This window comes from Thermomonas sp. (genome assembly GCF_023953935.1).
In the GTDB taxonomy this organism is placed as follows: Bacteria; Pseudomonadota; Gammaproteobacteria; order Xanthomonadales; family Xanthomonadaceae; genus Thermomonas.
In genome coordinates, this window is the sequence record NZ_JAMLIW010000005.1 from 1 (window position 1) to 55,236 (window position 55,236).

Consider the following 55,236-nt stretch of genomic DNA (forward strand, 5'->3'; position numbering starts at 1 on the left):
GCGAAGTAGCCGCGCAGGCGGTCGAGGATGAAGTCGTAGAGGTCAGTGGCCACGGTTTCCTCATCCGGCATCCACGTGCCTGCGCTCGCGGCTACCGCCTTGACGCCCTCGTTCTTTGCGGCAGCCAGCTTCGCATCCAGCGTGCGATGAATGACCGCTTGGATGGAACGGATGGCGCCCGCGGCAGATGTTGCCAGCAGCGCCTTCAAATCCAGTTCGAAACCGGATTCGATGATGGTTCGCGCCAAGCCCAACGCATTGCGCCGCAGCGCGAACGGATCCTTGTTGCCGGTGGGTTTGAGGCCGGCGGCAAACCCACCGGCGAGGGTGTCCAGACGCTCGGCAATCGCCAGTACCTTGCCCAGCTGTGATGCGGCGATGTCATCGGCGGCAAAGCGCGGGCGGTAGGCCTCGTCGATGGCCAGCGCCACATCGTCCGGCTCGCCGGCGCGCTGCGCGTAGTAGCGGCCGGCGATGCCCTGCAACTCGGGGAATTCGTTGACCATGCGTGATTGCAGGTCGTTCTTGGCCAGCATGGCCGCGCGTTTTGCCAGCGTCGGATCGGCGCCGACCTGCGCGGCGATGGTTTCCGCCAGCGCCGCCACCTGCGCCACCTTGTCGGCCACGTAGCCCAGCTTGGCCTGATAGGTGACACTCGCCAGCCCGGCACCCATCGCGTCGAGCCCTTGCTTCAAATCTTCATCGAAGAAGAATTTGGCATCGGCAAAGCGCGGACGGATCACGCGCTCGTAGCCTTTGCGGATTTCGTTCGGGTCTTTCGATTCGATATTGGCGATGCCGATGAAATGCTCGGTGAGCTTGCCGCCGGCATCCAGCACCGGGAAGAATTTCTGGTTGACCTCCATGGTTTCGACCAGCGCTTCCTGCGGCACGTTCAGGAAGGCGCGTTCGAACGCGCAGGCCACTGCCACCGGCCATTCGTTGAGGCAGTTGACCTGTTCCAGGTTGTCGTCGCTGATGCGGGCGCTGCCGCCTGCGGCTTGGGCGGCGGCTTCCACTTCGGCCACCACGCGGGCACGGCGCTCATCCGGGTCCACCAGCACATGCGCGGCGCGCAGTGCCTCGACGTATTCGTCCGGGCGCGCGATCCACACCGGGCCTTCGTGCATGAAGCGATGGCCGCGGCTCATGCGGGTGGCGCGAATGCCGAGTGCTTCGAGCTCCACGATGTCATCGCCCAGCAGCGCCACCAGCCAGTGCAGCGGGCGGGCGAAGCCGTAGGGATGGTTACCCCAGCGCATCGGTTTGGGGATCGGCATGCCGGCCAGCGCCTCGTCCAGCACGCCTTGCAGCAGGTCAGCGGTGCGCGCGCCCGGCGTCACCGCCCGATGCACGAAACGCTCGCCCTTGGCGTCGCTGGTTTTTTCAAGCGCCGTCCAGTCCACCCCGGCCTTGGCGGCAAAGCCTTGCAGCGCCTTGGTCGGCGCGCCGTTCTCGTCCAACGCGATGTTCAGGTACGGGCCCAGCACTTCGCTGCGCTGCTCGGGCTGCTCGCTGGCCACGCCCGGCAACAACATCGCGAGGCGACGCGGTGAATACAGCGGCTTGGCCGCATCGCGCTCGATCGCCACGCCGCGTTTGCCCAGCGCGGCGATCACACCATCGAAAAAGGCCTGCGCCAGACCGGGCAGGGCCTTGACCGGGAGTTCTTCGGTGCCCAGTTCGATCAGGAGGGGGAGCATGGGGGTCATGTCGTGGCTCGTTGGTTTTTTCCTTCTCCCTCCGGGAGAAGGTGCCCGAAGGGCGGATGAGGGTTGTCGGTGAGGTGGTCGATGAACCCTCACCCCAACCCCTCTCCCGCGGGCAGAGGGGCTTCAAGCAGCGTGTTTCTTCAGTCCTGGAAACCCCAGCTTCTCGCGCTGAGCGAAATAGCTTTCAGCCACCGCCTGCGCCAGTTTGCGCACGCGCAGGATGTAGCGCTGGCGTTCGGTGACGGAGATCGCACGGCGCGCATCCAGCAGGTTGAAGCTGTGGCTGGCCTTGGTGACCTGCTCATACGCGGGCAGCGGCAGGCCGGCCTCGACCAGCTTCATCGCCTCGGCTTCGCAGGCATCGAAGCGATGGAACATTTCTGCGACGTTGGCATGTTCGAAGTTGTAGGCGCTCTGCTCGACTTCGTTCTGGTGGTAGACATCGCCATAGCGCACCGGCAGCCCGTCCGGGCCATAGGTCCACACCAGGTCGTAGACGTTGTCGCAGCTTTGCAGGTACATGCACAGCCGCTCCAGTCCGTAGGTGATCTCGCCCAGCACCGGCCGGCATTCCAGCCCGCCGGCCTGCTGGAAATAGGTGAACTGGGTCACTTCCATGCCGTTCAGCCACACTTCCCAACCCAGGCCCCAGGCGCCCAGCGTCGGCGATTCCCAGTTGTCTTCGACCAGCCGCAGGTCGTGCACCAGCGGGTCGATGCCGAGTTCTTTCAGTGAATCGAAATACAGCGCGACGATATTGTCGGGCGAGGGCTTCATCACCACCTGGTACTGGTAGTAGCGCTGCAGGCGGTTGGGGTTGTCGCCGTAGCGGCCGTCGGTGGGGCGGCGGCTGGGCTGCACGTAGGCGGCATTCCACGACTCCGGGCCGATCGCGCGCAGGAAGGTGGCCGGGTGGAAGGTGCCGGCGCCGACTTCAAGATCGAGCGGCTGGATCAACACGCAGCCTTGCTTCGCCCAATAGGCGTTGAGGCGGGTGATGAGTTGCTGGAAGGTGATCGAAACGCGCTGGGCGGACATCGTTGCGGTAAACCGGAAGGTGACCCGTTAGTATAAGTGCGACGGCGGCGGCGCCGGTTCGCCACCTGCTCCGGGCCTCTGCCGCACGTCATGACCCATCGAGCCGACATGCCACCGTTCCTGATCCTGTCCACCGGTCACCCGACCGCCTCGATGCGCAGGCACGGCAGCTTTGCCCACTGGATCCGCGTGGCCGCCGGGCTGGACCGCGACGCCGCGGTCGTGATCGACGTCGAGCACGGCGAGCCCCTGCCCGAACGGGCGGGGTTTGCCGGCGCGCTGGTGACGGGTTCGGCGGCGATGGTGACCGAGCACCTGGATTGGAGCGAGCGCTGTGCCGCCTGGCTGCGCGAGGCGGGGCAAGCCGGCCTGCCGCTGCTGGGCATCTGCTATGGCCATCAATTGCTCGCTTACGCCTTTGCGGGCGAGGTCGGCTACAACCCGAATGGCCGCGAAATGGGCACGGTCGACATCGACCTGACCGCCGCCGCCGCGGCTGATCCGCTGTTTGCCGGCCTGCCGGTGCGGATGCCGGTGCAGTCCACCCACCTGCAAAGCGTGCTGCGACCGCCGCCCGACGCCGTGGTGCTGGCCGGCAACGCCCACGACGCCTGCCACGCCATGCGCTGGGGGCGTTCGGCCTGGGGCGTGCAGTTCCACCCCGAGTTCAGCACGGTGCACATGCGCGGCTACATCCGCGCCCGTGCCGAGGCGCTGGCGCAGGAAGGCCGCAGCGCATCGGCGCTGCTGGACGCGGTGACGGCCGCCCCCGCGGCGCGCCGGGTGCTGCGTCGATTCGTGCGCCACGCGCGGCGTTGACGCCGCTTCCGGTATCCTTGCACGGTCAGATCGGGGCGTTTCATGGACATTCGCAAGTTGCCGGTCCAGCAGGGGCTGGTGTGGTTCCGGCTGGCCATCGACCTGGGCTCGAAAAATCCGCGCGCCGTGTTCGGTGCCGCCCTGCTGCTGATCTCGACCCTCTATGCCGCGGTGCTGCTGATGGCGCTGGTGCTCTCCCTGCTGGTCGGCGGCGAGGCCCAGGAGGGCCAGCCCCCCGACATGAAGCTGGTGATGCTGGTCGCGCTGGCGCTGGCCATGCTGATCATTTTCCTGGTACCGATCCTGCTCGGCGGGCTGATGCACGTGATCCGCGAAGCCGAAGCCGGCAGGCCGGTGCGGGCCCGCGACATCTATGCGCCGCTGCGCAGCGAGCACGGCCAGAAACTGGCCTGGCTGGGGCTGGTGCAGGTGGCGCTGGCGATGCTCGGCGGCGTGCTGGCGATCGGGCTTGCCGGTGGCGATTATTGGCGCGATTACATGAAGGCGGCCGAAGTGCTGGCCCAGCACGGTACGCCGGTGCTGGGCGAGCCGCGCCATCCGGGCCTGCTGTTCGTCGTGCAGATGACGTTCAACTACTTCAGTTCCGCGCTGCTGCTGTATTCCATCCCGCTGATGCTGTTTTCCAATCGCGGCGTGGTGCCGGCGCTGGGCGCGGCCCTGCGCGCGGCCGTGCGCAATGCCAGCGCGAACCTGCTGGCCGCGGGCCTGTTCATCGGCGCGCTGCTGGTCGGAGCGCTGGTGGCCGGTCTGGTCGCCAGCCTGCTGGCCGTGCTGGGTGGCCTGATCCACCCTGCCGTGGGTGCCCTGCTGGCCACACTGGTAATGCTGGGCTTTGCCATCACCGCGCTGGTGCTGGTGACCGGGGCAGCCTACCTGGCCTGGCGCGACACCTTCGGCGATCCCGCGGCCCCGCCGCCGGTGCCGGTGCCGGTGCACCATCTCGAGGCCTGAGGGCTGCGCACGCCCTGATTCACCTAGCTGGATTCACTCCGCTGGATTGACTCAGCCGGACCCACCCACCAAGTCCATCCAGACGGATTCAGGCTGCGCCCAGCGCCTGCGCCAGCAGGGTTTGCGTCCAATCACGCAGCGCCAGGAACAGCCATGCGACGCTCAGCACACCGGCGATTGCCTGCAGCAGCAGCCAGCCCCGGCCCCAGGTCGGCAGAACACGTCGTGCCGAATCGGCCAGCACGCGGGTGCCACTGAGCCGATCGTGCAAGGCCAGATGCGGCGCCAGCAGGGCCATCGCGTGGCCCAGGTTGAGGGTGAGCCAGGACAGGCCGGCGGCGGCAAAACGCGTCAGCACCCGCGGCAGCGCCAGGCGATTGCCGTGTCCGTCGGCGACGATCAGCCCGAATGCCCGCTTGCCAGGCGTGGCCTGCCAGCGCGAGCTCTCGAAGGCCAATGACCACAGGCAGGCCAACAGCGCATACAGCAAGGGGGGCGCGAGCAGCAGCGTGGTCAGGGCCGAGGACAGCTGCCCCACCGCCGAAGTCATGCGCGGGTCGGAGAGCAGGGCCAGGGCCATCGCCAGCGGGGATTGCCCCGCGGCGACGAAGCTGTCGAGCTGCTGCGTCATGCCTGCAACCACCGCCCGCAGCGCAGCTTCGGCCTGCTCCGCCGCCGCGCCAAGGATGGGCCAACCCAGCAGCAGGACCAGCGGCAGCAGGCAGGCGGCGTCCAGCGACCAGGCCGCATAGCGCAGCCAGAACCCCGCCGGCGCGCGCTCAGGGGGCGGCACGGGCCGGCGACCTCGGGGCCACGAACTGCGCGGCGATGATGCCGGCCTCGTACAGCAGGCACATCGGGATCGCCAGCATCAGCTGGCTGACCACGTCCGGCGGGGTCAGCACGGCGGCAACGATGAAGATGCCGACGACGGCATAGCCGCGCCCCTCGCGCAGCTGCGCCGGCGTCACCCAGCCCAGCAGGGCCAGGATGACCAGCGCCACCGGCAGTTCGAACGCCAGCCCGAAGGCGAGGAACAGCACCAGCACGAAATCGAGATAGGCGCTGATGTCGGTCATCATCGCCACGCCCTCCGGCGTCACCCGGGTCAGGAAGCCGAACACCATCGGCAGCACCAGGAAATAGGCGAACGCGCAGCCGGTGTAGAACAGCAGCAGCGCCGAGGACAGCAACGGCAGCGCCAGCCGTTTCTCGCGCTTATACAGCCCCGGCGCCACGAAGGCCCAAGCCTGGTAGAGCAGCCACGGCATCGTCACCACCAGCGCAACGAAAAACGCCAGCTTCATCGGCGCGAAGAACGGGCTGGCGACCTGGGTGGCGATGATATGGCTGCCGGCCGGCAATTTGGCCAGCAGCGGCTTGGCCAGTTCAGCATAGAGCGCGTTGGCGAACGGCAGCAGGCAGACCAGCGCCAGCCCGAGCCCGGCGAACCCGCGCAGCAGGCGCACGCGCAGCTCCAGCAGGTGGGCGATCAGCGGACGTTCGGCGTCACCGGCAGCGTCAGTCATCGCGCTTCTCGCCCACCGCGGGCTCCGGCGACTCCGTCCGGGCAGCCGGCGCCTCGGGCTCGATCCGCAACGCGCCCTGGGCATCGCTGACCGCATCCAGCGCCTCGCCGCGCGACTGCTCCAGCGCCTTGCGGGTTTCATCAAGGCTGCGGCGCAGGTCCTCGTTCGCCAGCTCCTGCTCCAGCTCGTTCTTCACCGCGTGCCACTGAGCGCGCGCCTTGCGTACCCACAGGCCGGCAAAACGCGCCGCCCTGGGCAAGCGCTCCGGGCCCAGCACGACCAAGGCCACCAGCGCCACCACCAGCATTTCGCCGAAGGAAAAATCGAACATCGGCGAGACCTCCGCCTCGCGGCGTCAGTGCGCGCGGTCGTCGGGCCCGCGCGATTCCGGCGGCGGCGCGGCAGGCTGGCTCTCGACAGGCGCGGCCGGCTTGTTGTCCTCGTCGCCGTGCACGCCCTTCTTGAATTCATTGACCGCCTTGCCGAGGTCACGCGCGCCCGAAGTCAGGCGCTTGGTGCCGAACACCAGCAGGACGATGGCCAGCACGATCAACCAGTGCCAAATGCTGAAACTGCCCATGGCGGCATCCATCTATGCGACGTGCATGATTCTATCTGGCGATTCTAACCCAGTGGCAGGGCCGCGATACCGCATCGACGCGGCCGCGCGACAGGTGCACCCGTTGGGTTCAGCCAGCGTTGCCGATGCCCCGGCAACGCACCGGCCGGGCACGGCAGCGCCCGGCCGCGGAAATTCCCGCTGCTTACGGCTGCGTCAGCGGCGCGCTGGCGGCCGGTTCGGCCGATTCCAGCGGATGCGCCTGCGCGGCGCCCGGTTCGGCAGCCGGCGCCGGCGCGGTGTGGCGGGCCCGGCGGGCGGCGGTGGTCGCTTCCTCCAGCTCATTGCGAAACGCCACGATCGGCGCCGAGGCCGGGGTCGGCGTGCGCCCTTCGAACACCATGCGCGGGGTGATGCCGTAGCCATAGGCGCCGCGGTTGGCGCTGTGGTCGATTTGCAGGACCGCACCGTCCAGCGCCACCCCGGCGAACAGGCCGCGCGCGCGCGACCACGACCAGATCTCGGCCTTGAGCGCACCGTCGGTGGCCGCCGCCGCGTTGCGCCCAACCGGCCCGGCGGCGACCGACGCATCGGCGCCCAGCGTCACCTTGCCGTTGATGATGTTGTCGAGGCCGCGTTCGCTGCGGAACACCAGGATCACGTCGGAGGATTGCACGCCGGCCTGGAAGCCGACGCTGGCGCCGGTCAGGCGCACGAACACCGGGTTCGACCAGGTGCCGTCCGGGTTCTTGATCGACATCAGCCCATGGCCGCGACGGCCGCCGAGCACGAAGCCGGCCTTGATGGTGTCGGGAATCACGACAATCCCGCGCGCTTCGTCGAGCAGGCGATCCGGGATCGAGGAGTCGGGAACGGACTGGATTTCACGCATGACCCGCAGCGCGTTGTCGGCGCGGTTGTCCTCGTGTTCGCCGGCAATGGCGGCGGTGGCCAGCAGCAGCGCGGCCAGGGCAAGGGTCAAACGCAGAGGACGTGCGGTCATCGTGATTCTCCGTCGCGGGGTCGGGGGATGCGGGCATGGTGGCGCGCCGCCCATGAATCCAGCTTAAGGCAAAGCGGTTGCGGTGCAACACCGCAGCCCGGCGGAATCCGAGTGGAATGGGCTCAGCGGGTGGCCGCCACCTTGGTGTTCTCCACCCACGCGCGCACCTGCGACTCCAGCACCGGCAGCGGTACCGCGCCCTGGGCGAGGATCACGTCGTGGAAGGCGCGTTCGTCGAACTTGCTGCCCAGCTGTGCTTCCGCTTCGCTGCGCAGGCGGCGAATGGTCAGCTCGCCGAGTTTGTAGCTCAAGGCCTGGCCCGGCCACGAGATGTAGCGGTCGACCTCGGTGGTAATTTCATGTTCCGACAGCGCGGTGTTGTCGCGCAGGTAGGTCAGTGCCTGTTCGCGGGTCCAGCCCATGTGGTGGATGCCGGTGTCGATCACCAGCCGGCAGGCGCGCCACATCGCATAGGTCAGGCGGCCGAAGTCCTCGTAAGGCGTCTGGTAGATGCCCATTTCGACACCCAGCCATTCGCTGTACAGGCCCCAGCCCTCACCGTAGGCGCTGATGTAATTCCTGCGGAATCCGGGCAGGTCGCCCTGTTCGCGCACCAGCGACAGCTGCAGCGAATGGCCGGGCACCGATTCGTGCAGGGTCAGCGCCGGCAGGTTGTACAGCGGGCGGCTGGGCAGGTCGTAGGTGTTGACCCAGTAGGTGTCGGCGCCGCCGCGGCCGGCGGTCCAGTACGGTGCGATGGCGGGGGCGACCGGGACGATGGTGAAGCGGCCGCGCGGCAGCGTGCCGATGATCTTGCCGACCTGCCCGTCCACCCGCTTGCTGATCCAGGCGGCGCGGTCGAGCAGCTCCTGCGGGGTTGTGGCGTAGAACTGCGGATCGGTGCGCAGGAACTGCAGGAAATCGGCGAAGCGGGTTTGCGGCGAACGCCCGCTGAAGCCGACCTTGCCGATGATCGCGTCCATCTCGGCGCGGAGCGATGCCACCTCCGCAAGGCCGATGGCGTGGATTTCGTCGGGCGAAAGATCCAGCGTGGTGTAGGCGCGGATCTGTTCGCGATACCACGCCTTGCCATCGGGCATCGCTTCGGCAGCCAGCGTGGTGCGGGCGTGCGGGACGTAGTCGTTGCGGAAGAAGGCCAGCAGCTTGCCGAAGGCGGGAATCACCGCTTCGCGGATCGCCGCGCGGCCCTCGGCGCGCAATGCGTCCTGTTCGGCCGCCGGTATAGTTGCGGGCATCTGCTTGTACGGCGCCCACAGCGCGGACTGCTGCGGGTCTTTCAGGTCCGCCGTCATCGCGATCGACAGGTCGCGGCCGACCAGTACCACCTGCGGAACGGTGAAGCCACGGGCAAGCCCGGCGCGCATGTTGGCGATCTGCTGATCGAAATAGCGCGGCACGTCGCGCAGGCGGGAGGCATAGGCGCGGAAGTCGGCGCTGGTACGCAGCTTGCCGTCGGCCATGAAATCGAGATTCGACCAGAACGCCGTGTCGGAATTGAACGGCATCTCGTAGTCGCGAAAGCGCAGCGCGGCCGCCTTGTGCTCGATCTGCGGGCGGTAGACCGCGTAATTCACCCGTTCGGCTGGCGACAGCGCCGCCACGTCGATCCGGTCGAGCCGCTTGAGCACGTCGTCCAGATAGGCCAGCCGGCTCGCCTGCGCCGGCGGGCTGACGTCGGGCAGGTGCGGCGAACGCACGGTCTGGACATCGGCGCTGTCTTCGTCCCATTCCGAAGGCTGCGCCGTTCGCCACGCCCATTCGTTCTGATAGATGGCGCGGAAGTCGGCATCGGCAGTGCGTGCTGTCGGAGTTTGCGCCATCGCAAGCAGCGGGCACAGCAGGAGGACAAGCAGCGGTCGTTTCACGGGCAGTTCCGGGAAGGGCATCCCTGCATCGTAGCGGCTGGCGTCAATGCTCGGCGCGGTCGCGGTTCCAGCCGCGGTGGCGGATGTCCAGATACAGGCTGTAGGCGGCGGTGAACGCCGGGAACAGGTTCTGCAGGATGCCCACCGCATCGTTCTTGCCGAACACGAAGTACGCCAGCGTCATCAGGCTGCCGAGGATGCTCATGTACCAGAACAGGCGCGGAATCACCGGCTTGCGCGCGCGCTTGCTGGCGATGAACTGCACCACCCAGCGGCTGCCGAACATCAGCGCGCCGGTCAGGCCGATCAGCTTCCACGGGCTCATGTGGATGCCGGTCCAGGCCAACGCGGCAATCGGTGCATCCATGAAGCCGGCCGGCACCGGCATCACGGCCGCAGCTCCTCGATGCCGGTGCGGCGGCTGCGCGTGATCAACCAGCGCACGCCCATCAAGTCGCGGATGCCGACGATGGCGCGGCCGAGGTTGTTGTACTTCGACACGCCGGCGGTGCGCGGCCGGTGGTTCACCGGCACGCTCACGGTCTGCCAGCCGGCGCGCTGCATCAGCGCCGGCAGGTAGCGGTGCATGTGGTCGAAATACGGCAGGTCGAGGAAAGCGTCGCGTTCGAACAGCTTGATCCCGCAGCCGGTGTCGGGGGTGGCGTCGCGCAGTAGCCGCGAGCGCAGGGCGTTGGCGAATTTCGAGGCCCAGCGCTTGCTGCCGGAATCCTGGCGATTGACCCGCCAGCCGGCGAACAGCTTCACCTCGGCGGGCGCGCTGGCGCGGCGTTCCAGCAGCTTCGGAATGTCGGCCGGATCGTTCTGGCCGTCACCGTCGAGAGTGGCGATCCACGGCGCGCGCGCGGCCTTCACGCCGTTGCGCACGGCGGTGCTCTGCCCGGCATTTTGCAGATGGCGAAGGACGCGCAGCTCGGGCGTGGCAGCCTGCAGTTCTCGCAGGCGCTGCAATGTGGCATCACTCGAGGCGTCGTCGACATAGAGGATTTCGAACGCGAGGCGACCGCGCAGCGCGGCGAGGATCTCGCCCACCAGCGGCGCCACGTTGTCTTCTTCGTTGCACACCGGCACCACGACGGCGAGTTGCGGATCCGTGCTCACGGCGTGCGCTGGCTCACGGCTTGCGGCGCAGCCGCTCCAGCACGCCGTCGAGGGCGTCGAGACCGGCGTAGTGGATCACCAGCTTGCCCTTGTTGCCGCGGCCGTTCAGCACGTTGACCTTGCTGCCCAGCGTGTCGGAAAGCTCGCGTTCGAGTGCGGCGATGTCGGCCTGCGGGGTGCGGGATTTGGGCGCGGTCTTCTTCGGCGGCGTCGGCAATTTGCCGGCACTCAGTTCCTGCACGCGATACTCGACCTGGCGCACCGACCAGCCTTCGGCCGCCGCCTGTCTGGCCAGCGCCACCGCCATGGCCTCCGCCAGCGGCAGCAGGGCGCGGGCGTGGCCCATTTCAATCGCGCCTTCGCGCACCAGCGCGCGCACGGCTTCGGGCAGTTCCAGCAGGCGCAGCAGGTTGCTCACCGCCGCGCGCGAGCGGCCCACCGTCTCGGCGGCGGCGGCGTGGGTGAGGTCGAATTCATCGATCAGCCGTTGCAGTGCCTGCGCTTCTTCCAGCGGATTGAGGTCTTCGCGCTGGATGTTCTCGATCAGGGCGATGGCGACCACGGTGCGGTCGTCGACCTCGCGCACCACCGCCGGCACTTCGCGCAGACCGGCGCGCTGGCTGGCCCGCCAGCGGCGTTCGCCGGCAATGATTTCATACGTGCGCTTGCCCTTGCCGTCGGCGCCCACGCGTTCGCGCACCACGATCGGCTGGATCACGCCCTGGACCTTGATGGAGGCGGCCAGCTCCTCCAGCTTGGCGTCGTCCATCGTGCGCCGCGGCTGGTATTTGCCGGGCACCATCGCATCCACCGGCAGGATGCGCAGGGCATCCCCGGGCTGGGCTTCCAGCGCTGGCGCGGCGGTCTTGCCGCCCAGCAGTGCTTCCAGCCCACGCCCGAGGCCGCGCTTCCTGGTCGCGCCCTTCCCCGGCGCCGTCTCGGCCGTCATGCCGTTGTCTCCTTCACTGCCTGCGTGCGCTCGCGCTGGCGGCGCAGCACTTCCCCTGCCAGCCCAAGATACGCGATCCCGCCGCGGCTTGCCTTGTCGTAATTCACGATGCTGCGACCGTGGCTGGGCGCCTCGGCCAGGCGCACGTTGCGCGGGATGATGGTGCGGAACACCAGATCGCCGAAATGGTTGGTCAATTCCGTCGACACCGCGTTGGCGAGGTTGTTGCGCACGTCGAACATGGTGCGCAGCACGCCTTCGATTTCAAGTTCGGGATTGAGCCGGCCCTTGAGCGCGTCGATCGTCTGCAGCAGTGCGGTCAGGCCCTCCAGCGCGTAGTACTCGCACTGCATCGGCACCAGCACCGAATCGGCGGCGGTCAGCGCATTGAGGGTGAGCAGCGACAGCGCCGGCGGGCAGTCGATCAGGATGAAATCGTATTTGCCGCGCGAGATTTCCAGCGCATGCTTCAGACGCAGCTCGCGATGGTCCAGATCCATCAGCTGAATCTCGGCGGCAGTCAGATCGATGTTGCCGGGCAGCAGGTCAAACCCTTCCTCGGTGCGCACGATGGCCTTGGCAATCGCGGCTTCGCCCATCAGCACCTCGGTGATCGAGGCGCCCAGCTCGCGCTTGTCGATCCCGCTGCCCATCGTCGCGTTGCCCTGCGGGTCGAGATCGACCAGCAGCACGCGCTGCGGCGTGCGTGCCAACGCGGCGGCGAGGTTGACGGCGGTGGTGGTCTTGCCGACCCCGCCTTTCTGGTTGGCGATGGCGATGATGCGGGCCATGCGGCTGCGCTTCCTGGGGGATGGCCGCAGCCGGAACGGCGCGGGAACGGGTGATTATGCCGCAAGCCCGGCCCGGACGATTTCGATCAGGTGGCGCTGGCCGTCCAGCCCCGGCACCCGCAGCGGATGGATGGCGGCAACGCGCCAGGCTTGCGGCAGCGCTTCGATCTCGGCCTCGAAGTCGGCGCCCTTCATTGCCAGCAGACGGCCATGCGGGCCGAGCAGGTGGCCGCCAAGTTCCAGAATCAGCGGCAGGGTCGCCAATGCCCGCGCGGTGATCGCAGCGAATGTTGAAGCCGGCGCGAAGGCTTCGATCCGGCCCTCGAACACGGTCGCATTGCCCAGCGCGAGCCGCCGCACCGCCTCGCGCAGGAAGCGCGCCTTCTTGCCGTTGCTTTCGACCAGCGTCACCTGCAGCGTCGGCGTGACGATGGCCAGCGGGATGCCGGGCAACCCCGGCCCGCTGCCGAGGTCGGCCAGCGATTGGAGGTCGCGCACGAACGGCTGCAGGGCCAGCGAATCGAGCAGGTGCTTGACCAGCATTTCGCGCGGATCGCGAATCGCGGTCAGGTTGTAGGTGGTATTCCAGCGCACCAGCAGTGCAAGGTAATCCAGCAGCGGCCCGGCCAGATCGGGTTCCAGCCCGAGTGCGCGCAGACCCGGCTCCAGGCCGAGTCTCAGCTCAGGGCGCAGGGTGTGCGAGGGATCGGTCATGTGGGGAGTATGCGGGAGTGCGCCGGTCCCGCTCCAACCCGACCGCAGCGTCGCCTTGCCGCCGGCCAGCCCCGGAACGCCGCGCCCCCGGCCTACGCCGATCCCAGCGGTTTGACGAAGCGCACCGAGCTGTCGCGGTAGCCGCAGGCGCGGTAGAAGGCGTGGGCTTCGCTGCGCTGCACGCCCGAGGTCAGTTCGATTCGCGCGGCGCCGCCGGCGCGGGCGCGGCGCTCGGCATCCAGCAGCAGATGGCGGCCCACCCCGCTGCCGCGCGCATCCGGCAGCACCACCAGGGCGGTAATCCGGCAGGTCGTGGTGCCCAGCGGCAGGTAGTACATGAAATCCAGCGCCACCAAGCCGCAGACCACGCCGCCGCGGCGAGCCACCACCAGCGCCTGCCGGTCGTTGGCGAGGATCGAGGCGATCCGCTCGGCAGCATCGCGCAGGTCACAGGGATAGCCCAGCGCTTCCAGCAGACGCGCCACGTCGTCGGCATCGGCCATCACGGCGTTGCGCAGGTCGATGCCGGGACCGCGATCGGACAGCGTGAAAGCCTGGCTCATGCGGCCACCGATTCAGCGGGTTCCGTACACCACCACGGTCTTGCCGCGCGCGTGCAGCTTGCCGTCGGCCTGCAGCTTCTTGAGCACGCGCCCGGCCATTTCGCGCGAACAGCCGACCAGCCGCGCCAGTTCCTGCCGCGAGACCCGCAGCTGGGTGCCCATCGGATGGGTCATGGCTTCGGGCTCCTTGGCCAGGTCGAACAAGGTCCGGTAGATGCGGTCGCTGACGTCGAGGAAGGCCAGCCGCCCGGCCTTGCGGCTGGTATCCAGCAGGCGCTTGCTGATCTGCGCGCCGATCGAATACAGCAGGCGCGCGGCGTCGCCAGGCTGCGCCAGCAGGTGCGCCTGCAAGCGCTCGTAGCTGATTTCGGCCAGCTCGCAGGCAGTGCGGGTGCGCAGCGCCACGTCGCGATGGGGGCTGTCCACGAACAGGCCCATCTCGCCGACGAACTCGCCGACGCCGCCGTAGCCCAGCACCAGCTCGCGTTCGTTGTCCTCGATGGCGATGATGCTGACCGAGCCGGAAATGATGTAGTAAAGCGTGTCGGCCGGATCGCCGGGGTGGAACACGTCGGTCCGCGCCGGATAGCGACGGCGGTGGCAGTGCGCAATGAATCGCTCGATGGTCTGCGCGTCCGCTGCAAGCGGATTGAACATGCGCGGCATCACCGGCTTGAGGAGTTCGACGCCCATTCGCGCGCATCCCGATATGAATCGGCCAAGCTTAGGCGGAACCGTGACGGCGAGCAAACTTTTGCCGCCCAGATGCGGGGCCTGCCCGGTCGGGCGCCGGCTTGCCGGCAGCGGTGACGCCACGCGCCCGGACATGTCGCATAATGCGCGGTCTGCGTCCTTCCACCGGGTTCCGATGCCGTGGTCAAACCGTTGCCGCGCCTGAGGCTGCAAGGCTTCAACAACCTCACCAAGTCGCTCAGCTTCAACATCTACGACGTGTGCTACGCCGCGTCGGAGGACGAGCGCAGGCGCTACATCGAGTACATCGACGAGGAATACAACGCCGATCGCCTGACCCAGATCCTGACCGACGTGGCCGAGATCATCGGCGCCAACATCCTCAACGTCGCCCGCCAGGACTACGACCCGCAGGGCGCGTCGGTGACGATCCTGATCTCCGAGCAGCCGGTGATCGACAAGGCCGACGCCAAGGGCGTGATTTCCGACGCGGTGGTCGCCCACCTCGACAAGTCGCACATCACCGTCCACACCTATCCGGAAACCCATCCGGACAACGGCATCGCCACCTTCCGCGCCGACATCGACGTCTCCACCTGCGGCGTGATCTCGCCGCTGAAGGCGCTGAACTACCTGATCGAATCCCTGGAATCGGACATCGTGGTGATGGATTACCGCGTGCGCGGCTTCACCCGCGACGTGCGCGGCAAGAAATACTTCATCGACCACAAGATCAACTCGATCCAGGACTACCTGGCCAAGAACATCCGCACCCGCTACGAGATGATCGACGTCAACGTGTACCAGGAAAACCTGTTCCACACCAAGATGCACGTGCGCGATTTCGATCTCGACAACTACCTGTTCGAGGAAAAGGCGCGCAACCTGTCGTTCAAGGAACGGATGAAGATCGAAGCGCGGCTCAAGCGCGAGATCGAGGAGCTCTACCACGGGCGCAACCTGATCGACTGAACGGGCCGCGCTTGCGCGTGGCCGCCCAAGCGGTGAAAGTCCGTGATTGTCGGCAAGGCCATTGCCGTGATCGAGGACCAGACGCCATGCCGATGCACCGATTGCCGTTGACCGCGTTGACCGCGTTGACCGCGTGCTTGCTCGCGGTCCTGGCGCTGCCGGGCTGCAAGCTGCAGGCCCCGGCGCAAGCCGCCGCCGCGGCCCCGGCCCAGGCCGCCGCCCCTGCCGCGGCACAGGCCGCCCAGGCGACCGCCAGCCCGCCCGCCGCCGACGCCTGGCCGGCCCCGGACAAGGTCGAGCGCGATGGGCCGGACGCCGAACTGATGGTGCAGATCGGCGACATGGACAATTTCGGCTTCGGCTTCCCGGATGGCTTCGACCTGTTCACCGGGCGTTCGACGCCGGTTCACAGCTATCCCTTCAAGCCGGGCGAGAGTGACGCCTCCGGCACCGATCGCATCATGGTGCCCAGCGGGTTCAAGAGTGCCTCCGGCGATGGATACACCGCCAGTACGTCGCGGCCGGACAATGACCCGCGCCCGCTGCGGGTGGCGTTCGACCTCGACGGCATCGAGGTCAAACGCGCGGCGCTGCAGCTGTTCGTGGACGATTTCCAGGCGCGGGTGTGGGGCGCCACCTATCGCGTGTGGATCAACGGCACCGAAGTGCCGGTGGTGGCCACCACGTTGAACGCGCTCGACCAGACCGGACCGATCGGCAAACTGGTCACGGTCGAACTGCTGCCTGAGCAGATCGGCCTGCTGCGCGAGGGCAAGTTCGAATTGCGCATCGACGACCCCAGCCACGACGTCGCCGATGGCTACGCGCTGGATTTCGTGCGCATCCTGATCAACCCCAAACCCTGGCGTTACACCGGCACGGTGCACGGGATCGTCATCGACGAAGAGTCCGGCGCGCCGCTGGCCGGCGTGCTGGTGTCGGCCAGCAACACCGCGCAGATGACCACCGGCGCGGACGGCAACTTCACCCTGAGCGGCGTGCCGGCGGGGCTGGCCGTGGTGTCCGGCAGCCATCCGGACTATCAGGCCGCGACCGAAGCCGCCGATCTGGTGGCCGGTGACGATGTGCGGGTCGTGCTCCGGCTCAAGGCCGCGCAGAAGACCAGCGCCGGCCTGCGCGAGCAGCTGGACCGGATCGGCAAAGTCGATATCTACGGCATCCATTTCGATACCGACAAGGACAGCCTCAGGCCCGAGTCCGACGCGGTGCTGGGCCAGGTGCTGGATCTGCTCAAGCAGCATCCGTCGCTCAAGCTGGTGATCGCCGGGCACACCGATGCGCAAGGCAGCGACGCCCACAACATCGACCTGTCCAATCGCCGCGCGCAGACGGTGGTGGCCTGGCTGGTCGCGCACGGCATCGCCGGCGAGCGCTTGCAGGCCGAAGGCCACGGTGAAAGCCAGCCGGTCGCCAGCAATGACAGTGAAGAAGGCCGCGCCCTCAACCGGCGGGTGGAGCTGCGCAAGGCCGATGGCTGATCCCGGTCAGCGCGCAAGTTCCTCTCCGAGTCGGGGGTGCGGCAAACCCGAGGGTCGTCCTGCGCGCCCGCATGCCGGCATTGTTCGGAAGCTTTCTTCGAAAAACTTGCAGTGGCGCCGCTGCGGTGCTGCAATCAACGGACATTCCCCCGGAGAGCACCCATGACCCTCTTCCGAACCCTGGCGCTGGCGCTGGGCATCACCTTGGTGGCAACCCCGCTGCTGGCCCAGCAGCGCATCTACCAGCGCAAGGACGCCAACGGCGTCAGCCAGTACACCGACGTCCGCCCGGAAAGCCAATACACGGTGCGCAACGTCAACAACAGCGGCACGCCGGCACCGACGGCCGCGCCCGCCGCCGCGGAAAGCGCGCAGTGCAAGGGCGTGCGCAACAACCTGTCGCGGCTGCAAAGCACCGAGGCGATCGGCATCGATACCAACGGTGACGGCAAGCCCGACCGCAACCTCAGCGCCGACGAGCGCAAGGCGCAGGTCGAGCTGAATCAGGCCGCAGTCAAGGCCTACTGCCCACCCGCCGCCGACCAGTAATGAAGCTGCTGGGCGCGATCGTGCTCGCGGCCGCGCTGGCGGTCGCGGCATGGTGGTGGTTCACCCGTGAAATGCCGCGCCGCGCCCAGGAACGCGAGGTGGCGGCCGAAGCGGCCGCCATCCAAGCCGAGCGTGCCAACACCCTGTACCGCTGGCGCGACGATGCCGGCAACCTGCAAATCACCGATGCACCGCCGCAGGGGCGCCGCTACGAACGCGTCAGCAAAACACCCCATGACGGGATCGAGGTGCGCGGCGACCGCGATTGAGCCGGTCAACATGGCAAAATGCGGGTTTTCCCCACGCTGGAATGCCATGCGCCTGTCGCAGTTCCACCTCCGCACCGAAAAGGAAACCCCCGCCGACGCCGAAATCGTCAGCCACCAGCTGATGCTGCGCGCCGGCATGATCCGCAAGCTCGCGGCCGGCCTCTACACCTGGTCGCCGCTGGGACTGCGCGTGCTGCGCAAGGTTGAATCGGTGGTGCGCGAGGAAATGAATCGCGCCGGCGCGATCGAAATGGCGATGCCCTCGATCCAGCCGCGGGAATTGTGGGAAGAAACCGGGCGCTGGGCGAAATTCGGCCCGCAGCTGCTGAAAATCCGCGACCGCAAGGAACAGGAATACTGTTTCACTCCGACCGCCGAAGAAGCCGTCACCGATTTCTTCCGCCAGGAAATCGCCAGCTACAAGCAGCTGCCGGTCAATTTCTATCAGGTGACGACCAAATTCCGCGATGAGATCCGGCCGCGTTTCGGGGTGATGCGGGCGCGCGAATTCATCATGAAGGACGCTTATTCCTTCCACGTCGACGAAGCCTCGCTGCACGCCGGTTATCGCGGCATGTACGAGGCCTATACGTGCATCTTCACCCGGCTCGGGCTGAAGTTTCGCGCGGTGGCTGCCGATACCGGCGCCATTGGCGGCAGCGCCTCGCACGAATTCCACGTGCTTGCCGATTCCGGCGAGGATTCGATCGCGTATTCCGATACTTCCGATTACGCCGCCAACGTGGAACTGGCGGAAGCGCTGGCGCCCGGCCCGCGTCCGGCCGCCGGCGAAGCCTTGCGCGAAGTCGCCACGCCGACCCAGAAAACCTGCGAAGACGTGGCCGCCCTGCTCGGCATCGCCTTGCAGCGCACCGCCAAATCGGTGGCATTGATGGGTCACGATGCCGAAGGCCGCGACCAATTCGTGCTGGCCCTGGTGCGCGGCGATCACCTGGTCAACGAAATCAAGTTGGGCAAACTGCCCGGCATGACCGATTCGCGCCTGGCCACCGAAGCGGAAATCCTGGAATTTCTCGGCAGCGAGCCCGGTTTCCTCGGCCCGCTGCAGCCGCGCAAACCCATCCGCGTGATCGCCGACCGCAGCGTTGCGGCATTGGCGGACTTCGTGATTGGCGCCAACAAACCGGGATTCCACATCGCCGGGGTGAATTGGGGCCGCGATCTGCCCGAGCCCGAGGTGGCCGATATCCGCAACGTGGTCGCCGGCGACCCTTCTCCCGACGGCCAGGGCCGGCTCGGGCTGTGCCGCGGCATCGAAGTCGGGCATGTGTTCGCGCTGGGTCGCAAATACTCGGAAGCCATGCGCTGCACCGTGCTGGACGCCGGCGGCAAATCCGTCCACCCGGCGATGGGCTGCTACGGCATCGGCATTTCCCGGATCGTGGCCGCGGCGATCGAACAAAACCACGACGCGGCCGGCATCCGCTGGCCGGCGGCCATCGCCCCGTGGCAGGTGGCGGTGTGCGTGATCAATCCGAAAAACGACCCTGAGATCGCCGCCGCCGCCGAGGCACTGCATGCGGAATTGAATGCCTCCGGCCTCGATTGCGTGCTGGACGATCGCGGCCTGCGCCCCGGCGCGATGTTCGCGGATATCGAACTGATCGGCATTCCCCACCGCATCGTGGTGTCCGCGCGCGGGCTGGCCGCCGGCACCTTCGAATATCGGGCACGTTCCGAAACCGAATCGGAAACCCTGGATCGGAGCGCACTGCTGGCCAAACTCCTGCCGACCTGATTCGGGCGGCACCGCATTTTCATTTGCGTATTTTCAGGGTATTATCCGGCGGTCCGCGCCGCGGATGTTTCTAACGAATCCGAAATATCCTGAGGAAATCGCAACGATGCCCATGAATATCGAAAATCTGAGCAGCCAGGAACTGAGCGCACTGATCAAGCGCGCCAACAGCCGCCGCAAGGTGCTGGCCAAGCGCAAGCCTGCCAATCAAACCAAGGCCGCCGTCGCCCGGCTGCTGAAAGCGGCCGGCTGGAGCTTCGAGGAACTGTTCGGCAAGGGCGGCACTGCCGCCGCGCCGGCCAAACGGGCGGCCCGCAAGGGCAAGGCCAAATCCGGCAGCAAGGTGGCCCCGAAATACCGCAATCCGGCCAAGGCCTCGGAAACCTGGTCCGGCCGCGGCCGCCAGCCACGCTGGCTGGCCGCCTTGACCGGCGCCGGCCACAAGGCCGATGAATTCCTGATCAAGTAATCGGGTTGCAGCAGAGCGGATATTGAAAACGCCGGCACGCGCCGGCGTTTTCATTTACCGAATCAATGGATTCCGCAAAGATGGATTCCCTCAAAGATTGCGGCGCGCGCTGATCAGCAGATTGCCGAACACCAGCCCGGCCACCAGCGCCATCAGGGTATTGAACACCGCCAGCGCCGCGGTTTGCCCGACGCTCAAATCCTGCGACTGGACCATCGACACCACCCCGCGCAGGGCCACGCTGCCCGGCACCAGCATGATGATGCCCGGCAGTCGCACCAGCGCCCCCGGCCGGTTGGCCATGCGCGCATAGGCATTGCCGGCGGCGGTGGTCGCCAGCGCCGCCAGAAATACCCCCGCCGATGCGCCCAGCCATTCCCCGCCATAGCGCGATACCAGATAACCGCCGACTGCGGCGGCCATGACCAGCGGATAATCGCGGCGGCGGGCCTGGAACAACACCGCAAAGGCATACGCGCCCAGCGCCAGCGCGCACCAGACCACCCATTCCGGCTGCGGCCGCAGCGCCCGCACCTGCGGCTCGAGACCGAGGAACCCGGCCACGGCCAAGGCAATCGCCGTGCCGATGGTCAGATTCACGACCGTCATCACCGCGCCGGCAAAGCGCGCGGTCCCGGACACCAGATGGCGGTTGGCCAATTCGCTGGCCGCCAGGGTCAGGGTCATTCCCGGCACCAGCACGATCAACGAAGCGATGATCACGGTATTGAGGTTCAGCGCGCCCAGCAGGACGCTGGCCAGGATTGCCATGCTGCCGGCCAGCAGGCCCGACAGCGCCTCGAAGCCTTCGCGCAGGCGCGGTCGCGACTGCGAAGCCACCAGCAGCAGGCCAATCAGCAGCCCGGTGCCGGCGGCCACGCCGATATCGAGCCAGGGCAGGCGGAACAGCCCCGCCACCGCCGTCGAGGCCAGCAGGAAGCCCAGCACCAGCAGCGAATTTTCCCGGCCGGTCGGCCGCCGTTCCAGTTCATGCAGCGCCGCGCGACCCTCGGCGATGTCCAGCCGCCCGCAAATCACGTCCTCGGCAATCCGGTCGGCGGCGCACAGCCGGCGCAGATGGGTATCGCCCAGCCCCGGCCGCACGATCCGGGTGACATCGGTGTGTCGGGCCGGACGGGCAGGATCGCGGAACGACAGGATGATCCCGGCCGGGTTGGACCACGGCTCGCATTCCACCTGCAAGCGCCGCGCGACCAGTCCAATCGCCCCTTCCATGCGCTCGGCCGTGGTGCCGTAGGCGTGCAGATGCCAGGCCAGTTCCTCGACGAAGGCGATGCGGTCGGAGTAGGTCGCGTCGGTCATGGTGGCGGGCGTTCGTGGGCGCACAGGATGCCACGCGTCGCCGCGGTTTTCCCACGCAGGACCACATTTGCGTAAGCTTGACGGGTTCATGGCCAGCGACGACAGCCACTACCGTCCTGCCGCCGACTTCGTCGAGACCGACGCGGGCGGCGTCCTGCGCCTGCGCGGGCGCTGGACCCTGCGCTACGCGGCCGAGGTGCGGGCGGCGCTGCGCAAGGCCGACGCCGGCACCAAGGCGGTCGATGCGCGCGACTGCGAACGCCTCGACACTCTGGGCGTGCTGCAGCTGCTGCGCTATGCCGACGCCCACAAGATTTCCTATGCGGCGCTGCAGTTCCGTTCCGACCAGCAGCAGCTGGTGGACGCGATCGAGGATGTCCACGACGACCGGCCGCAGGGCAAACGCGAGTACGGCGTGCGCGCGATGCTGGGCCGGGTGGGCTACGGGCTGATCGACAACGCCGGCGAAGTGATGGCGCTGGTCAGCTTCTTCGGCGAATTCATGGTCAAGGTCCTGCGCCTGTTCAAGGAACCCAGCCGCTTCCGCCTGACCTCGACCGTGCACCACATGGAGCAGATCGGCCTGGACGCGGTGCCGCTGGTGGCGTTGCTGTCGTTCATGGTTGGCGCCGTGATCGCCTTTCTCGGCGCGATGGTGCTCAAGGACTTCGGCGCCACCATCTTCGTGGTCGAACTGGTCAGCGCCGCCTTCCTGCGCGAGTTTGGCGTGCTGCTCACCGCGATCCTGCTCGCCGGCCGTACCGCCAGCGCGTTCACCGCCCAGATCGGCATGATGGTCAACAACGAGGAGGTCGACGCGATCCGGGTGCTCGGCCTCGATCCGGTCGACCTGCTGGTGATCCCGCGCGTGCTGGCGCTGCTGGCCATGCTGCCGCTGCTGACCTTCATCGCGATGATCGCCGGTCTGCTCGGCGGCATGGCGGTGGGGGCATTCAACCTCGACATCCCGGCGCCGGCCTACATGGCGCGGATGTCCGAGATGATGCAGTTCCGCCACTTCATCGTCGGCATGGTCAAGGCGCCGATTTTCGCCCTCGTGATCGGGCTGATCGGCTGTCTGGAAGGCCTGCAAACCCAGGGCACCGCGCAGTCGCTGGGCGAGCGCACCACTTCCAGCGTGGTGCAGACGATCTCGATGGTGATCGTGATCGACGCCTTCGCCGCGCTGTGGTTCATGCAGATGGATTACTGAGATGGCGTCCGGCTCGGTTTTCCGCACCATTGACGGCGTCGTGGTCGACGACAGCGCGCTGATCCGCATCCGCGGGCTGGTCAACCGGTTCGGCGAACAGGTGGTCCACGACGGCATCGACCTCGACGTCCACCGCGGCGAGATCCTCGGCGTGGTCGGCGGCTCGGGTACCGGCAAGTCGGTGCTGATGCGCTCGATCCTCGGCCTGCGCACGCCCAACGCCGGCGAGATCCAGGTGCTCGGGGTGGACGCACGCAACCCCAAGCCGGAGATCCGCCGCCACATCGAGCGCAACAGCGGGGTGCTGTTCCAGGACGGGGCGCTGTTTTCCTCGCTGACCGTCGGCGAGAACGTGCAGGTGCCGATCAAGGAACACTACCCGGACCTCGACAACTCGCTGTGCTACGAGCTGGCGCTGCTCAAGATCAAGCTGGCCGGTCTTCCGGCCGGCGCCATCGACAAGCTGCCCTCGCAGCTCTCCGGCGGCATGCGCAAGCGCGCCGGCCTGGCGCGCGCACTGGCACTGGATCCGCCATTGCTGTTCCTCGACGAGCCCACCGCCGGGCTCGATCCGATCGGCGCGGCCGCCTTCGACCAGCTGATCATGGCGCTGCAGCAGGCGCTGGGCCTGACCGTATTCCTGATCACCCACGACCTGGATACGCTGTACACCATCTGCGACCGGGTCGCGGTGCTGGCCGACCGCCGGGTGGTCGCCACCGCCCCGGTGGCCGAACTCGAAAAACTCGACCACCCCTGGGTGCAGGAATACTTCAACGGCCCGCGCGGCAGGGCGGCGCGCGGTGAGTAAGCCGCACGCTCCACGATCGCGCACCGCGCCGGGGCGGCAACGTCCCGCGATTTGTTGCACCATGGCACCAGCGAGGGCCCATTGAATGGAAACCAAGGCCAATTACGTTTTGATCGGCGGATTCACCGTGTTGACGGTGATCTTCCTGCTGCTGTTCACGCTGTGGGCCACCAAGTTCTCGACCTCGCGCGACTGGCGCACCTACGAGGTCATCTTCGACGAAGCCGTCACCGGCCTGACCGAAGGCAGCAGCGTCCAGTACAACGGCCTGGGCGTCGGCACGGTCGAGAGCCTGAGCCTGGATGAAAAGGACTCACGCAAGGTCATCGCCATTCTCAAGCTGCGCAAGAACACCCCGATCAAGGTCGACACCACCGCGCGGCTGTCGCAGCAGGGCATCACCGGCGTGCCGTTCATCCTGCTCAGCGGCGGCAAGCCCGATGCCCCGATGCTGGAAGCATTGGCGGGCGACGATTACCCGATCATCCGCACCGCACCTTCCGCCCTGCAGAACATCGCCGACACCGCCAACCGGCTGGTGGCGCGGCTCGACAAGCTGACCAGCGAAGAGAACATCCGCCGCTTCAACACGATCCTGGCCAACCTCGACCAGACCACCACCACCCTGGCCCAGAACCGCGAAAACATCGCCCAGCTGATCGCCAACGCCCGCGACGCCAGCGCGGCGCTGAAGACCACCCTGGCCACGACCAATGGCGCGATCGAGGGCATCGACCAGAACCTGGTCCGCCGTTTGCCGGCGCTGCTGGACAAGCTCGACGCGACGATTGCCAAACTCGATTCCGCCGCCGGCAATGCCAATGCGATGATTTCCGAGAACCGGCCGGCCATCCGCAGCTTCACCAACGACGGCCTGGGCCAGGTTGCCCCCACCCTGACCGAACTGCGCGGCCTGCTGCGCGAACTGCATACCATGACCGATCGCATGGAGAACAACCCGGCCCGCTACATCCTCGGCCGCAATGCGCCCCAGGAGTTCGACCCGAAATGAAGCGCATCCGACACCACGCCCCTGTCCTGCTCGCCCTCGCCCTGCTGTGCGGCTGCAGCAGCCTGCTCGGTGGCCCCAAGGAGCCGACCACGATCTACGCCCCGGTGCTGGAGGTCCAGCCCGATCCGGCCTGGCCCGCCGTCAGCTGGTCGCTGGAGATCGCACGACCCACCGGCGCGCCGGTCCTCGACGGGCTGCACATCATGGTCAGCCCGACCCCGGGCGAGCTGCAGGCCTACCGCGCTGCGCGCTGGGCACAAACGCCCGGCGCGATGATCGAAACCGGCCTGATGCGCACGCTGGAGGACAGCGGCAAGATCGCCGCCGTCAGCGCCCAGGGCAGCGGCGCGGCCGCCGGCTATCGCCTGCTGCTCGACCTGCGCGATTTCCGCTCCGACTACGCCGGCAGCGCGACGCCCTCGGCCACGATCGAGGTCAACGCGAAGCTGCTGCATCTGGCGGACCGGGCCATCGTCGGCAGCCGCACCTTCAAGATTGCGCAGCCGGCCGCCGGGGTCGACGTCGCACAGGTGTCCGATGCCTTCGCCCACGCAATCGGCAGCCTCAGCCATGACCTCGCCGGCTGGGCGCTGGAAACCGGCCAGGCACACCAGCGCCAGCACCACCCATGAGCGCAGGATGCCAGCGCGGCTGCGGCCCCTGCCGCGGCCGAATCGAGTGCGCGCTCGACTCGACGCTGGTGCAATACGCATTGCCGTCAGGAGTTCATCATGAATGACATTGCCCCGGACGCCGTTGCCCGCGAGTCGATGGCCTACGACATCGTCGTGGTCGGCGCCGGCCCCGGCGGCTTGGCCAGCGCGATCCGGCTCAAGCAGCTGGCGGCGCAAGCCGGCCGCGAGGTCTCGGTGTGCGTGCTGGAAAAAGGCTCCGAACCCGGCGCGCACATCCTCTCCGGCGCGATCGTCGATCCGAAGGCGCTGGCGGAACTCTTCCCCGACTGGGCCGAGCGCGGTGCGCCGCTGAAGCAGGCGGTGACGCGCGATGAATTTCTTTTCCTGAGCGAAACCGGCGCCCGCGCCACCCCGCACTGGCTGCTGCCAAAGTGTTTCCACAACCACGGCAACTACGTCGTCAGCCTCGGCGCGCTGACGCGCTGGCTGGCGCAGCAGGCGGAAAGCCTGGGCGTGGAAATCTTCCCCGGCTTCGCCGCCGCCGAAGTGCTGTACGACGCGGCCGGCGCCGTGATCGGGGTCGCCACCGGCGACATGGGCATCGGCAAGGACGGCCAGCCCACCGACCAGTTCCAGCGCGGCATGGAATTGCAGGCGAAGTACACGCTGTTCGCCGAAGGCTCGCGCGGCCAGCTCGGCCGGCAGCTGATTGCAAAGTATCAGCTCGACGCCGGCAAGGACCCGCAGAGCTACAGCATCGGCATCAAGGAACTGTGGCAGGCCGACCCGGCCAAACACCAGCCCGGCCTGGTCGTGCACACCGCCGGCTGGCCGCTGGACGGCGCCACCTACGGCGGTTCGTTCCTGTACCACGCCGAAGGCGGGCAAATCGCGATCGGTTTCGTGATCGGCCTCGATTACAAGAACCCGTGGTTGAGCCCGTTCAACGAATTCCAGCGCTTCAAGACCCACCCCGCCATCCGCAAGCATCTGGAAGGCGGCAAGCGGATCGGCTATGGCGCCCGCTCTCTCACCGTTGGCGGCCTGCAGAGTCTGCCGAAGACAATCTTCCCGGGCGGCGCGCTGATCGGCTGCGAAGCCGGCTTCCTCAATGCCAGCCGGATCAAGGGCAGCCACGCCGCGATCAAGACCGGCATGCTGGCCGCCGAAGCGGCATTCGCGGCGCTGGGCGAAGGCCGCCAGCACGATGAGCTTTCCGCCTACCCGGCGGCATTCGAAGCAAGCTGGCTGCACGCCGAACTGCAGCAATCCAAGAACTTCAAGCAGTGGTTCAAGAAGGGCCGCAACTTCGCCACCCTGATGACCGGCGTCGAGCAATGGCTGCTGCCCAAGCTGGGAATCCGCACCCCGCCCTGGACGCTCCACCACGCCACGCCGGACCACGCCTGCCTGCAACCGGCCGCAGCGCAGCCGAAAATCGACTATCCCAAGCCCGACGGCGTATTGACCTTCGACCGCTTGAGCTCGGTGTTTCTCTCCAGCACCTACCATGACGAAAATCAGCCCTCGCACCTGACCCTGAAGGATCCGACGGTCCCGGTTGAAGTGAACCTGAAGCAATACGCCGGCCCCGAGGCGCGCTACTGCCCGGCCGGCGTGTACGAATTCGTCGGCGAGCCGGGCCATGAGCGCCTGCAGATCAACGCTGCCAACTGCGTGCACTGCAAGACCTGCGACATCAAGGACCCCACCCAGAATATCGTCTGGGTCGCGCCGCAGGGCGGCGGCGGACCGAATTACCAGAACATGTAGGCAACGCGAAGATGGGGGCAGCAGCGCCATGAAACTGAAACTGCGCGTGATCTTCTTCCTGATCTTCTGCCTGCCCGGGCTTGCCATCCTCGGCTACTCGGCCAAACTCGCCGCGGCCGCCCATGGTTTGACCAGCACGGGCCTGACCGCCAACGGGACCATCGTCGATCACGAGCGGCAGACGCGTCGCAGGGTAGGCCAGTGGTATTGCCCGATCGTGGAATTTTTCCACCAAGGGGCCAGTTACCGCTTCACTGACAATGACGACTGCAAGCAATCCAGGCATGACGCGCCGACAGGATCGCGGGTCGAGGTCGTGTTCGACCCGGCCCAGCCATCACGAGCGCGCGTCGACAGCTTCCGCGGACTGTACGGAACCAGCCTGCTCAGCGCCGCGATCGGCCTGCCCTGGCTGTTGCTGGGCATCGCGCTGGTCGTGCGCGTGCGTTAGCGCTCCGGAGGCAAGTCTGCGGACTGGTGCCCTTGCTTCGATGCGCTTGTGAGCCTGATTGACGCCGGCAGGCCGACCCTTTTCGCGAATGTCCCCGCAGTGTGGGTTGCGGGAAACACTGACAAGCTCCGGGAGGTCGGTCCTTTTCGCGAATGTCCCCCGGCAGCGGCCCAGCCGCTGCCTCCTCCTTGATTTCGCGAAAAGGACCGACCTCCCGGAGCCTCTCGGCAGTGCGCGGGGTGGCCTTGTCAGTGCAGCGGCACGCCTGTCTTGCTCGCCGCTTCCTCACGACTGACGCCTTCGGCCAGCTCCACCAGCTTCAGGCCTTCCGGGGTGATGTCGAACACGCCCAGCTCGGTGATGATGCGGCTGACCACACCCACGCCGGTCAGCGGCAAGGTGCACTGCGGCAGGATCTTGGGCGTGCCGGCCTTGGTGCAATGCTCCATCAGCACCACCACCCGGCGCACGCCGGCGACCAGGTCCATCGCCCCGCCCATGCCCTTGACCATCTTGCCGGGCACCATCCAGTTCGCCAGATCGCCCTTGTCGGTCACTTCCATCGCGCCGAGGATGGCGATGTCGATATGGCCGCCGCGGATCATCGCGAAGGAATCGTGGCTGCCGAAGAAACTCGACCCGGGCAGCGCCGTCACCGTCTGCTTGCCGGCATTGATCAGGTCGGCGTCGAGCTCGGCCTCGGTCGGGAACGGGCCGATGCCGAGCAGGCCATTCTCGCTTTGCAGCCACACGTTCACGCCATCGGGCAGGTAGTTGGCCACCAGCGTCGGCAGGCCGATGCCGAGGTTGACGTAGGCACCGTCGGTGAGTTCCAACGCGGCGCGACGTGCCATCTGTTCGCGGTTCCAGGCCATGTTGCTGTGCTCCTTGTTGGCCCCTCTCCCTCCGGGAGAAGGGTTGGGGCGAGTGTTTGGTGAAGCGGCGGAATCCGGGTGCAAGCGACTTCGCCTTGCCCGCATCCGCCCTTCGGGCACCTTCTCCCGTGGGGGAGAAGGAAAAACGTCAGTCCGTGCGCAGGGTGCGCTGTTCGATGCGCTTTTCGGGCGTGGCGTTGACCACGATGCGCTGCACGTAGATGCCGGGCAGGTGGACGTGATCGGGCTCGATGTCACCCAGGCCCACCAATTCCTCGACTTCGACCACGCAGGTCCTGCCGGCCATCGCGCAGGCCGGGTTGAAGTTGCGCGCGGTCTTGCGGAACACCAGGTTGCCGGAAGGATCGGCCTTCCACGCCTTGACCAGCGAAACGTCGGCGGTCAGCGCGGTTTCCAGCACGTACATGCGGCCGTTGAACTCGCGGGTTTCCTTGCCCTCGGCGACCACGGTGCCGTAGCCGGTGGCAGTGAAAAACGCCGGGATGCCGGCGCCGCCGGCGCGCAGGCGCTCGGCCAGGGTGCCCTGCGGGTTGAACTCCAGCTCCAGCTCGTGGGCGAGAAACTGGCGCTCGAATTCCTTGTTCTCGCCGACGTAGGACGAAATCATCTTCTTGATCTGGCGCGTCCCCAGCAATTGGCCGAGGCCGAAGCCATCGACGCCGGCATTGTTGGAAATCACCGTCAGCCCATGCACGTTGGAATCGCGCAGCGCCGCGATCAGCGCCTCGGGAATGCCGCACAGGCCGAACCCGCCCACCGCGAGGGTCTGGCCATCAGCCACCAACCCATCGAGGGCAGCCACCGCACTGGGATAAAGCTTGCTCTTTGCAGCCACGGACCCGTCTCCGCTTCGAATCGACGCGGCCATTCTAGCGACATGCGCGTCAAGGCCCAGCGTACTTTGGTGCAAGACCCGGCCTGCAACGGCGGCATACGCCGGCGTCCGGTACAATTGGGGGTCGGGCATTTCAAGGCACGGCCCGCCCTCACTCAACGGTTCTCACGATGAAGATTCTCGTCGCTTACAAGCGCGTGGTGGACGCCAACGTCCGCATCCAGGTCAAGCCGGACGGCTCTGGCGTCGTCACCGACGGCGTCAAGCTCTCCCCCAACCCGTTCGACGACATCGCGCTGGAAGAAGCGCTGCGCCTGCGCGACAAGGGCATCGCCACCGAAGTCGTCGTCGCCACCATTGCCCCCGCCGACGCCCAGCCGCACCTACGCAATGGCCTCGCCATGGGCGCCAACCGCGCCATCCACGTGGTGGCCGAACAGCCGCTGGCACCGCTGGCCGCCGCCCGCGCCCTGCTCAAACTCGTCGAGCGCGAACAGCCCGATCTGGTCCTGCTGGGCAAGCAGGCGATCGACGATGACGCCAACCAGACCGGGCAGATGCTGGCCACCCTGTGGGGCCGGCCGCAGGCCACCTTCGCCAGCCAGCTGACGATCGAAGGCGGCAAGGCCACGGTAGTGCGCGAAGTCGACGCCGGGCTGGAGACGCTGGAAGTCGACCTGCCGGCGGTGGTGACCGCCGACCTGCGCCTGAACGAGCCGCGCTTCATCAAGCTGCCGGACATCATGAAGGCCAAGAGCAAGCCGCTGCAGACGCTGGCGCTGGCCGAGCTGGGCGTGGAAACCGGCCCGACCCCGACCGTCACCCACTACGCGCCGCCCGCCGGCCGCAGCCGCGGGGTGATGGTCAAGGATGCGGCCGAACTGGTCGCCGCGCTCAAGCAGAAGGGGTTGCTGTGATGTCCACCGTTCTCATCGTCGCCGAACACCTCAATGGCAGGCTCAACGCCGCCACCGCGCGCTGCGTGTCTGCCGCCGCCGCGCTCTCACCTGCCGCCATCGACATCGTGGTGCTGGCCGCCGATGCGGCCACCATTGCCGCGCAGGCGGCGCAGATCGCCGGCGTGCGCAAGGTGCTCGCCGTCGCCAACCCGGCCAATGCCCACGCCATCGCCCAGGTACAGGCACCGCAGGTGGCTGCGCTTGCCGGTGGCTACAGCCACGTGTTCGGGCCCTCGACCACCTTCGGCAAGGACCTGATGCCGGCGGTCGCGGCGCTGCTCGGTGTCGACCAGGTCTCCGATCTGATGGCGGTCGAAGGCAGCCACAGCTTCAAGCGCCCGATCTACGCCGGCAACGCGATCATCACCGTCGAAATGCCGGCCGGCAGTCAAGTGGTCGCGACCGTGCGCACCGCCTCCTGGCCGGAAGCCGCCGCGGGCGGCAGCGCCACGGTCGAAGCGGCCAGCGTCGATGCCACACTGCCCAGCCACACCCGCTTCATCGGCCTGGCCAGCGCCAGTTCCGACCGCCCCGACCTGCAATCGGCGCGGCGCGTGGTCTCCGGTGGTCGCGGGGTCGGTTCGGAAGACAACTTCAAGATCATCTACCACCTCGCCGACAGGCTCGGCGCGGCGGTGGGCGCCTCGCGCGCGGCGGTCGACGCCGGCTACGTCCCGAGCGACCTGCAGGTCGGCCAGACCGGCAAGATCATCGCCCCCGAGCTCTATATCGCGGTCGGCATTTCCGGCGCAATCCAGCACCTGACCGGCATCAAGGATGCCGGCACGATCGTCGCCATCAACAAGGACGGCGACGCGCCGATCTTCGAGATCGCCGACATCGGCCTGGTCGGCGATCTGTTCCAGGTGCTGCCGGAACTGGAGCAGGCGCTGGGCTGAGACGCCGGGCTGGCCCGCGCGAAACAGCGCGCGCGGGCTTGATCGTCAGCCTACCTTGCTGCGCAGGTAATCGAGCAGGTCGATCCGGGTGATCAGGCCGAGGAAGTGCTCGCCTTCCATCACGATGGCGACGTGGCCGCGGTCGAATACCGGCAACAATGCTTCGATCGGGGCGCGCACGTCCACCTTGTCCAGCCGCTGCACCATCGCCGCGCGCGCCGGATCGTTGAAGCGGGCTTCATCGCCATAGACGTGCAGCAGCACGTCGGATTCGTCGAGGATACCGACGATGCGCTCGTGTTCCATCACCGGCAATTGCGAGATGCCTTCGCCGCGCATCCGCTGCCAGGCGCTGCTCAGGCTGTCATCCAGCGCAACCGTCACCGTGTCGCGATCGGCGAACGGGCGCCGGATCAGGTCGCGCAGGTCCCCGTGCGCGCCCGCCGGAGCCGCGGACTCGGCGCGCAGCGCCGCTTCGATGCCCTGCCGCGCGATACCGATCCAGGCTTCCAACTGCGTCCGCGGCACCCCTGCCTGCTGCGCCGCCTGCGCGGCGTCCCGGTGCCCGCCCAACACTTCCAGCACCAGCGCCGCCTTGCGCGAGGCAGGCCACGAGTCGGCTGTTGCATTCATTGTTTCACTCTCGTCACTGCTTGACTGGCCACCACGAATGATCGGCCACAGCCTAGCATGCGGCCCGGACCGGTTTCCCGCTGTTCCGGCCGCCACGGGGCGGCCGGAAGGGTGGCGTTTCGGGCGCCAAGGCAACGCTGATCAAGTCAGCGTTGCCTGCCGGCCAAGAACGGCCGGCCACGGATCATTCACGCAAGTGATGGATCCGTGTGCGCCCTAATTGGCGCGGTCGTACATCTCCAGCAAGCGTTGCTTGAGCGCCAGTTTTTCGCGCTTCATCTGCCCGAGCCGGGCATCGTCGATCGGCAGCACGCCGCGCTCCGCGTCGTTGACCTGCTGATCAAGGTCACGATGGTGGTAATACAGCTTGCGGAACTCGGCGTTGGCGTTCATCAGTGCCTCGATCTGTTCCTGCGGTTGCCCTTCAAACATGAAGACCTCCTGTTGCAGCGAAACAGCGCCGATCCCGAGCGGGAAGGCGCATTGCGGGAGCAGCAGCGTGGGCTGCCGCCATGCCAAGCGGCGCGGATCGAGCCGCACCGCGAACCACTGGCCCGGCGACGTGCCGGGCATGGAAATGAAAACGCCCCGCCAAAGAATCGGGCGGGGCGCTCGGGAATGGGTGGACCACGGGGCCGGCATGCATCACCCGGTCTCCCCCGCACACGCTCGGTGCGTTGGCTGCCCCCGGGTTGTCGAACGGGGCGTTGTCGAACGGATCATGCATCGGCCGATCTCCGGCCAGACGGCTGTTCGTGAAATCGAACCATCTGGGTATCCGACCCTACGCCGACCCGCGGCCGCCTGCAAGCCCCCGCGCTGAACCTTGCGGAAACCGGCCGAGGTATCCGAAAAACCTTTCTGCAATCAATTGCTTGACGAAACGATCACCTCGACCCGGCGGTTCTTCGCCCGGCCCGCGGCGCTGTTGTTGTCGGCCACCGGTCGGGCCGCGCCGGCGCCGCTGGCGCTGACCCGGCTGCGCGCCACGCCGGCCGCGACCAGGGTCGCGCGCACCTGCTGGGCGCGGCGTTCGGACAGGGCCTGATTGGCCGCAGCTGCGCCCTGGCTGTCGGTATGGCCAACCACCTGGATCGCGCCGCCGGCCAGCGCGGCCAGATAAATGCCCAGCGCCCGGATGCTGGCGGTGGCCTCGGGGGTCAGCTCGGCCTGGCCGCTGGCAAAGGCGCTGCCGGCCAGGGTGTAAACATCGCCGCGCGCATCGCGCCGCACCGGCGGCAGGGACGCGCCGGCGGTCAGCTCGGCCTCCTTGCGCGCCAGCTCGGCCTCGCGGGCGCGGGCGGCTTCGGCCTTGCCCTGCTGCACCGCCACCGCGCCGTCCAGCGCGGCTTCGGCCTGCTCGGTGCGCGCCTGCTGGCGCTGCGCCTCCTCGGCCTGCAATTGGGCCTGCAGGCGCAGTCGATCGGCCTCGGCGCGGGCGCGCTCGGCGTCACGCCGGCTGGCCTCCACACGCAGGTCGCTGCGCTCGCGCTCCAGGCGTTCGACCTCGCGCCGCGCGGCTTCGACCCGCGCCGCCTGTTCGGCGACCTCGACCCGGCGCTGCGCCAGCGCCGCGGCCGCCGCTTGGGCACTGCGCCCGGCCGCCGCCAGCGCGGTGACGGCCTGATGCGCCTGCAAGCGCTCGAACCGGGCCAGCCCTGCCAGCAGCGGATCCGCGTCCAGCGCCAGCAGCCGCTGTTCGAGCGTTCCGGCGGGCGCCGGCGCATCCAGCAGGTTCGCGCCGATTCCCGCGGTCTGCTCCATCTGCAGCTGCGCGCGCAGACCATCAACATCGGCGCGCAGCTGCGCCAACGCCGAGCGCGTGGTCTGGCTGCGGCTGCGCACCCGGGCAAGGTCGGCATCGGCCGCGGCCGACAGCGCCAGCGTGCGCGCATCGGCATCGCGCTTGCGCTCCAGCGCCGCCTGCGCGGCCTGCAGCTCGCGCCGCGCCGCGTCCAGCGCCTGCGGCGCGTACTGGTCGGCGTCGGCGGCCGCGGCGCCGGCCACCGCCTGTCGCGCCGCTTCCAGCTCGGCGGTTGGCGGCGGCAGGGTGGCGCAGCCGGCCAGAGTCAGCGCCCCGATCGCCAGCAGGGCGTGCAGGGCATGGCGGATTTGTGCGAAGCTTGGACGCATGGGAGGCCGCAAGTCGTGGATGCCTGCGGCCATTGTGGGAAGCTGGCGCCGACGATGCAACGGCGCGCCGCGCGGCGATGGGAGAGCGCAATGGATATCGGCCCGTTTTTCAAGACGATGATGGAGAAGAACGCCTCGGACATGTTCCTGTCCACCGGCTCGCCGGTGAACATCAAGTTCGAAGGTGAACTGGTACCGATGACGCAATCCCCGCTTGCGCCCGGCGAATGCAAGGCGATTGCCTACGCGATGATGGATCAGGCGCAGATCACCGAATTCGAGCGCGAGAAAGAACTGAACATGGCAATCTCGGTGCCCGGCTGCGGGCGCTTCCGCGTCAACGTGTTCCAGCAGCGCGGGGAAGTCGGGCTGGTGATCCGCACGATCCGCAGCGACATCCCCAGCATCGAAGATCTGCAGCTGCCGACGGTGCTCAAGGACATCATCATGGCCCCGCGCGGGCTGATCCTGATCGTCGGCTCCACCGGCTCGGGCAAGTCGACCACGCTGGCCTCGATGATCGACCACCGCAACACCACCACCACCGGCCACATCCTCACCATCGAGGACCCGATCGAATACCTGCACCGGCACAAGAAGTCGGTGGTCAACCAGCGCGAAGTCGGGCTCGACACCCACAGCTTCCACGCTGCCCTGAAGAACGCGATGCGCGAAGCGCCGGACGTGATCCTGATCGGCGAAATCCGCGACGAGCAGACCATGGAAGCGGCGATCGCCTTCGCCGAAACCGGCCACATCTGTCTGGCCACCCTGCACTCCAACAATGCCGACCAGACCATCGAGCGCATCCTCAACTTCTTCCCCGAGGGCGCGCACAAGAACGTGCTGATGAACCTCGCGCTGAACCTGAAGGCCGTGATCAGCCAGCGCCTCGTGCTCGGCGCGGACGGCCGCCGGATGCCGGCCACCGAGGTGCTGATCAATACCCCGCTGATCCGCGACCTGATGCGGCGCGGCGAGGTGCACAAGATCAAGCAGGCGATGGAGGAATCCCTGCAGGACGGCATGCATACCTTCGACCAGTGCCTGTTCCGGCTCTACAAGGAAGGCCGGATCGACATGGAGGAAGCGCTCAAGGCAGCCGACTCCCGCGACGGTCTGGCGCTCAAGTTCCGGCTGTCGGAGGGCGCCAGCGGCGAGCACGACCCCTACGCCGACGTGTTCAACGCCGCCAGCGCCTGAGGCAACACCGCGGCAGGGCCCGCGACAGGAGGGCCTGCGTCAGTGCGCGTCCGGCTGGTTTTCCGGGCGCGCGGCGTCGAATTCCGGCAGCGCCAGGCATTCGGCCTCGATCCGGCACAGCGCCGGATAAGCCGTCATGTCCACGCCATGGCGACGGGCGTTGTAGATCTGCGGAATCAGGCAGCAGTCGGAAAATCCCGGGGTGTCGCCATCGCAGTAGGTGCCGGTGGACGGATGGTCGGCCAGCTGCAATTCGGCCACCCGGAACCCGGCCTCGATCCAGTGCCGCACCCAGCCGTCGCGTTCGGGTTGTGGCACATGCCACTCACGTTCGAAATACTGCAGCACGCGCAGGTTGTTGAGCGGGTGGATGTCGCAGGCCACCAGCAGGCCCAGCGCGCGCGCGCGCTGGCGTTCGCGCGCCGTCGCCGGCAGCAGCGGCCGGTCCGGCCAGACCTCGTCCAGATATTCGAGGATCGACAGCGACTGGGTGAGCCGGCGCTGGCCGTGCAGCAGGGTCGGTACCAGCTCCTGCGGGTTGATCGCCCGGTACTCCGGTGCGTGCTGCTGGCCGCCGTCGCGCACCAGATGGACCGGGATGATCTCGTAGTCCAGACCTTTGAGGTTCAGCCCGATCCGCACGCGATAAGCCGCGCTCGATCGCCAGTAGGAGTAGAGCTGCAATTTGTCGAACTTGGGGCCGCCCATCGCATCACCCTAGCCGATCGCGGCGCCCGGCAGGCGCCGTCCGTCCTGCCAGTTTGACCGCCAAGCCCCCGTTCGATCAAGGCCGGGGCTGCTGCTCGATGGTCTGCTCGATGGCGCCGAACACGCTGCGGCCCTCGGCATCGAGCATTTCGATCCGCAGCCGGTCGCCAAACGCCATGAACGGCGTGCTCGGCTTGCCGTCGCGCAGGGTTTCCACCGTGCGCCGCTCGGCAAAGCACGAGGCACCCAGGGAAGTGTCCTCATTGGCCACGGTGCCCGAACCGACAATCGTGCCGGCCGACAGCGGCCGGGTCTTGGCGGCGTGCGCGATCAGCTGGGCGAAATCGAACTGCATGTCCACACCGGCTTCGGGCGCGCCGAACCACTCGCCATTGATGTGGGTGAGCATGGCCAGATGCACCTTGTTGCCCTGCCAGGCCGCGCCCAGTTCGTCCGGGGTGACGAATACCGGCGACAGCGCGCTGCGCGGCTTGGACTGCAGGAAGCCGAAGCCCTTGGCCAGTTCCGGCGGGATCAGGTTGCGCAGCGAGACGTCGTTGACCAGGCCGATCAGCTGGATGTGTTCGGCGGCCTGCTCCGGCGTGACGGCCATCGGCACGTCGTCGGTGATGACCACCACCTCGGCTTCCAGATCGATGCCGTAATCCGCGCTGACCACCTTGACCGGATCGCGCGGGCCGAGGAAACCGGCGCTGACCGCCTGGTACATCAGCGGATCGACGTAGAAACTCTCCGGCACCTGGGCCCCGCGCGCACGCCGCACCCGCTCGACGTGCGGCAGGTAGGCGCTGCCGTCGACGAATTCGTAGGCGCGCGGCAGCGGCGCGGCAAGCAGGTGCATATCGAGCACGAACGCGCCGGCGGCGCGGCCCGCGCACAGGTCTTCGTACAGCGCGTTCAGCCGTGGCGCAGCGGCGTCCCAGTCTTCCAGCGCACGCTGCAGGGTCGGCGCGATGGCCTCGGCGCGCACCGCGGTTTTCAGGTCGCGGGACACCACGATCAGACTGCCGTCGCGCCCGCCCTGCTTCAGGGATCCCAGTTTCATTGCCGCCACCCTCGCGTCTTGATTCAGCCGGACATTGTATCGGGGTGACGCCGCCGTGGCCGGGTGCTCAGTCGTCGCCGAGAAACGCGGCCGCGCGGAAGGTCAGCACCAGGGTGTCGCGGTGGCCGGGCCGGGCCGGATCCAGCGGCAGGATCGGGGTGGATTCGTGGATCACCCGCGCGTCTTCCATCAGCAGCAGCGACCAGGGCTCGGACAGCGTGAAACGCTCGCCTTCGCGCCGCTGTGCGGCAAATACCCGGGTTTCACCTCCGCGTATCGCTTGGCGTCCGACCAGAAAGACCGCGACGAAATCCACCCCGTCACGGTGCGCGCCTTCCGGGGTCGGCCGGCCGACGCCATCGGTGGTGTCGATCCGGAACTGGTGGGCTTCGACATGCCAGCGCGGCCCGGGTGCCTGCCGCCAGCAGGCCTGCGCCAGCGCGCGGATCAACGCGGCCCACGCCGGCTGCGCGACGGTGGTCGGGCCCACCGGTTCGAACCAGCGCTCCATCCCGCCGTGCAGGGCGTTGTATTCGACCGGCTGCCAGTGCCTCCGCTGCGGCACCGGCTGCACCCCGGCAGCGGTCACCACGTAGCAGGAATGCCGGCGCCTGCGGTAGCGTCCGCCATCCTTCAGATAATGGTCGGGCGGCAAGTCGTCCCAGCCGGGTACCAACGCCGCCAGCGCCTGCGCGTCCACGCCGGCCAGAGCAGCGACATCCGCCGCCGCCAGCACCGCGTAGCCGCGCTCGCGCAAGGTGCCATCGAGATCGGCCAGCGCGACGGCTGGCGGGGTGAACACGGCAACGGGAGGCATCACGACGATCCGGGAAACGGGGCCCATTGTCCCACCGCGCCCGCCCCGAAACGACACAACCCGCCATGCGGCGGGTTGTGTGGATCAAACCATTTCGAATATGGCAGCCCCGGAAGGATTCGAACCTCCGAATGCCTGAGTCAGAGTCAGGTGCCTTACCGCTTGGCGACGGGGCTATGGAGCGGATTGTAAAACCAAACGCGCTTGCCGACTGAACGCCACCTGCAAGCGCGTAGACCATCGTTCCGTGGGTAGGAGCGGTAGCGCCGCCCGTAGAAGCGTACAGGCAAGCTACCACGACAACGCCCAAGCGCGGTTCATTTGTCTTCTGGCTAAGGCGCGTCGGCGAAGACAGTACTTGACGTACGGCGAGCCGGCGCGCCAACGCCAGAAGGCGAAGGAATCAGCGCTTGGAGAACTGGGTGGCGCGACGTGCCTTGTGCAGGCCCACCTTCTTGCGCTCGACCTCGCGCGCATCGCGGGTCATGAACCCGGCCTTGCGCAGTTCGGACTTCAGGGTTTCGTCGTACTCGACCAGCGCGCGGGCGATGCCGAGGCGGATCGCGCCGGCCTGGCCGGTGGTGCCGCCGCCGGATGCCGTCACCTTGATGTCGAAGGTCTCGACGTGCTTGGTCAGCTCGAGCGGCTGGCGCACGATCATGCGCGCGGTCTCGCGGCCGAAGAACTCGTCCAGCGGACGGTCATTGATGGTGATGGTGCCGCTGCCCTTGCGCAGGAACACGCGGGCGGTGGAGGACTTGCGACGGCCGGTGCCGTAATTCTGGGTGATTGCCATGATGATCGGACCTTAGACTTCGAGCGGCTGCGGCTGCTGGGCGGCGTGCGGATGCTCGGCGCCGGCGTAAACCTTGAGCTTGCGGTACATCTGCCGGCCCAGCGGGCCCTTCGGCAGCATGCCCTTGACGGCGATCTCGAGCACGCGCTCGGGATGGCGCTCCAGCGCCTGCGCCAGCGATTCGGTCTTGAGGTTGCCGACGTAGCCGGTGAAGCGGTGGTACAGCTTGTCGTTGAGCTTGTTGCCGGTCACCGCGACCTTGTCGGCATTGATGACGACCAGATAGTCACCGGTATCGACGTGCGGGGTGAACACGGGCTTGTGCTTGCCGCGCAGGCGGTAGGCCAGGGCTGCGGCGAGGCGGCCAAGGGTCTTGCCCTCGGCGTCGACGACGTACCAGTCGCGCTGGACGGTCTCGTTCTTGGCGATGAAAGTCTTCATGGAGAACTCGTTTCAGGGGTGCATGGTCGGGCTGGTTCCCTCGCCGTTGCGGCTGCGGAACGTCGCCTCGCGTTGTGCTGGAACAGCTTCGCGCCGGGCCATCGAACCCGAATGGCGGCACGCAAGAGGCGGGATTATGGGGGATTTCGCTGCGCCATGCAACTGACCCCCACTGTCAGCGCTCTGGCGGCAGCAATGTGTCGGCGTTATTGTGACAGCCAGTCGATGCTCCCGGCCAGGAGATTCCATGCGCCCCTTGTGCCTGCTGCTTGCAGTTGCCGCCACCTTGCCCCTGCGTGCGGCCGAACCAACGCAGCCCGGCGTCCTTTCCTATTACCTTGACGTCCGGGTGGACGTCGACGCTCAGGGCAAGGTGCTCCATGTTGAAGCGCCCGCGGATTTTCCGGAAGCAGTCCGCGATTACGTCGAGCGCAGAGTGGCGACTTGGCAATATCTGCCCGCGCGCGAAAACGGCGTCGCGGTGTCAGCGACCACCTGGGTGCGGGTGGGCATGTGCGCGGTGCCGGTGGCGGAAGGCTACCGGATGGGGCTGGACTTCAAGGGCAATGGGCCCGGGAATCTGAGCAGTTCGACAGGATTTTGGCCCGCTCCAAAATATCCATTGGATGCCCAGAGGCGTGATCTGGGGGGCAGTTTTACCGTTCACTTTGCCATCCAGGACGATGGCAGTGCCAAAGTGACTTCGATCGACCCCAACGACGAAGACAGCCGCCGGTATCTGGGCTGGTTCCGTGACGGCTTGAACGCTTGGGTTGCGGAGATGCATTTCCAGCCGGAACTGGTGAATGGTCGGCCTGTGCATACCGAGATGAAGATCCCGGTGACCTTCATATCCCGCGCGGGCTCATCACCGCCGACGCCCGCGGAACGGCAGGCTGAATCGGAAGCCCGAGCGCTGACGTCGCGGGAGTGCCTGGCCGCATCCTTGCCAATGGGGCTGGTGCCGGTTGCGCAAAACTCCCCGGTGAAGGTGACACCAATGCCGGAAGTCCGGGCCGGAGCAGGTTCGTGATGTTTGCCCGGTGACGGTTTCGCGCGCCGCCCTCAAAACCCGTAGCGCGAAAACCCGCCGTCCACCGCGATGCACTCGCCGGTGATGTAGCCGGCGGCGGGCAGGCACAGGAAGGCAACGGCGGCGGCGACTTCCTCGGGTTCGCCGATTCGGCCGATCGGGGTGCGCAGCAAGACCTCGTCGAGGTAATCGGGATCGGCCAGCTTGCTCTGAGTGCGGCGGGTGCGGATGTACCAGGGCGCGACGGCATTCACGCGGATGCCGTCCTCGGCCCATTCGACGGCAAGATTGCGGGTCATCTGATGCAGCCCCGCCTTGCTCATCCCGTAGGGCGCGCCGGTACGCACGTGGGTCAGGCCGGAAACGCTGCCGACGTTGACGATGCTGGAGCTGGCGTGGCGCTCCAGCAGCGGATGGGCGAGGCGACACAGTTCGAAGGCCGAAAACAGGTTGACCTCGAAGATTTCGCGCCACTGGTCTTCGCCATAGTCCAGCGCGGGACGGGTGAGGTTGCCGCCGGCGTTGTTGACGAGGATGTGCAACCCGCCCTGGCCGCGCGCCCAGTCGATGAGCTCGGCGCGCTGGTCTTCGTCCGTCACATCGGCCGGCAGCGCCAGCACGGCGTCTTCGGGGCCGGGAAAAGCGTCTTCCAGTTCGGCGCGGGCCGCTTCCAGCTGCTCCGCGTCGCGCGCGGTCATCAGCACCTGCGCGCCGAAACCGAGCAACTCGCGGCAGATCGCGAAACCAATCCCGGCGCTGGAGCCGGTCACCAGCGCGCGTTGGCCGTCGAGGGTCCAGCGGGGAGAAGGCATGCACATGCTCCGGTCGCGGCGTTGGACGTAGGATAGGCCACCGCTCAACGGAGAGTGTCCCATGCGCCGCCTGCTGCTGGCTTGCTGTGTCTTGTTGCTGCTGTCCGCCTGCACCCCGGATCAGGCCCCGGACGAAACCCGGCGCCCGGACCCGCAGGCCGGCGCGACACCTGCGGCCGCGCCGGCGGCGGACACGACCTCGCCGATCACCGCCACCGCCAATGGCTACAAAGACGCCGCGCGCAACGCGGTCAACCAGACCCAGGACGCGGCGGCGCGGGAGCAGTCACAGATCGACCAGGCCGGGCAGTAGACGCGGGCGCGCCGGTAGCCTGCGGCGTTGCTTTGCTCGCGGTTGGAAGCCGCCGCCGCCAATGCGGCCGGCGGCGTTGCCTACAGCCCGTCGCCGCAGAAGCAGTAGGCCAGCGCGCTGACCCGCGGGTTGCCGTGCTGCGCCAGCGCGTTTTGCACGAAACGCAGCGGCACCGAGGCCTGCGCGCGCTCGGCCAGCAGCGGTGCCAGCGGGCCGGCGTCGGCCAGCAGGCGCGCGCCGATCCGGCTTTGCAGCACCGTGTCCAGCCAGGCCGGCAAGGCATTGCCGCCGGTTTCGATCCAGCGCGTCTGCCACTGGCCCGCCTTGCCCAACTTGGCGCGTGCGGCAGCGTCGTTCAGGGCGTCCTGCAATCCGCCGAAGGCGTCCACCAGCCCGCGTTCCTTGGCCTGTGCGCCGGACCACACGCGCCCGCGTGCCACCGCGTCGATCTGTTCGACGCTGCGTCCGCGCGCCTGGGCAACGCGCCCGGTGAAATCGCGGTAGCCCTTGTCGATCACCGCCTGGATGGTGCTGGCCATGCCTGGATCCAGTGGGCGGGTGATGTCGAAGGCGCCGGCGTAGGGCCCGGTGGCCACGCCGTCGGTGTGCACGCCGAGGCGATCGAGCGTGCGGTCGATGTTCGGGAACAGGCCGAAGATGCCGATCGAGCCGGTGATCGTGGATGGATCGGCATAAATGCGATCGGCATTCATGCTGATCCAGTAGCCGCCGGACGCGGCGACGTCGCCCATCGACACCACCACCGGCTTGCCGTCCGCCTTCAGCGCCGCCACCGCACGGCGAATGCGCTCGGAAGCGAACACCTCGCCGCCGGGTGAGTTGACCCGCAGCACCACCGCCTTGACGCCATCATCGGTGCGCGCTTGCTCGAGCAGGTCGGAGGTCGAATCGCCGCCGATCTGCCCGGGCGGCAACTTGCCGGCGGCGATCTCGCCTTCGGCCACCACCACCGCCACCGCCGGGCGGTCGTCGGGCCGGGCGCTCTGGAGGTTGAAACGGGCCGCGTAATCCTCCAGCGCAATGCTGCGGTAGCCGTCTTCGGCGCTCTCATCCGCGGCGCCGCGCTCGGTGAGCAGCGCGTCGAAGGCTTCGCGGGTTTTCAGGGCGGTCACCAGTTTCTGTTGAAGTGCGAGCTTGGCAAGGTCGCCCTGGGCCGCCGTCACGGCCTCCGGCAACGTGTCGGCAAACCGCTGCAGCGCCTGCGGCGCCAGCCCCCGCGCCTTGCCGATGTCGGCCAGCATCCGCTGCCAGATGTCGTTCATCCAGAACAGGTCTGCCTTGGCTTCCGGCGAGGCGGCATCGAGGATGAAGGGTTCGGCCGCCGACTTGAATTCACCGACCTTGAACAGGTGGACGTCGACGCCGAGCTTGTCCTGCAGGGCGGTGCGGAAATACTGCCGATAGGACGCCAACCCGGTCAGCATCACCCCGGCTTGCGACATCGGATCAAGATAGATTTCGTTGGCTTGCGCGGCCAGCAGGTATTGGCCCTGGGTATACCCGTCGCCGTAGGCCAGCACCTGTTTGCCGGAAGCGCGCACCGCGGCCAGCGCCGCGGCGACCTCGCGCAGCGTGGCAAAACCGCTGGGCTGCAGATCGTCCAGATAGAGCGCGACCCGGTTGATTTTCTTGTCGCTGCGCGCCGCGTCCAATGCCTGCAGCAAATCGCGCAGGCGCACCTCGCGGCAGCGGTCGGAATTGCCGTTGCGCGCCAGATAGCGGCTGAGCGGGCTGCACGTGTACTGCTCGACGATCCGGCCCTGCGGCGCGATGACCAGGGTGGTGTCCGCTTCCAGCGGCGCCAGCTCGCGGTTGCTCAGCAGCGCGACCAGCACCAGCAGGAGGACGAGCAGGAACAGCAGGTTCAGCACCAGCCGCCGGGTGAAGTTGATCGCATTCCAGACGCCGATGACCAGGCTGGCGATGGGGCCGTGGCGGCGAGGTTCGTTCATTGCAGGATTCCGGAAGCGGGGGCCGCGACAGCGCGGGCAGGCAGGTGGATTCTAGTGGACGGATGGCGCAAGCTCATGCGGCATCGGTCATGGTGGGGCGATCGGGCATCGGCATCGGCATCCGCAGGCTGCTGCGCAAGAATCGCCGTGCCAGCAGGAACGCGGCCATGGTCAGCCCGGCGGTCAGCCCCAGCCACATCCCGCGCGGCCCCCAGCCCAGACCGAGGCCGAGGCCGGCGCCCACCGGCATACCCACGCCCCAGTAGGCCAGCGCCGCCAACCACATCGGCACGCGGGTGTCCTTGAGCCCGCGCAGGGCGCCGGCCGAGACCACCTGCACGCCATCGGGAAACTGGAACAACGCGGCATACAGCAGCAGCGCGCCGCCCAGCGCAATCACCGCCGGATCGGCGCTGTACAGGCGGGCCACCGCGTCATGGCCGAACCAGCAGCACAGGGCCGAGACCGCCTGCGTGCCCAGCATGATCGCAAAGCCCGCGAATGCCGCGCGGCGCAGGCCGTCGCGGTCGCCGCGCCCCAGCGCGTGGCCCACCCGCACCGTGGTGGCTTCGGCGATCCCGAACGGCAACATGAAGCAAACGGAGGCCACGTTCAGCGCCACCTGATGGGCGGCCACCGGCACTTCGCCCAAGCGCCCGATCAACAGCGCCGTCACCGCAAACAGCCCGCCTTCCATGGTGATGGTCACGCCGATCGGCAGCCCGGTGTGCAGCTCGCGCTGCACCCGCCACTGCGGCCAATCCCAGCGCGAAAACAGGCGCAGGTCCGCGAACCGCGGGCTGCGCGCCAGATACAGCGCAAACCCCAGCGCCTGCATCCAGAACATCACGCTGGTGGCGATGCCAATCCCTTGCGCGCCCAGTTCCGGCAGCCCGTACAGGCCATTGGTCAAGACATAGGCCGTCGGCGCCAGCACGCACAGGCCGCCGAAGCCCAGCAGCATGGTCGGCAGCGACCAGTGCAGGCCGTCGCTGAGATAGCGCATCGCCAGATACAGCGCGAACGCCGGCACGCCCCAGCGCACCGCGTGCAGGAAGTCGATCACCCCGGGCACGATCTCGGGCGCAATGCCCATCGGCCCCAGCAGCGCCGGCACCGCGCTGAGCAGTGCGAACAGCAGCACGCCCAGCCCGGCGGCCAGCCACAGCGACTGCCGGAACAGCGGACCGATTTCGGCCCGCCGGCCGCTGCCGTCGAGCTGCGACACCGACGGCGGCACCGCCATCAGCGTCCCCATCGGTGCCAGCATCGGCAGCCAGAACAGCGCCGCGCCCACCGATACCGCCGCCAGCGTGGCGGTGCCGTGGTGCCCAGCCACCACCGCATCGACGAAACCCACCAACCCGTGCGACAGATGCCCGGCCGCCAGCGGCCCAGCCAGGCGCAGGGTGCGCGCCAGCTCCGTGCGAAAGCGCGGCGGTGGGGAAGTCGGAAACATGCACAAGGCAATGGCGGGCGAAGCGCTGGCAGCGGCCCGCGCGGGCTGGCATTTTAGCGGCTCCATCCGGTGGAGCGCGCAAACCATGGAACACGCCGACCTGGAGCACCCTGCCGCGGAGCGTGCGGACGGCGAGCGCGCAGCGCCGGTGATCTACGAGGTCAATCTGGACGTGGACGCCGCGCTGGCGGCGGAGTATCGCGTCTGGCTGCGTGCGCATGTGGCGCAGATGCTGGCGCTGCCGGGTTTTGTCTCGGCGCGGATCGTTCGAGGTCATCGACCCGCCGGCGCCGGGCCGGCTGTGCCTGTGCGTGCACTACCGCCTGCGTGATGCCGCTGCTTTGCAAGACTATGTCGACCACCATGCTGCCCGCATGCGCGCCGACGGCATAGCACGATTCGGCAGCCGCTTCACCGCCAGCCGCCGCGTGTTGCGGGCGTCCTGACGGGGCTTCCCATCGCCGGTCGTGGTGAGCCCTTGCCGTTCGTGGTGAGCCTGTCGTTATTCCGTTCGTGGTGAGCCTGTCGAACCATGAACGGCACACCACGAACGGCAAGGACTCGCCACGAACAGGAAAGACAGAAAAATCCGGGGCGGTTGCCCGCCCCGAATTTCGTCACCGCGCTGGCCTGCGCTTACAGATCGAAGCCGAAACCCGCACCCACCGACGACTCCCCGTTGGCGAAGCTGGCGCCCAGCGAGAACGAGCCCGACGTGCCCACCCGCCGACCGTAGCCGATCGACACCGCGCCCTGGCCGCCCTGCGCGCCCACGCCAATCGCCAGCCGGCCACGCGGGCTGTTACTCATCGCCGCATTGACCGCCATCTGGGTCATCGCCGTGCCCATCGCGCCTATCCGGTCGATCCTGGAAATCGCTGTCTTTCGGACCAGTCCATGGTGATCTTCATCGCGCCAGCCGCGCCTGCAGCCAGGCGCCGCGTTGGTCGGGCGGCTGTGCGAGCAGGTCGCGCCGCAGCACATCGCGGGCTTGTGGCGGGGTGCTTTGCGCCAGCCGCGAGAGAGTGTCGATTTCCTCCGGCGTGGCCTGACGCAGCAGCGCCAGCAGCGGCTGGCGTTGGTCGGCCTCGATGAAGGTGAACAGCGCGGCGATCCGCGGCCAATCGCGGCCCAGTGCCGGGCCGAGGTGCCAGCCGCGGTGGGCGTCCCAGGACTGCGCGGCGTAGGTGGCGATCAGTGCGCGCTGCCGTGCCGGCGGCAGGGCGTCGAAGCGCGTGGCGACGGCGCGGAGCGTGTGGCGTTCTTCTGCGGTGAGAGTTTGCCATTCGGCCCAGGCGCCGCGGTCGCGGCTGCGTTGCGCAGGGGTTGCCGTGGGCGGAGTGCTCGCAGCTTCCGGGGGCGATATGGGTGACGCGACTGCCTCCGGTTCGGTTGCCTGTGGTTCGCCGCTGGCGGCCAACCACGCCAGCAGCGGCAGGCGCCGGGCCAGCGCCAGATCGGCGGGATGGTCCCGCAGTTCGCGGTCCGGGTCGAGCGCGGCATTGTTCGGGTCGAAGCGGGCCTTGGGCGCGGCCGCCGGCGGCAGGGCTTCGGAATGCACGCGCCCACGCCACGCATCCAGCAGCGCCCGACCGCGCGGATGCAGCAGCGCCCAGGCGGCTGCCGCGGCAATCACCACCAATGCCGCCGCCAGCACCGCCACCAGCCACCAGCCCCGGCGGACGCGGCGGTGCGGGGATGGCGTTGGCGTTGCCGTTGCTGCGCGTTCTTCCCTGGCGCGGTTGCTGCCGCGGGCCGCGGTTTCGGCAACGATCGCACGCGGCGGCAGCGACGGGGATTGCACTGCGTCCACCGCGTCCGGGAGCTGCGCCAACACCCGCTGCGCGGCATCGCGCCAGCTGCGCCAGACCTCCAGATCCAGATCGCCCTGCGCATTGTGCGGCAGCGAACTGCGGATGCGCTGCTGGTAGTCCGCCACGCCCAGGCCCAGTGCAGCCGCGGCATCGGCATCTTCCAGCCCCGCGATCAGATGCAGCAGCACGGCCGCGCGCAGCGACGGCGTCAACCGTGCGATCTCGGGCAGCATATCGCCGCGATCGCCGTCGGCCCGCCGTTGCCCCATTGCCGGCACCGACAGCAGCAGCCGCCAGTACTGCATCGGCCACTGTGCGATCGGCCATTGCCCGGCGTCGCTTGCGAACACCTTGGCCGCAACGGCGAGCGCGTTCCTGGCAGCGGCCGCATCCCCGGTCTGCACCAACGCCAACAGCCGCGCGCGCCGATCCACGCCGCGCAGGAACGCAGCGACGGCGGACGGCTGGGGCGCGACGGGTGGAATCCGGCTCATGGGCGGAGGCGAGCGTGATGGCGCATGCCGCGCATTCTGAAGGACCCAGGCTGAAGTCGTGACGAACGGGTCCGTGACGGTTCACCCGGTTGCGATGGCCGGAGCATCGACCAGCAGCGCGCCGGTGGTGCACGCCTCCGGATCCTTGAATATCCGAATCCCCGGATATCCGGATCCGTGCTCCTCCGGACTGCGGACCCTCCGGCGCCGCCGTGCCGCAGGGTCGGGGCGATCTTTCCGGCCCGGTTCCAGGCGGCAATTCCGGGTCGCAAAAAAGGCTTGACAGACCCGGCAAGTGCGGCTCCGGCAGCAGCCGTGCGGGCTGCAGCCGAATCAGTTGTGCACAGCCGCAGGAATTGCCGCCCGCGGCGGTGTTCCACGCATTGCGTCGTCGCGTTCAGTCTCTGTTTCACAATCAAGTCATTGAAATACAACGCAATAGTGCGATTGGCGCTTTTTTCGCCAGCCCGGGTGCCAGCGCGCTGCAATGCGCCTTGAGGGAGGTGGTCGCGGTCGGATGCACAGAGTTATCCACAGGTCGTGTGGATAACGAAATTTTATCTTTTACAACAGCAACTTGGCGACGCTTTGTGAGCCCTGATGCAACAATGCGCGGCAACTGCCCCACGGGCGCGGGCGTCCGCTGCAAGCGGCGCGAACCCGACGCAGGCGAGGCCACCGTTTGCCTGCGCGCCGCGCGGCCAACCGCCCGCACCCTGCGGGCAACGCCGGGGAATCCGCGCTGCCTTGGACTGCCCTAGACTGCCTCCATGCCCGTTGCTCCGACCGTCCTGCGCGTTGCCCTGCCGGTCCCGCTGCCCCAGCTGTTCGACTATCTGCCTCCGGCCGGCAGGGATGCCGCCTCGCTGCGCGAAGGCCAGCGGGTGCAGGTGCCGTTCGGCAATCGCACCCTGTATGGCGTAGTGGCCGGCCACGCCCCGGCCTCGCCCGGCGTGGCGCTGCGGCGGGTGCTGGAGGTGCCCGATGTCGAGCCGCTGCTGGCGGATGAACTGCTGGCATCCTTGCGTTGGCTGGCCACCTACCTGCATGCTCCGCTGGGCGAGGTGTTCGCCACCGCGCTGCCGACCGCGCTTCGGCACGGCGAGCCGTTGTGCGACACCAGCGCCTGGGGCTGGGCGTTGAACGAAGCGGGTCGTACCGCACTCCCGGCGATGCGCCCCGGCAAGCCCCGCGCCCTGGCCGAGTGGCTGCAAAGTGCGCAGGACGAGGCCAGGTTGGATGCGCTGCAGCCCGGCTGGCGCACGCCGCTGCGGTCGCTGCGCGAGCGCGGCTGGGTCGAGCGCGTCGAACAACCAAGGCCAGGCCCTGGGCCAACGTCGATGCTGCGAACGGACGCCGGCGCTGACCCCGGGGTTGCCGGTTTCGCGCCCAATCCCGAACAGCAGGCCGCCATCGACGCGATCCGCGCCGCTGCGGACTTCACGCCTTTCCTTCTGGACGGCGTCACCGGCAGCGGCAAGACCGAGGTCTATCTGCAAGCCATTTCCGATTGCCTGGCGCGCGGCAAGCAGGCCCTGGTGCTGGTGCCGGAGATCGGCTTGACGCCGCAGATGCTGGCACGCTTCCGCGCCCGGCTCGGCGTGCCGCTGCACGCCCTGCATTCCGGGTTGAACGATCGTGAACGCGCGGCCACCTGGCTGGCGGCAAAACGCGGGCAGGCGCGAGTGATCGTCGGCACGCGTTCCGCCGTGTTCGTGCCACTGCCCGAAGCCGGGCTGATCGTGATCGACGAGGAACACGACGGCAGCTACAAGCAGTTCGACGGCATCCGCTACCAGGCCCGCGACTTCGCCATCGTCCGCGCCCGCGCGCTGGACGTGCCGATCGTGCTCGGCAGCGCCACGCCCGCGCTGGAATCGCTGCACAACGCGCTGGCGGGGCGCTACGCCCATCTGCGCCTGCGCCAGCGCGCCGGCGCCGCACGGCCGCCGCAGGTGCGGGTGCTCGACGTGCGCAAGCGCGCGCTGCGCGGCGGACTGTGCGACGAGGCGCAGGCGGCGATCCGCGCTGCCCTCGACGCCGGCGGCCAGGTGCTGGTGTTCAAGAACCGGCGCGGCTACGCGCCGGTGCTGCTGTGCCACGATTGCGGCTGGAGCGCGCATTGCCCGCGCTGCGGCACCACCGACAAGCCCTCCGCGATGACCGTGCACGGCCACGGCCGGCGTCTGCGCTGCCATCACTGCGGCTACCGCAAGCCGGCGCCGCCGGCCTGCCCCGACTGCGGCGGCCTCGCCCTGCAGCCGCAGGGCAACGGCACCGAGCGCATCGAGGAAGAATTGAAATCACGCTTTGGCGACGTGCCGGTGCTGCGCATCGACCGCGGCAGCACCGGCCGTCGCGATGCGTTGCAAAAGCAGCTCGGCGTGCTCGGCGAGCAGCCCGGGATCCTGGTCGGCACCCAGATGCTGGCCAAGGGCCACGACCTGCCGAACCTGATCCTGGTGGTGGTGGTCGGCATCGACGAAGGGCTGTTTTCCGCGGATTTCCGAAGCAGCGAAAAATTGGCGCAACTGCTGGTCCAGGTGGCCGGCCGCGCCGGCCGCGCCGATCGCCCCGGCAGCGTGCTGCTGCAAACCCACCACCCCGACCATCCCTTGTTGCAACTGCTGGTGCAGCGCGGCTACCACGGCTTTGCCGAACAGGAACTGGCGCTGCGCGAAGCCGCCGGCTTCCCGCCGTTTGCGCATCTGGCCCTGCTGCGCGCCGAGGACAAGCACGCCGAACCGCCGCTGCGGTTCCTGGAATATGCCAAAGGCCGGCTCGCCGGCCCTCACCACCAGCTTCGCCCTCACCCTAATCCCTCTCCCGAGGGGAGAGGGGCTTTGGGCCGCGTGCAGAATGAAGATGGCCGCAGGGCGGATGCGGGGCAGCCCGCATTGGAACTCCACGGCCCGCTGCCGGCGCCGATGCCGCGCCGCGCCGGCTACGTGCGCGCGCAGCTGCTGCTGTCGTGCGTGCAGCGGCCGCTGCTGCACGCCGCATTGGCCGGGCTGATGCCAACGCTGTACGCCCTGCCCGATGCGCGCAAATTGCGCTGGTCGCTGGACGTGGATCCGCAGGACTTGTATTGACGCCAACGTCAGCTCATGAAAAATCCCCACATGCGAAACCGCTCAGCAGATCTCCCCGCCCGTCACGTGCGCAGACCGCGAGGCGTGCTCATCGCCTGCCTGCTGCTCGTCAGCGCCTGGCCGGTCATGGCAGACAATCCGCCGCCGCCCGAGAGCAATGCCCAAAAAGTGGCCGCTTTCCTGGACGACAGCGCGATTCAATTCGAATCCGTAGCCCCGCATGACGCAAGGCCGGACATCGAGCATGCCCTGTATGCCTGGGCCAAGCAGGGCACCACGCTGGCCGTCCTGCGCAGCCGATTGGCGGAGAAATATGCGCTACCACCCGCACTGGCGGGACAGCTGGTGGATCTCACCTTTGCCCGGGTGCAGCACCATCCCTATACCGTGAAACCCAGCGAGCGCGAACAACTGCTTTCGCAATATCGGGCGCTGCATTCGCAATATCCGAATCTGCCGATCATTCGCGATGAACTCGCCTTTGCCATCGAGGATTACGAAAACTGCTCGGGTGCGGCACTCGATGCGCTGGTGCAGGGGGCGGAGGAAGTCGCCCAGCGGCAACGTTTCTACTCGTTGACGCAGTGCCAATCGCTCCTTACGCCGCTGACGGCATCACAACCTGAGCATGCCGAGTTTTATGCAGCGCTCATTGCGGTGGACGACGTCGGCAGCCCCATGCAGCTGGCCAGCGTGCGCATGGCCGATACCTTGGCATCTTCGGCCGAAGGAGGGCTGTCGCCGGCAAGGCAGGTCGAGATCAGGATCGCGCGTTTGCGCGCCGAGCTGACTGCCGGGTTTGTCGATGCGGCGACGGATGCGATTCCGCAGGCCGGAAGTCCGCTGCATGATCCGGTAATAGCCGGCCTGGGTGTACGGGACCGGCTGGCAATCGCCGCTGCGTACTGGCTGCAGGGAGACGCCCGGTCAGCGGCGGCGTGGCGTGCGTTGGCGGCGCAGATTCCGGTATCTGCCGAGGATGACCAACAGCGTGATGATGGCTCGGGTGAGGAGGCTGCGTTCGACACTGCTGCCTCCGCATCCGATGCGCTCGCAGATGATCGTTTCAGTTCAGGTAGGGAGGCTACGCCCTATGCGGCTGCCTCACTGCGTGCCAACCTTGACCGTTTGCTGGGGTCTGCACTCGCACCCGATCCTTCGGTCGACCTGTTTCCACTGCTGATCCTGCGATACCAGAAACAGGAAGATAGATACCACGCGCCCGATCCCTACTGGCACAGCCTGTGGACGCCGCTGCTGGATCGGCTCGCCCAGCGTGACGGCTATCCAGGCCTGGCCGATTCCGATGACGGCGGGTGGCCCAAGCTCCGTCGTCGTGAGGCAGAGCAGGTAATCGCGAATTGCTATCGCTGTGCTCCGGTCCTGTTGGCCGCCATCCGCCAAGCGGGTGAAAGCGCGCCGCTTTCACCGGCCGCGCCTGCCTCCGCGACTGCACCCAGCGGGTTGCCCGCCGCAGTGATGGCGCGCATGGATCGCCAACTGACGGCAACAGCGCAATGGGAGGAACAGCCGCTGCCGCTTGCATCACGTACACCAAGGCCGCAATCCCATCCGGAGCGGGGCGATGACATCGCCGCAAGGTCGAATCGCCACATGACGCGACCGGCCTGGGCCCGCTTGCTGCCCAGCGGTGAACTGGTGCGCTATCAGGTTGACGGGCCGCGCATCGTCGCCATCACCGCATCACAGCGGCTCGACCCGGTGGGTGAGTTGAGCAGCGGCGGCTACTGGGTCAGCTTGTCTTCGGATGGCGGGAAAACATTCGCCCCACCGCTGTATACCGGCCTGCGTGTGTACCAGCCCTATGTGATCCGGCCCACCTCGAGACTGCCGTTGCTGGATGGCGAAAGCCTGCGAATAGAAGTCGCGCTGCGCCGGATCGATCCGGCCAAAGTGATGCTTCCACCCATTGCCTTGCCGGTGGTGGAGTCCAAGGATGATCTCTACATCCGCATTCCCTTGGCGGACTTGGCCCGGGACAGCGATGGCGATGGCCTGAGCGATCTTGCCGAACAGGCGATGTTGCTCGATCCAACCGTGGCCGATACCGATGCCGATGGTCTGGGCGATGCCCAAGACCCGCTGCCGCAGGTTGCATCCAGTGCGAACTGCAGCCGTTACTCCGAGCCATTGGCGCTGGTGCTCAATCAGATCCTGGGCGAGTCACTGGGCGCCATCGTGACTACCGCCGCACATGCAGGCGGCGAGCCTGCACAAGGCTATGCCTTGGGCCTGGGCACGGCGGAGCAAGGGGCCGATGGCACCACGTTCCTGGTGGCACCTGCAGCGTATTTTTGCGGGATCAGCCTGCAACATCGCGTGATCGTGCTGACGCCCGCGCAGCAATCCGCACTGGCCGCTGCACGCGGCGTCTTCTATCCCATCGAAATTTCGAAATTCGAACTGTCCCGCGACGGCAGCCAAGGTGTCGTGGTCTGGTCCGCGACCTTTACGGGCGGCACCTTGCTACTGAAGAAGGTCAATGGACAGTGGACAATGGAAGAAGCCGGACGCTGGATCACATGATGTCGTCATTGCTTGCACTCAACCGCCGCTGGTGAGCGCGTGCTCCACAGCGTGCGGCATCTGCCCTTCCTCCATGCCAACAGACACCCCCGTGACCCACCAACTCGACCAGCTCCGTCAACACTCCATCGTGGTTGCCGATACCGGCGATATCGACGCCATTGCGCAGTTCCAGCCACAGGACGCCACCACCAATCCTTCGCTGCTGCTCAAGGCCGCCGCGCTTCCGGCATACGCGCCGCTGCTCGATGCGGCGGTGGCGCGGGCCAGCGGCACCAACCGTACCGGCGATGCCTGTGATCGCCTCGCCGTCGCCATCGGCGCGGAAATCCTGAAGCTGATCCCGGGCCGGGTGTCCACCGAAGTCGATGCGCGGTTGAGCTTCGATACTGCGGCCACGATCGCCAAAGCACGCAAGCTGGTCGGGCTGTATGCCGACGCTGGCATCGGCACCGAGCGCCTGCTGATCAAGATCGCCGCCACCTGGGAAGGGATCCGCGCCGCCGAAGTGCTGGAGCGCGAGGGCATCCACTGCAACCTCACCCTGCTGTTCTCGTTCGCGCAGGCGGTGGCCTGCGCCGAAGCGGGCGTGTTCCTGATTTCGCCTTTCGTCGGCCGCATCTTCGACTGGCACCTCGCCCATGGCATGGCCAAACCCGCGAACGCACAGGACGACCCCGGCGTGCAGTCGGTGACGCGCATCTGGAATTACTACAAGCAACACGGCTACGCCACCGTGGTGATGGGGGCGAGCTTCCGCAACACCTCGCAGGTGCTGGCGCTGGCCGGCTGCGACCGGCTTACCATTTCACCGGATTTGCTGGCCGAAATGGCGGCCACGGAGGGCGACGTTGCGCCGGTCCTGGTCGATGACGGCAAGCGCACCGCACCACCTTCCGCGCTGGACGAAGCCCATTTCCGCTGGCAGCACAACGAAGACGCAATGGCCACCGAGAAGCTGGCCGAAGGCATCCGCAAATTCACCGTGGACCAGCACAAGCTCGAAGCGCTGCTGGCGCAACGCCTCGGCTGACGGTGGCGATGGCGACCCTGCTGCTGGCCTTCGACCTGATCGGCACCTTCGTGTTCGCCCTCAGCGGCGGGGTGCTGGCGGTGCGTTACAAGCTGGACCTGTTCGGCGTGCTGGTGCTGGCCTGCACGGCCGCGGTGTCCGGCGGCATCGTGCGCGATGTGCTGATCGGCGCACACCCGCCGGCGTCGCTGGCCGACTGGCGCTATCTGGTCACCGCCATGCTCGCCGGGCTGGTGACATTCCGCTGGTGTCATGCGATCGAACGCCTGCGCAACCCGGTGCAACTGTTCGATGCCGCCGGCCTCGCGCTGTTCGCAGTGCTGGGCACCGGCAAGGCGCTGAGCTTCGGGCTGTCGCCGTTCGCGTCGATGCTGCTGGGGATGGTGACCGGCATCGGCGGCGGCATCGCCCGCGACGTGCTGGTGGCGCGGGTGCCGGTGGTGCTGCAAGCCGAGCTGTACGCGGTGGCGGCCCTGGCTGGCGGCGGTGTGGTGGCGCTGGCCGCTGCGCTGGACCTGCCCCACGTCCCGGCCATGGCGGTCGGCGCGCTGCTGTGCTTCTTCCTGCGCTACATGGGCATCCGCCGTGGCTGGCGCCTGCCGGTAGCGAGGCGGCGGGAGTAAATGCCGGGCGACCGGTTTCCTACGGCCTGGTTTTCTTCACGGCTTTTTTTGCCGCCTGCTTGGTGGACTTGGCACGAATGTGGTTCTTGTCCTCGTGCAGCTCGAACAAATCCGTTGCGGTGATCAGGCCCTTCAGGTTCGCGTAGCCGTAGTTCTTGGCCGTGAAGGAATTGCGATTGACCAGATAATGGCCGACCGCGCCCAGGTGCGACCAGCCATCACGATCCGTCGCCGCGGTGGCGTTGCGCAGGAGATTGACCAGCTCGGTGTCACCTCGCAGCTCCGCGCCTGTTTTCCTGGGCAGCGGCTGCGCCGGCTTGATCACCGGCGTGGGTGCGACGGCAGGGCCCTGCGGCTTTACCTCGACGGTCGCCTTGGGCGTTCCCGCAATTCGTTCACTCGCGCCGGTTGCCTGTGACTTCTGTTCGGCTGGCGGTGGCGTTTCTTCCTGCGCATCGACGTGGAAGAAGATTGAGCAGGCGCGCTTGAAGGCATTCGGCGTTTGCGCCTTGCCGAAGCCGTACACATGCATGTTCGCGCCACGCAACCGCATCGCCAGTGGAGTGAAGTCCGAGTCGCTGGACACGAGCGCGAAGGCATCGAAGCCGCCGCCATGCAGGAGGTCCATGGCCTCAATGACCATCGCCATGTCCGAGGCGTTGCCTTTGCTTGTGTAAGCGATCTGCTGTACGGGTTGGATTGCGTTGTCCAACAGCGATTCCCGCCATCCTTTGAGGTGCGGACTACCCCAATCACCGTAAGCTCGCCTGACGTTGGCCATCCCGAGTTCGGCGAGCTCGCCCAGAACGTAGTCAAGGCTGGAAGCCGATGCGTTGTCGGCATCGATCAACAGCGCGATTCGCATCGTGGAAGCCATGGACGATCCTCGCCCGGAAAGCCGCAGCATAGCCCGGAAACACAAACAGCCCGGACCGCTCCGGGCTGTTGCGTGTTCCAGCAGGTCAGCGGGTTCGTGGTTCGACAGGCTCACCACGAACGGGGAAGACTCATCACGGACGGGAAGGCCCACCACGAACGGGGAAGGCTCACCACGGATGAGAAAGACTCATCACGAAGGGGGAGGCTCAGGCCGCGAACAGCGCCTTCATCTTCTTCAGCGCGTTGGCTTCGAGCTGGCGGATGCGCTCGGCGGACACGCCGTACTCGTCGGCCAGTTCCTGCAGCGTCACCTTGCTGCTGTCGTCCAGCCAGCGGCGGCGGATGATGTCGCGCGAACGCGGATCCAGGCGCGCCATGCCTTCACGCAACACTTCCAGCGCATCGGCCTCGCTGCTGGCCGCCGCATAGGCGTCGGCCGGATCGGCGTCATGGGCCACCAGATAGTGGGCCGGTGCCGGCGGCGCGTGCTCGTCGTCGGCATCGTCGGGCGCGTCGAAACCGATGTCGCGCCCGGACAGACGCGACTCCATTTCCAGCACTTCGCGCTCGGACACGTTGAGGTCCTTGGCTACTGCGCTGACCTCGGCGGCGTTCATCCAGCCCAGCCGAGTCTTGCTTTTGCGCAGGTTGAAGAACAGCTTGCGCTGCGCCTTGGTGGTCGCGACCTTCACGATC

General features: G+C 67.6%; 54 protein-coding genes, 1 tRNA gene and 3 pseudogenes (1 of these 58 only partly in view). 24 read left to right on the plus strand and 34 right to left on the minus strand.

Going from position 1 to position 55,236, the window contains the following annotated elements; all coding sequences use genetic code 11:
• Together glyS and glyQ are read right to left on the minus strand one after the other, a co-directional pair.
• A partial coding sequence (gene glyS / locus M9902_RS06800; protein ID WP_297221749.1) for a glycine--tRNA ligase subunit beta occupies positions 1 to 1,712 on the minus strand: 1,712 nt, incomplete at its 3' end.
• Positions 1,713 to 1,835: 123 nt separating this feature from the next.
• Positions 1,836 to 2,750: a glycine--tRNA ligase subunit alpha gene (gene glyQ, locus M9902_RS06805; protein WP_297221751.1), complete on the minus strand. Its 915-nt coding sequence runs from the start codon at positions 2,748 to 2,750 to the stop codon at positions 1,836 to 1,838.
• A gap of 90 nt (positions 2,751 to 2,840) precedes the next feature.
• Between glyQ and M9902_RS06810 the strand changes: the two genes are divergently transcribed.
• Together M9902_RS06810 and M9902_RS06815 are read left to right on the plus strand one after the other, a co-directional pair.
• Entirely contained in the window at positions 2,841 to 3,569 is a 729-nt protein-coding gene (locus M9902_RS06810) for a glutamine amidotransferase (RefSeq protein WP_297221752.1), read from the plus strand.
• A gap of 42 nt (positions 3,570 to 3,611) precedes the next feature.
• Positions 3,612 to 4,541, plus strand: a complete 930-nt coding sequence (locus M9902_RS06815) for a hypothetical protein (RefSeq protein ID WP_297221754.1) — start codon at positions 3,612 to 3,614, stop codon at positions 4,539 to 4,541.
• A gap of 88 nt (positions 4,542 to 4,629) precedes the next feature.
• Here M9902_RS06815 and M9902_RS06820 read toward each other — a convergent pair whose 3' ends face one another.
• The 13 genes and pseudogenes from M9902_RS06820 to crp form a co-directional block, all read right to left on the minus strand.
• Positions 4,630 to 5,334, minus strand: coding sequence for an RDD family protein (locus M9902_RS06820; RefSeq protein WP_297221756.1), 705 nt, complete (start codon positions 5,332 to 5,334; stop codon positions 4,630 to 4,632).
• The gene (tatC, locus tag M9902_RS06825; protein WP_297221758.1) at positions 5,321 to 6,070 is read right to left on the minus strand and encodes a twin-arginine translocase subunit TatC; all 750 of its coding nucleotides are present in this window, start codon (positions 6,068 to 6,070) and stop codon (positions 5,321 to 5,323) included. Before tatC ends, M9902_RS06820 begins: the two co-directional genes overlap by 14 nt.
• Before the next feature lie 112 nt (positions 6,071 to 6,182).
• Positions 6,183 to 6,401 (minus strand): annotated as a pseudogene (tatB, locus tag M9902_RS06830) (Sec-independent protein translocase protein TatB); the annotation flags it as partial.
• 24 nt (positions 6,402 to 6,425) lie between these two features.
• On the minus strand, positions 6,426 to 6,650 hold the full coding sequence (locus M9902_RS06835; RefSeq protein WP_297170210.1) for a Sec-independent protein translocase subunit TatA: 225 nt from the start codon (positions 6,648 to 6,650) through the stop codon (positions 6,426 to 6,428).
• A 292-nt stretch (positions 6,651 to 6,942) separates the two neighbouring features.
• Positions 6,943 to 7,632 (minus strand): annotated as a pseudogene (locus tag M9902_RS06840) (lipid-binding SYLF domain-containing protein); the annotation flags it as partial.
• A 122-nt stretch (positions 7,633 to 7,754) separates the two neighbouring features.
• Positions 7,755 to 9,473, minus strand: coding sequence for a DUF885 family protein (locus tag M9902_RS06845; protein WP_297222069.1), 1,719 nt, complete (start codon positions 9,471 to 9,473; stop codon positions 7,755 to 7,757).
• 88 nt (positions 9,474 to 9,561) lie between these two features.
• Positions 9,562 to 9,906, minus strand: a complete 345-nt coding sequence (locus tag M9902_RS06850) for a lipid-A-disaccharide synthase N-terminal domain-containing protein (protein WP_297222071.1) — start codon at positions 9,904 to 9,906, stop codon at positions 9,562 to 9,564.
• On the minus strand, positions 9,906 to 10,637 hold the full coding sequence (locus tag M9902_RS06855; RefSeq protein ID WP_297221760.1) for a glycosyltransferase family 2 protein: 732 nt from the start codon (positions 10,635 to 10,637) through the stop codon (positions 9,906 to 9,908). The genes M9902_RS06850 and M9902_RS06855 overlap by 1 nt, the downstream gene beginning before the upstream one ends.
• A 13-nt stretch (positions 10,638 to 10,650) precedes the next feature.
• Positions 10,651 to 11,586 carry a ParB/RepB/Spo0J family partition protein gene (locus tag M9902_RS06860; RefSeq protein WP_297174443.1) on the minus strand — a complete coding sequence of 312 codons (936 nt, stop codon included), beginning with the start codon at positions 11,584 to 11,586 and terminating at the stop codon, positions 10,651 to 10,653.
• Positions 11,583 to 12,377, minus strand: a complete 795-nt coding sequence (locus tag M9902_RS06865) for an AAA family ATPase (protein WP_297221762.1) — start codon at positions 12,375 to 12,377, stop codon at positions 11,583 to 11,585. Before M9902_RS06865 ends, M9902_RS06860 begins: the two co-directional genes overlap by 4 nt.
• A 54-nt stretch (positions 12,378 to 12,431) precedes the next feature.
• Positions 12,432 to 13,091, minus strand: a complete 660-nt coding sequence (gene rsmG / locus M9902_RS06870; RefSeq protein WP_297221764.1) for a 16S rRNA (guanine(527)-N(7))-methyltransferase RsmG — start codon at positions 13,089 to 13,091, stop codon at positions 12,432 to 12,434.
• A gap of 92 nt (positions 13,092 to 13,183) precedes the next feature.
• Positions 13,184 to 13,654: a GNAT family N-acetyltransferase gene (locus tag M9902_RS06875; protein ID WP_297221766.1), complete on the minus strand. Its 471-nt coding sequence runs from the start codon at positions 13,652 to 13,654 to the stop codon at positions 13,184 to 13,186.
• A 12-nt stretch (positions 13,655 to 13,666) separates the two neighbouring features.
• Positions 13,667 to 14,347, minus strand: coding sequence for a cAMP-activated global transcriptional regulator CRP (gene crp / locus M9902_RS06880; RefSeq protein ID WP_297174455.1), 681 nt, complete (start codon positions 14,345 to 14,347; stop codon positions 13,667 to 13,669).
• A 180-nt stretch (positions 14,348 to 14,527) separates the two neighbouring features.
• On the opposite strand from crp, the gene speD reads away from it, so the two are divergent.
• The 6 genes from speD (at position 14,528) to M9902_RS06910 (ending at position 19,864) form a co-directional block, all read left to right on the plus strand.
• Positions 14,528 to 15,319 (plus strand): adenosylmethionine decarboxylase, encoded by a 792-nt coding sequence (speD, locus tag M9902_RS06885; RefSeq protein ID WP_297174458.1) that lies wholly within the window; start codon positions 14,528 to 14,530, stop codon positions 15,317 to 15,319.
• 86 nt (positions 15,320 to 15,405) lie between these two features.
• Positions 15,406 to 16,818, plus strand: a complete 1,413-nt coding sequence (locus M9902_RS06890) for an OmpA family protein (protein ID WP_297221769.1) — start codon at positions 15,406 to 15,408, stop codon at positions 16,816 to 16,818.
• Positions 16,819 to 16,980: 162 nt separating this feature from the next.
• Positions 16,981 to 17,367 (plus strand): DUF4124 domain-containing protein, encoded by a 387-nt coding sequence (locus M9902_RS06895; protein WP_297174284.1) that lies wholly within the window; start codon positions 16,981 to 16,983, stop codon positions 17,365 to 17,367.
• Complete coding sequence (locus M9902_RS06900; protein WP_297174281.1) at positions 17,367 to 17,636, plus strand: DUF4124 domain-containing protein; 270 nt, start codon at positions 17,367 to 17,369, stop codon at positions 17,634 to 17,636. The genes M9902_RS06895 and M9902_RS06900 overlap by 1 nt, the downstream gene beginning before the upstream one ends.
• Positions 17,637 to 17,682: 46 nt before the next feature.
• A complete protein-coding gene (locus tag M9902_RS06905) occupies positions 17,683 to 19,395 on the plus strand; it encodes a proline--tRNA ligase (protein WP_297221771.1) in 1,713 nt (570 codons plus the stop codon).
• Between the two features lie 112 nt (positions 19,396 to 19,507).
• Positions 19,508 to 19,864, plus strand: coding sequence for an H-NS histone family protein (locus tag M9902_RS06910; RefSeq protein ID WP_297174275.1), 357 nt, complete (start codon positions 19,508 to 19,510; stop codon positions 19,862 to 19,864).
• Between the two features lie 90 nt (positions 19,865 to 19,954).
• On the opposite strand, the gene M9902_RS06915 is transcribed toward M9902_RS06910, so the two are convergent.
• Positions 19,955 to 21,187, minus strand: coding sequence for a threonine/serine exporter family protein (locus M9902_RS06915; protein ID WP_297221774.1), 1,233 nt, complete (start codon positions 21,185 to 21,187; stop codon positions 19,955 to 19,957).
• Positions 21,188 to 21,275: 88 nt separating this feature from the next.
• Between M9902_RS06915 and M9902_RS06920 the strand changes: the two genes are divergently transcribed.
• The 6 genes from M9902_RS06920 to M9902_RS06945 all read left to right on the plus strand — a co-directional run bounded on the left by M9902_RS06920 (position 21,276) and on the right by M9902_RS06945 (position 27,082).
• Positions 21,276 to 22,400 carry an ABC transporter permease gene (locus M9902_RS06920; protein ID WP_297221776.1) on the plus strand — a complete coding sequence of 375 codons (1,125 nt, stop codon included), beginning with the start codon at positions 21,276 to 21,278 and terminating at the stop codon, positions 22,398 to 22,400.
• Between the two features lies 1 nt (position 22,401).
• Positions 22,402 to 23,211 carry an ABC transporter ATP-binding protein gene (locus M9902_RS06925; protein ID WP_297171660.1) on the plus strand — a complete coding sequence of 270 codons (810 nt, stop codon included), beginning with the start codon at positions 22,402 to 22,404 and terminating at the stop codon, positions 23,209 to 23,211.
• An 85-nt stretch (positions 23,212 to 23,296) separates the two neighbouring features.
• On the plus strand, positions 23,297 to 24,223 hold the full coding sequence (locus M9902_RS06930) for an MlaD family protein (RefSeq protein ID WP_297221778.1): 927 nt from the start codon (positions 23,297 to 23,299) through the stop codon (positions 24,221 to 24,223).
• Complete coding sequence (locus M9902_RS06935; protein ID WP_297171664.1) at positions 24,220 to 24,855, plus strand: ABC-type transport auxiliary lipoprotein family protein; 636 nt, start codon at positions 24,220 to 24,222, stop codon at positions 24,853 to 24,855. The genes M9902_RS06930 and M9902_RS06935 overlap by 4 nt, the downstream gene beginning before the upstream one ends.
• Before the next feature lie 99 nt (positions 24,856 to 24,954).
• Entirely contained in the window at positions 24,955 to 26,631 is a 1,677-nt protein-coding gene (locus M9902_RS06940) for an electron transfer flavoprotein-ubiquinone oxidoreductase (RefSeq protein WP_297171666.1), read from the plus strand.
• Between the two features lie 46 nt (positions 26,632 to 26,677).
• On the plus strand, positions 26,678 to 27,082 hold the full coding sequence (locus M9902_RS06945; RefSeq protein WP_297221780.1) for a DUF3592 domain-containing protein: 405 nt from the start codon (positions 26,678 to 26,680) through the stop codon (positions 27,080 to 27,082).
• A 248-nt stretch (positions 27,083 to 27,330) separates the two neighbouring features.
• On the opposite strand, the gene M9902_RS06950 is transcribed toward M9902_RS06945, so the two are convergent.
• Both M9902_RS06950 and M9902_RS06955 read right to left on the minus strand, forming a co-directional pair.
• A complete protein-coding gene (locus M9902_RS06950) occupies positions 27,331 to 27,957 on the minus strand; it encodes a CoA transferase subunit B (protein ID WP_297171670.1) in 627 nt (208 codons plus the stop codon).
• A 148-nt stretch (positions 27,958 to 28,105) separates the two neighbouring features.
• The gene (locus M9902_RS06955; protein ID WP_297222073.1) at positions 28,106 to 28,834 is read right to left on the minus strand and encodes a CoA transferase subunit A; all 729 of its coding nucleotides are present in this window, start codon (positions 28,832 to 28,834) and stop codon (positions 28,106 to 28,108) included.
• Positions 28,835 to 28,983: 149 nt separating this feature from the next.
• Here M9902_RS06955 and M9902_RS06960 point away from each other — a divergent pair, with 149 nt between their 5' ends.
• Both M9902_RS06960 and M9902_RS06965 read left to right on the plus strand, forming a co-directional pair.
• Positions 28,984 to 29,730, plus strand: coding sequence for an electron transfer flavoprotein subunit beta/FixA family protein (locus tag M9902_RS06960; RefSeq protein WP_297221783.1), 747 nt, complete (start codon positions 28,984 to 28,986; stop codon positions 29,728 to 29,730).
• Positions 29,730 to 30,671, plus strand: coding sequence for an electron transfer flavoprotein subunit alpha/FixB family protein (locus M9902_RS06965; protein WP_297221785.1), 942 nt, complete (start codon positions 29,730 to 29,732; stop codon positions 30,669 to 30,671). The genes M9902_RS06960 and M9902_RS06965 overlap by 1 nt, the downstream gene beginning before the upstream one ends.
• 45 nt (positions 30,672 to 30,716) lie before the next feature.
• Here the strand turns inward: M9902_RS06965 and M9902_RS06970 are convergent.
• From M9902_RS06970 to M9902_RS06980, 3 genes and pseudogenes are all read right to left on the minus strand, one after another.
• Positions 30,717 to 31,106 (minus strand): annotated as a pseudogene (locus tag M9902_RS06970) (CBS domain-containing protein); the annotation flags it as partial.
• Between the two features lie 414 nt (positions 31,107 to 31,520).
• On the minus strand, positions 31,521 to 31,736 hold the full coding sequence (locus M9902_RS06975; RefSeq protein WP_297171676.1) for a YdcH family protein: 216 nt from the start codon (positions 31,734 to 31,736) through the stop codon (positions 31,521 to 31,523).
• A 435-nt stretch (positions 31,737 to 32,171) separates the two neighbouring features.
• The gene (locus tag M9902_RS06980; protein WP_297221787.1) at positions 32,172 to 33,437 is read right to left on the minus strand and encodes an OmpA family protein; all 1,266 of its coding nucleotides are present in this window, start codon (positions 33,435 to 33,437) and stop codon (positions 32,172 to 32,174) included.
• A gap of 90 nt (positions 33,438 to 33,527) precedes the next feature.
• On the opposite strand from M9902_RS06980, the gene M9902_RS06985 reads away from it, so the two are divergent.
• Positions 33,528 to 34,640: a PilT/PilU family type 4a pilus ATPase gene (locus tag M9902_RS06985; RefSeq protein ID WP_297170432.1), complete on the plus strand. Its 1,113-nt coding sequence runs from the start codon at positions 33,528 to 33,530 to the stop codon at positions 34,638 to 34,640.
• A gap of 39 nt (positions 34,641 to 34,679) precedes the next feature.
• Here M9902_RS06985 and maiA read toward each other — a convergent pair whose 3' ends face one another.
• From maiA to rplM, 6 genes are all read right to left on the minus strand, one after another.
• Positions 34,680 to 35,348: a maleylacetoacetate isomerase gene (gene maiA, locus M9902_RS06990; protein ID WP_297170430.1), complete on the minus strand. Its 669-nt coding sequence runs from the start codon at positions 35,346 to 35,348 to the stop codon at positions 34,680 to 34,682.
• Positions 35,349 to 35,424: 76 nt separating this feature from the next.
• A complete protein-coding gene (locus tag M9902_RS06995; RefSeq protein ID WP_297221790.1) occupies positions 35,425 to 36,414 on the minus strand; it encodes a fumarylacetoacetate hydrolase family protein in 990 nt (329 codons plus the stop codon).
• A gap of 67 nt (positions 36,415 to 36,481) precedes the next feature.
• Positions 36,482 to 37,231 carry a 2OG-Fe dioxygenase family protein gene (locus M9902_RS07000; RefSeq protein WP_297221792.1) on the minus strand — a complete coding sequence of 250 codons (750 nt, stop codon included), beginning with the start codon at positions 37,229 to 37,231 and terminating at the stop codon, positions 36,482 to 36,484.
• A 101-nt stretch (positions 37,232 to 37,332) separates the two neighbouring features.
• A tRNA-Gln gene (locus tag M9902_RS07005) sits at positions 37,333 to 37,407 on the minus strand.
• Between the two features lie 227 nt (positions 37,408 to 37,634).
• Entirely contained in the window at positions 37,635 to 38,027 is a 393-nt protein-coding gene (gene rpsI / locus M9902_RS07010; protein WP_297221794.1) for a 30S ribosomal protein S9, read from the minus strand.
• 12 nt (positions 38,028 to 38,039) lie between these two features.
• Positions 38,040 to 38,468, minus strand: a complete 429-nt coding sequence (rplM, locus tag M9902_RS07015) for a 50S ribosomal protein L13 (protein WP_297221796.1) — start codon at positions 38,466 to 38,468, stop codon at positions 38,040 to 38,042.
• Positions 38,469 to 38,715: 247 nt separating this feature from the next.
• On the opposite strand from rplM, the gene M9902_RS07020 reads away from it, so the two are divergent.
• Entirely contained in the window at positions 38,716 to 39,501 is a 786-nt protein-coding gene (locus tag M9902_RS07020) for a hypothetical protein (RefSeq protein ID WP_297221798.1), read from the plus strand.
• A 32-nt stretch (positions 39,502 to 39,533) separates the two neighbouring features.
• Here M9902_RS07020 and M9902_RS07025 read toward each other — a convergent pair whose 3' ends face one another.
• A complete protein-coding gene (locus M9902_RS07025) occupies positions 39,534 to 40,313 on the minus strand; it encodes an SDR family oxidoreductase (RefSeq protein WP_297221800.1) in 780 nt (259 codons plus the stop codon).
• 61 nt (positions 40,314 to 40,374) lie between these two features.
• On the opposite strand from M9902_RS07025, the gene M9902_RS07030 reads away from it, so the two are divergent.
• Positions 40,375 to 40,626 (plus strand): hypothetical protein, encoded by a 252-nt coding sequence (locus M9902_RS07030; RefSeq protein ID WP_297221801.1) that lies wholly within the window; start codon positions 40,375 to 40,377, stop codon positions 40,624 to 40,626.
• Positions 40,627 to 40,706: 80 nt separating this feature from the next.
• On the opposite strand, the gene sppA is transcribed toward M9902_RS07030, so the two are convergent.
• Positions 40,707 to 42,599 (minus strand): signal peptide peptidase SppA, encoded by a 1,893-nt coding sequence (sppA, locus tag M9902_RS07035; protein ID WP_297221803.1) that lies wholly within the window; start codon positions 42,597 to 42,599, stop codon positions 40,707 to 40,709.
• A 73-nt stretch (positions 42,600 to 42,672) separates the two neighbouring features.
• Positions 42,673 to 44,058, minus strand: a complete 1,386-nt coding sequence (locus tag M9902_RS07040; RefSeq protein WP_297221805.1) for an MATE family efflux transporter — start codon at positions 44,056 to 44,058, stop codon at positions 42,673 to 42,675.
• Here M9902_RS07040 and M9902_RS07045 point away from each other — a divergent pair.
• Positions 44,057 to 44,389, plus strand: a complete 333-nt coding sequence (locus M9902_RS07045; protein WP_297221807.1) for a DUF4286 family protein — start codon at positions 44,057 to 44,059, stop codon at positions 44,387 to 44,389. The genes M9902_RS07040 and M9902_RS07045 overlap by 2 nt on opposite strands.
• Positions 44,390 to 44,694: 305 nt before the next feature.
• Here the strand turns inward: M9902_RS07045 and M9902_RS07050 are convergent, their stop codons facing one another.
• The gene (locus M9902_RS07050; RefSeq protein WP_297221809.1) at positions 44,695 to 44,907 is read right to left on the minus strand and encodes a YadA-like family protein; all 213 of its coding nucleotides are present in this window, start codon (positions 44,905 to 44,907) and stop codon (positions 44,695 to 44,697) included.
• Positions 44,908 to 44,965: 58 nt separating this feature from the next.
• Positions 44,966 to 46,366, minus strand: coding sequence for a hypothetical protein (locus M9902_RS07055; protein ID WP_297221811.1), 1,401 nt, complete (start codon positions 46,364 to 46,366; stop codon positions 44,966 to 44,968).
• 770 nt (positions 46,367 to 47,136) lie between these two features.
• Between M9902_RS07055 and M9902_RS07060 the strand changes: the two genes are divergently transcribed.
• From M9902_RS07060 to M9902_RS07075, 4 genes are all read left to right on the plus strand, one after another.
• Entirely contained in the window at positions 47,137 to 49,458 is a 2,322-nt protein-coding gene (locus tag M9902_RS07060; RefSeq protein WP_297221813.1) for a primosomal protein N', read from the plus strand.
• A 15-nt stretch (positions 49,459 to 49,473) separates the two neighbouring features.
• Positions 49,474 to 52,005 (plus strand): hypothetical protein, encoded by a 2,532-nt coding sequence (locus tag M9902_RS07065; protein ID WP_297221814.1) that lies wholly within the window; start codon positions 49,474 to 49,476, stop codon positions 52,003 to 52,005.
• A 73-nt stretch (positions 52,006 to 52,078) separates the two neighbouring features.
• Positions 52,079 to 53,038 carry a transaldolase gene (gene tal / locus M9902_RS07070; RefSeq protein WP_343231875.1) on the plus strand — a complete coding sequence of 320 codons (960 nt, stop codon included), beginning with the start codon at positions 52,079 to 52,081 and terminating at the stop codon, positions 53,036 to 53,038.
• A gap of 8 nt (positions 53,039 to 53,046) precedes the next feature.
• On the plus strand, positions 53,047 to 53,661 hold the full coding sequence (locus M9902_RS07075; RefSeq protein WP_297221816.1) for a trimeric intracellular cation channel family protein: 615 nt from the start codon (positions 53,047 to 53,049) through the stop codon (positions 53,659 to 53,661).
• A gap of 19 nt (positions 53,662 to 53,680) precedes the next feature.
• Here the strand turns inward: M9902_RS07075 and M9902_RS07080 are convergent, their stop codons facing one another.
• Entirely contained in the window at positions 53,681 to 54,538 is an 858-nt protein-coding gene (locus M9902_RS07080) for an NYN domain-containing protein (RefSeq protein WP_297221819.1), read from the minus strand.
• Positions 54,539 to 54,746: 208 nt separating this feature from the next.
• Positions 54,747 to 55,236, minus strand: partial view of an RNA polymerase sigma factor RpoH gene (gene rpoH, locus M9902_RS07085; RefSeq protein ID WP_297174784.1) — the 3' portion only. Its footprint extends 377 nt past the window's final position; the window shows 490 of its 867 coding nt (coding positions 378-867); the start codon falls outside the window, past its right edge — the gene reads right to left on this strand; it ends in the stop codon at positions 54,747 to 54,749.

Excerpts from the sequence above, each read along its gene's own strand:
- glyQ (WP_297221751.1), bottom strand. The coding sequence starts at position 2,750 with ATGTCCGCCCAGCGCGTTTCGATCACCTTCCAGCAACTCATCACCCGC.
- M9902_RS06810 (WP_297221752.1), top strand. The coding sequence starts at position 2,841 with ATGACCCATCGAGCCGACATGCCACCGTTCCTGATCCTGTCCACCGGT.
- M9902_RS06815 (WP_297221754.1), top strand. The coding sequence starts at position 3,612 with ATGGACATTCGCAAGTTGCCGGTCCAGCAGGGGCTGGTGTGGTTCCGG.
- tatC (WP_297221758.1), bottom strand. The coding sequence starts at position 6,070 with ATGACTGACGCTGCCGGTGACGCCGAACGTCCGCTGATCGCCCACCTG.
- M9902_RS06835 (WP_297170210.1), bottom strand. The coding sequence starts at position 6,650 with ATGGGCAGTTTCAGCATTTGGCACTGGTTGATCGTGCTGGCCATCGTC.
- M9902_RS06845 (WP_297222069.1), bottom strand. The coding sequence starts at position 9,473 with ATGGCGCAAACTCCGACAGCACGCACTGCCGATGCCGACTTCCGCGCC.
- M9902_RS06850 (WP_297222071.1), bottom strand. The coding sequence starts at position 9,906 with ATGCCGGTGCCGGCCGGCTTCATGGATGCACCGATTGCCGCGTTGGCC.
- M9902_RS06860 (WP_297174443.1), bottom strand. The coding sequence starts at position 11,586 with ATGACGGCCGAGACGGCGCCGGGGAAGGGCGCGACCAGGAAGCGCGGC.
- M9902_RS06865 (WP_297221762.1), bottom strand. The coding sequence starts at position 12,377 with ATGGCCCGCATCATCGCCATCGCCAACCAGAAAGGCGGGGTCGGCAAG.
- rsmG (WP_297221764.1), bottom strand. The coding sequence starts at position 13,091 with ATGACCGATCCCTCGCACACCCTGCGCCCTGAGCTGAGACTCGGCCTG.
- M9902_RS06875 (WP_297221766.1), bottom strand. The coding sequence starts at position 13,654 with ATGAGCCAGGCTTTCACGCTGTCCGATCGCGGTCCCGGCATCGACCTG.
- crp (WP_297174455.1), bottom strand. The coding sequence starts at position 14,347 with ATGGGCGTCGAACTCCTCAAGCCGGTGATGCCGCGCATGTTCAATCCG.
- M9902_RS06890 (WP_297221769.1), top strand. The coding sequence starts at position 15,406 with ATGCCGATGCACCGATTGCCGTTGACCGCGTTGACCGCGTTGACCGCG.
- M9902_RS06895 (WP_297174284.1), top strand. The coding sequence starts at position 16,981 with ATGACCCTCTTCCGAACCCTGGCGCTGGCGCTGGGCATCACCTTGGTG.
- M9902_RS06900 (WP_297174281.1), top strand. The coding sequence starts at position 17,367 with ATGAAGCTGCTGGGCGCGATCGTGCTCGCGGCCGCGCTGGCGGTCGCG.
- M9902_RS06905 (WP_297221771.1), top strand. The coding sequence starts at position 17,683 with ATGCGCCTGTCGCAGTTCCACCTCCGCACCGAAAAGGAAACCCCCGCC.
- M9902_RS06910 (WP_297174275.1), top strand. The coding sequence starts at position 19,508 with ATGAATATCGAAAATCTGAGCAGCCAGGAACTGAGCGCACTGATCAAG.
- M9902_RS06915 (WP_297221774.1), bottom strand. The coding sequence starts at position 21,187 with ATGACCGACGCGACCTACTCCGACCGCATCGCCTTCGTCGAGGAACTG.
- M9902_RS06920 (WP_297221776.1), top strand. The coding sequence starts at position 21,276 with ATGGCCAGCGACGACAGCCACTACCGTCCTGCCGCCGACTTCGTCGAG.
- M9902_RS06925 (WP_297171660.1), top strand. The coding sequence starts at position 22,402 with ATGGCGTCCGGCTCGGTTTTCCGCACCATTGACGGCGTCGTGGTCGAC.
- M9902_RS06930 (WP_297221778.1), top strand. The coding sequence starts at position 23,297 with ATGGAAACCAAGGCCAATTACGTTTTGATCGGCGGATTCACCGTGTTG.
- M9902_RS06935 (WP_297171664.1), top strand. The coding sequence starts at position 24,220 with ATGAAGCGCATCCGACACCACGCCCCTGTCCTGCTCGCCCTCGCCCTG.
- M9902_RS06940 (WP_297171666.1), top strand. The coding sequence starts at position 24,955 with ATGAATGACATTGCCCCGGACGCCGTTGCCCGCGAGTCGATGGCCTAC.
- M9902_RS06950 (WP_297171670.1), bottom strand. The coding sequence starts at position 27,957 with ATGGCCTGGAACCGCGAACAGATGGCACGTCGCGCCGCGTTGGAACTC.
- M9902_RS06960 (WP_297221783.1), top strand. The coding sequence starts at position 28,984 with ATGAAGATTCTCGTCGCTTACAAGCGCGTGGTGGACGCCAACGTCCGC.
- M9902_RS06965 (WP_297221785.1), top strand. The coding sequence starts at position 29,730 with ATGTCCACCGTTCTCATCGTCGCCGAACACCTCAATGGCAGGCTCAAC.
- M9902_RS06975 (WP_297171676.1), bottom strand. The coding sequence starts at position 31,736 with ATGTTTGAAGGGCAACCGCAGGAACAGATCGAGGCACTGATGAACGCC.
- M9902_RS06980 (WP_297221787.1), bottom strand. The coding sequence starts at position 33,437 with ATGCGTCCAAGCTTCGCACAAATCCGCCATGCCCTGCACGCCCTGCTG.
- M9902_RS06985 (WP_297170432.1), top strand. The coding sequence starts at position 33,528 with ATGGATATCGGCCCGTTTTTCAAGACGATGATGGAGAAGAACGCCTCG.
- maiA (WP_297170430.1), bottom strand. The coding sequence starts at position 35,348 with ATGGGCGGCCCCAAGTTCGACAAATTGCAGCTCTACTCCTACTGGCGA.
- M9902_RS06995 (WP_297221790.1), bottom strand. The coding sequence starts at position 36,414 with ATGAAACTGGGATCCCTGAAGCAGGGCGGGCGCGACGGCAGTCTGATC.
- M9902_RS07000 (WP_297221792.1), bottom strand. The coding sequence starts at position 37,231 with ATGCCTCCCGTTGCCGTGTTCACCCCGCCAGCCGTCGCGCTGGCCGAT.
- rpsI (WP_297221794.1), bottom strand. The coding sequence starts at position 38,027 with ATGGCAATCACCCAGAATTACGGCACCGGCCGTCGCAAGTCCTCCACC.
- rplM (WP_297221796.1), bottom strand. The coding sequence starts at position 38,468 with ATGAAGACTTTCATCGCCAAGAACGAGACCGTCCAGCGCGACTGGTAC.
- M9902_RS07020 (WP_297221798.1), top strand. The coding sequence starts at position 38,716 with ATGCGCCCCTTGTGCCTGCTGCTTGCAGTTGCCGCCACCTTGCCCCTG.
- M9902_RS07025 (WP_297221800.1), bottom strand. The coding sequence starts at position 40,313 with ATGCCTTCTCCCCGCTGGACCCTCGACGGCCAACGCGCGCTGGTGACC.
- M9902_RS07030 (WP_297221801.1), top strand. The coding sequence starts at position 40,375 with ATGCGCCGCCTGCTGCTGGCTTGCTGTGTCTTGTTGCTGCTGTCCGCC.
- sppA (WP_297221803.1), bottom strand. The coding sequence starts at position 42,599 with ATGAACGAACCTCGCCGCCACGGCCCCATCGCCAGCCTGGTCATCGGC.
- M9902_RS07045 (WP_297221807.1), top strand. The coding sequence starts at position 44,057 with ATGCACAAGGCAATGGCGGGCGAAGCGCTGGCAGCGGCCCGCGCGGGC.
- M9902_RS07040 (WP_297221805.1), bottom strand. The coding sequence starts at position 44,058 with ATGTTTCCGACTTCCCCACCGCCGCGCTTTCGCACGGAGCTGGCGCGC.
- M9902_RS07050 (WP_297221809.1), bottom strand. The coding sequence starts at position 44,907 with ATGGGCACGGCGATGACCCAGATGGCGGTCAATGCGGCGATGAGTAAC.
- M9902_RS07055 (WP_297221811.1), bottom strand. The coding sequence starts at position 46,366 with ATGAGCCGGATTCCACCCGTCGCGCCCCAGCCGTCCGCCGTCGCTGCG.
- M9902_RS07060 (WP_297221813.1), top strand. The coding sequence starts at position 47,137 with ATGCCCGTTGCTCCGACCGTCCTGCGCGTTGCCCTGCCGGTCCCGCTG.
- M9902_RS07065 (WP_297221814.1), top strand. The coding sequence starts at position 49,474 with ATGAAAAATCCCCACATGCGAAACCGCTCAGCAGATCTCCCCGCCCGT.
- tal (WP_343231875.1), top strand. The coding sequence starts at position 52,079 with ATGCCAACAGACACCCCCGTGACCCACCAACTCGACCAGCTCCGTCAA.
- M9902_RS07075 (WP_297221816.1), top strand. The coding sequence starts at position 53,047 with ATGGCGACCCTGCTGCTGGCCTTCGACCTGATCGGCACCTTCGTGTTC.
- M9902_RS07080 (WP_297221819.1), bottom strand. The coding sequence starts at position 54,538 with ATGGCTTCCACGATGCGAATCGCGCTGTTGATCGATGCCGACAACGCA.